Source organism: Lentimicrobium sp. L6 (genome assembly GCF_013166655.1).
In the GTDB taxonomy this organism is placed as follows: domain Bacteria; phylum Bacteroidota; class Bacteroidia; order Bacteroidales; family UBA12170; genus UBA12170.
Genome location: NZ_JABKCA010000053.1, coordinates 1 through 42,410, shown reverse-complemented (window position 1 = coordinate 42,410; position 42,410 = coordinate 1). Strand labels below are relative to the sequence as shown.

Genomic DNA, 42,410 nt, shown 5'->3' with positions numbered 1-42,410 from the left:
ATGATTTGGAGAAAGACGATCAATTAGCTCTGTTTTTATAATCGAACTCGGGTTACTAGATATTTTTCGGTCTATAAAATTAGACAAAATAACCATACCAAACGTTAGAAATACATATTAATATTTGGAAAGCACAATTTCAAAAATCAAAGCAGAAAAATCATATTGAGGTTATATAAAACTCAAAAGCAGTACATGATAAATAAAAACATATCTGTATAATTTAGTAAATTTGCAGCCAAATAAAGACTAGAACATGAAGGTAACTTTTTTAAAAACTTCCAAAGCCAGGAAATTTGATTATAAGCCTCGATTTTATGATGCTCAGAAAGAAGCTGATGAGAAGCGAAAGAAAGAAATAGAAGATAATATAAAGAATCCAGAGCGTTTAAATCTACGTAGAGAAATGCAACAGAAATGGGGTCGTCATGATAGGACTAGAAAAAAATCGAAGTCCTATTCTTTGGCCATTTATATTGTCCTTCTCATTGCAATCATTTATTTCATGTTCTTTAAATAAAATATGGCAGATAAAATCAAATTACTCCCCGATTCGGTAGCAAACCAAATCGCAGCTGGTGAAGTTATCCAACGCCCAGCCTCTGTTGTTAAAGAGCTTTTAGAAAACGCCTTAGATGCTGGAGCCTCTTTAATCAACCTGATTATTAAAGATGCTGGAAGAACCCTCGTTCAAATCACCGATAATGGTAGTGGAATGAGCGCCACTGATGCTCGCATGTGTTTCGAAAAACATGCTACTTCTAAGATAAAAACACCCGACGATCTTTTTAATTTAAATACCCTTGGCTTTAGAGGTGAAGCTTTAGCCAGTATTGCGGCTATTGCTCAGGTTGAATTAAAGACAAAAACAGAAGATGAAGAATTAGGTACCGAAATTATTATCGAAGGTTCACAGTTTAAATCACAAGAAAACTGCAGCACTAGCACTGGAACTTCTTTTTCAGTAAAGAATCTGTTTTATAATGTTCCGGCGCGAAGAAATTTCCTAAAATCGAATCCTGCCGAAATTAGACATATTATCGAGGAATTTCAAAGAGTCGCTTTGGTACATCCCGATGTAGCATTCAATTTTTATAATAATGGTAATGTAGTTTATCAATTAAAATCGGCTCCTTTGAAAGTAAGGATAGCTCAGGTGATTGGTCAGAAAAATTATGAGGAGAAGTTAGTCCCCATTGCAGAACAAACTGAAAACCTGAAAATTTCTGGTTTTATTGGAAAACCTGAATTTGCCAGAAAAAAAAGAGGCGAACAATACTTCTTTGCCAACAATAGGTTTATCAAACATCCCTACTTTCACCATGCTGTGGAAAGTGCCTATAGCGAACTGGTCCCAGACGGCTCTACTCCTAGCTACTTCATCTTTCTAGAGGTCAATCCAGAAGATATAGACGTTAATATTCACCCTACCAAAATAGAGGTGAATTTTACGGACAAGCAATTAATATATGCAGTTTTGGCTGCTTCTATCAAAAAGGCTTTAGGGCAATTTAGTTTAACCCCCAGCCTCGATTTTGAACAAGAGGACAGCATGAAATTCGAATTCCCAGCAGACCGCCCTGTTCGTCCTCCAAGCGTTAAAATAAACCCAGATTATAATCCCTTTGAATCGGAGAAACCAGAACCCAACCCCAGACAAGAAAGCAACCACGAAAATTGGGATAAGCTTTACGATTTTGACACTCCTGCTTCTTCAGCACCCAGCCACTCATCCAGCTCCTTTAGCTCTCCTGACTCTTTTAGTTCTGACACTCCAGATATTCAGCCTAGCCAGCATGCCGAATGGGCAGCCTCCTCCATGGACATGATACCAGAAGAGGATTCTGATGTTAAAATAAAAAGCACCACCTTTATTCAATTGGGCTTTACCTATGTGATTTCCAGTTTAAAATCGGGCTTGATTATGATTCACCAGCAATTGGCTCACGAGCGAATTTTGTATGAAAAGTACTTAGAGCAATACGAGAACCGCCAGATAGCAAGTCAACAATTACTCTTCCCGGTTAATATCAATCTCTCTGTGGAAGAATTGAGTTTGGTGAGAGAAATTGAAGAAGAATTAAAAGGCTTTGGTTTCGATTTGGAATATTTCGGCCAATCAGGTATCATCATCAACGGAAGCCCTATGGATGTTTCCGAAGGTAAAATCCCGTCTATTATAGATGAGATTCTTCAAAACATAGACTCAGGACAAGACCCAGGGCAGGAACGTAAAAAAGCTTTTGCCAGAAGCATGGCTCGTCAATTGGCCATTAAAGTAGGGCAGAAATTAGAAAATCATGAAATGGATCAGCTTACCGATGCCCTTTTCTCTTGCAAAGTTCCAGAAGTTTCTATCGATGGAGAACCTATTGTGAAGACTTTATCTTTAGATGAAATTCGGAATCGATTTTTGCAGTAAGAAAGCTATATCACAGAGGACACAAAGAAGCCACAAAGTTTCACAGAGAAAACTTAAAAAGGTGATTTACCCTGTTTAATAATTCCAATGTTTCTGGGTAGACGCTTTGATATTGTAACAACTGAAATCTTCTTTTGAGATTTTTAAAATCAATTATGACAAAAGTTCAACTTCATTCTGAATTCTTTCTTTAATAGCATCCCAATTTGTCTTTTTCAAAAAGATAGGTTCTGGTTCTTGATCAGCATCGAAAAAATATAATAGACTTTTGATAATTTGAAAGCTGTTCTGGATTTTATATTTCTTCATATAGAGCGAAATCATTTCTTTCAATGAAAACCTCTCCAAGAGGAAATACACATCCACAAAATCTTTCTTAGCTCCCCGTCCATTTATAGCAGACAGTTTCATTGCTGTCAAATCTTCTAAATCTAATATTCTAATTCCATCGATTTGATGAATTGGCTTAAGTAAATCATATTTATAGCTAATATATTCTGTCTTTATTTCTTTTTCCTTGTAAGAAATCACATGAGAAACAGTATTCAGATCCATATAGGAATTTGAAATAGAAAAATGCTTATCTGAAAAATCATGAAGTGAGACCGTATCAAAATCTTCTTGAGTAAAAAAATCTAAATCAACAGATATTCTATGCCCAAGGTAAAGAGCAATAGCTGTACCTCCAACTAAAAAGAATTTTGAGAAATACGCTTCCTCGGAAATCTCTTTTAATAAGTCCAATGTTTCTGGGTAGACGCTTTGATATTGTAACACCTGAAATCTTCTTTTGGGATTTTTAATATAACACTAAGAAAGTTTAGTGTTTTATCATTGAAATGCCTAACCCTCACCACTTCTGATTTAATTTTTTCAAGCCCAAAATACGACTTTATCAATTTCCAATCAGAAATATCACCCTTCTGAACTACTCTTTCAATAATAAATCTGGCATGCTCTTCACCATTTAAACTATTGAAGTCGATGTCCCAAAATAAAGCTTTATTGAGTTGTGACAATTCCATGAAACAAAGGTAAGAAAAATACAATATGGAGAATTGCTGCCATGACAGCCTGACACAAATCACAATTATTTACAAAACAATGATTCTACAAGCAAGATAATCAGTATCACATCTAAAATCTTAGTATTTTTGGCAACAATTTTGATAGAGCAATAAAAAAACATTTATGAGTCAGCAATTTCGTCCCAATAAATTTGGAATCTTACCCCCGGTAGTTAAAAACCTATTGATCATTAATGGTTTGTTTTATTTAGCCACCATGGCCTTGGGTTCTGCCTATCAAATTGATTTAATAGAACTATTAGGCTTGCACTATGTTGGCGCTTCCGATTTTAGACCTTATCAATATTTCACCTATATGTTTATGCATTCCAGCACCAACTACTCACATATTCTATTTAATATGTTTGCCCTGTGGATGTTTGGAAATACGCTAGAGAATGTTTGGGGCAGCAAGAAATTCCTGATTTACTATCTATTTACCGGAATTGGGGCAGCAGTCATTTACACCTTCTGGATTGGTTTTGAAATTTCACCAACGGTAAATGCCATCGACCAGTTTTTAAATAATCCCTCACTGGAAGGATTTGCGGTATTTAGAAACTCTGAATATTTCCAAGTCGCCAATTATGATATTCAAAACAGTTTTAATGCTTTCGTGGAATCTTATAACAGAAGTATTGCTACAGATAAAGGATTAGCCCTTCAACAAGCGGTTAACTTTATGAGCGACTATAGAGAATCCTTTTTAAATGCCCACACTGTAGTGGGAGCCAGTGGAGCTGTATATGGTATTCTATTGGCCTTTGGTATGATGTTCCCAAATAGCATTATCTATTTATACTTCGCCATTCCAGTGAAAGCAAAATACTTTGTCATGATTTTTGGAGCTCTTGAATTATACTCTGGAATCTCGAACCGCCCAGGTGATAATGTGGCACATTTTGCCCACCTTGGAGGAATGTTATTTGGCTTCATTTTAATTTCCATATGGAAGAAAAGAGGAAAACTATACTAAATGATAGGACAGAATCCATACGCAAACAGTGGGAAATCCATGCTGGAAGAACTAAAATCTTTTTTCAAAAGAAATGATATGCTCACCAGATTAATGGTCATCAACATCAGTGTTTTTGCACTGATCAATATCTCTGGACTCCTCCTCTACTTATTAAACATCGATAGAGAGTTTCTAGAGATCCATGGTGTTTATCGATTGACCTATTACTTAAGCTTACCCTCTGACTTGGGTTCTTTTTTAATGCGTCCTTGGTCACTCATTACCTATATGTTTGTCCAAGAAGGTATTTTTCATCTCTTTTTTAATATGATGATATTATATGTGGGTGGACAAATTTTCAATCGCTTTGTTGGAGAGTCTAAATTATTAAGCACCTATATATTAAGTGGAATTGCAGGAGCTATTTTATATGTACTCACCTTTAATATTTTCCCTGCCTTTCAAAATGTAGTTGGAGGAAGCTTTGCCATTGGCTCATCCGCTTCCGTTCTAGGGGTTTTTATTGCAGCCGCTACTTTCGCACCTAACCTTCCCCTAAATGTCATTTTTCTGGGAGATGTAAAACTGAAATATATTGCGATTGTTTTTATAGCCTTAGATCTATTGAATATCAGAAATGGAAATGCTGGTGGACATATCGCACATCTTGGTGGTGCATTTTATGGTTATCTTTTTAGTAGTCAACTTAAAAAGAATGTGGATATCAGTAAAAGCTTTAATCAATTACTGCTAAAACTAAAATCCTATTTCTATAGCGAGAAGAAAAAAAGCAGTTTTAAAAACGTACATAAAAACCCTAAAAGACCAAGTACGGACGAGGACTATCTAAAGAAAAAAAATGCCCATCAAGCCGAAATCGATCAAATTTTGGACAAAATAAAGAAGTCAGGTTATGAGAGCTTGTCAACTCATGAAAAACAGAAACTCTTTGATGCCAGTAATAGATCTTAAAATAAATAGGCATGCATAAGGTCATTTTTGTTAGAATCCTCCGAATCTCAAGTCATTTTCCTGTAAATATTCGCTTTCCAGTTATTGGACATTTTATTGTCAAAAACACCCCATTTTAGTTTGAATAATTTAGGTACGGACCATGAGATCGGCCTACATTTGTATTGAGATAGTAATTAATTACTTTTGGGCTTTCAAACAATTAAAAAATTAAAATTTAGAACAAAAACCGACGGACTACATAACTAATAGTTCGTTCCCTTTAACAACAACACACAACACACACAATTCAAAAGAACCTGAAACTACCTTTTCAGGTTCTTTTTTTATGTACAGTTTTTCAATTAGAGCATCAGGCGAATAATTAAATCCGCTATCCAATTTATTTTCAAAAGGCCTCCATTTCCATAGATTAACCAAGCCTATTTTTTCATACTTTTGCAATCTTAAATTTTTAAAGGAAGAATATTATGAAATTGTCTCATAAATGGTTGAAAGAGTATGTAGAGTTTGACAAGACTCCAGAAGAAATGGATAGAATTCTAACCGATTGTGGCCTAGAAGTAGAAGGCATTGAAAAAGTGCAATCTATTAAAGGCGGACTGGAAGGAATTGTGATTGGAGAAGTGATGACTTGTGAACAACATCCTAATGCCGACAAACTGAGCAAAACAACTGTAGATGTTGGTGGAGAAAGACACCTCGATATTGTTTGTGGCGCTCCAAACGTAGCAGCTGGCCAAAAAGTGTTAGTGGCCACTGTAGGTACTACTCTTTATGATGGCGATGATTCCTTTAAAATCAAAAAATCGAAAATCCGTGGTGAAGCTAGTGAAGGTATGATTTGTGCTGAAGATGAGCTTGGCCTAGGAAAATCGCACGATGGAATTATGGTTCTAGAAGCTGACGCCCAAGTTGGACAAGAAGCAAAAGCCTTTTTTAATATTGAGGATGATTTCGTTTATGAAATTGGTTTGACTCCTAACCGCTCCGATGCCACTTCTCATATTGGCTCCGCTCGCGATGTAGTTGCCGTTCTAAACCATATAAATCAGAACAAAGGAGCCAGCTTAAAAATGCCTTCTGTGGACGATTTCAAAGTAGACAATACTGATTTAGATATAGAAATAGAAGTAGAAGACGAAGCGGCTTGTCCTCGTTATTCAGGAGTAACATTAAGCAATCTTAAAGTTGGAGAATCTCCAGAATGGTTGAAGAACTATTTAGAAGCCATCGATATTCGCTCTATCAACAATTTGGTTGACATTACCAATTTTGTGATGCTGGAAACTGGTCAACCTCTTCATGCTTTCGATGCTAAAGCGGTGACTGGAAACAAAGTGATTGTAAAGAAAATGGCCAAGGATTCTACTTTCGTCACACTTGATGATGTAGAAAGAAAACTCAGTGGCGAAGATTTAATGATTTGCAATGCAGAAGAAGGCATGTGTATTGGTGGTGTATTTGGTGGTAGTAAATCGGGAGTTACTGATGAAACCACTAGTATATTCTTAGAATCAGCTTGCTTCGATCCTAAAACCATTCGATTAACTTCTAAGTTCCATACTTTGAAAACCGATGCCAGCTTCCGTTTTGAAAGAGGTACCGACCCTAACATCACTGTTTACGCCTTAAAACGCGCGGCTTTATTAATGAAAGAAATCGCTGGAGGTGTCATCAGTTCAGAAATTAAAGATTTCTATCCAAACCCAGTTGCCCCTGTTGAAATTGATGTGAAATATACAAATGTGGATCGTCTAATTGGAAAATCTATCGACAGATCTCAAATCAAGAGCATTTTAGAAGATTTAGATATACTTGTAGTCAACGAGACCGAAGAAGGTATACGCGTTGCTGTTCCTACTGTTAAAGTGGAAGTCACTCGTGAGGCTGACATTATAGAAGAAATTTTAAGAGTCTATGGAATGAATCACATTCATTTTACTGACCAAGTTCATTCCGCTTTAGCCTTTTCTAAAAAACCTAATCCAGAGAAATACCAGAATATGATTTCTGATTATCTTTCTGCCAATGGTTATGCCGAAGGAATGAACAACTCATTAACCAAATCCTCTTATTATATCAAGGACGAAAACTACGATGAAAAGACATTAGTTCGTATGTTGAATCCTCTAAGTAGCGATTTAGATGTACTTCGTCAGAGTTTATTATTTGGTTCCTTAGAAAACTTGGTTTATAATATCAATCGTAAAGAGCCTAATGTGAAGCTTTATGAGTTTGGCAAAGCTTACCAATTCAAAAATCCAGAAGCTGATGTAGTCACCAAAAGGTACCAAGAAGAAAAACACTTGGCTATTATCCTTAGCGGACAAGAGAAATTAGAAAACTGGAATCACGACAAAAAAGAAATCGATTTCTTCTTTGTAAAATCTATGGTTCAGCGTATTCTTACTAAACTTCAATTTACAGCTAAAGAAATTACAGCCGAAAAAACTACTAATAAACAATTCAAAGAAGGATTAGTGATTAGTGTTCGTAAAAAACCTGTTGTTGAGTTCGGAGAATTGTCTTCCAAATTATTGAAATCATTCGGAATCAAGCAAAAAGCCTTCTATGCAGATTTCAATTGGGAAAATGTGATGAAACTATCTAAGCAATTCGATGTTCAGATGGAAGAGATAGTGAAGTTCCCAATGGTAAGAAGAGATTTAGCCTTAGTGGTAGACAAGTCAGTGACTTTTGGAGAAATTGAAGCCATTGCTCACAAAGCAGAAAAAAACATTCTTAAATCTGTTGGTTTATTCGATGTTTTTGAGGGCAAACCATTAGAGGAGGGTGAAAAATCTTACTCTATCAACTTCTTCTTGCAAGACAACAACAAAACACTAAACGACAAACAAATAGATAAACTCATGAACCGCCTGATCATGCTTTATGAAAAGGAATTAGGCGCTTTGATTAGAAAATAAGATAAGAGATTTAGGATCGTAAACCCCCTCTAGGGGGTTTACGATCCTAAACTTTAAAAGAAGAAATAAGAAGCAAATAATATCCTCAAATTCCCAACAGGGTTTAAATCTTGAGGTACACCATATTCATCATAAGAAGCACCATAACTTGCATTGGTATACTCTCCTTCTAGAGCAAACTTCAATTTATTGACTTGATATGAAACTCTTGGAGAAACTCTATACATACTTGCTATATTGGTTCCTAAACCATATTTGGGTCCAACGATTTTATCCTTAGCACCTAAATTTTGAGAATATCCAGCAAAAACTCCTACTTGGAACTTTTTTCCATTACTAGAAATATCAATCCAAGAAGACATGGTGTTCAAAGTAGTATAGCTCACAAAACCCTTTTCAAGGTTTGTAGAATCGCTGATAGCAATGCCTCCTATTGACAAAACATCTGGCATATTCTGCCCATAAACGCCTTGCATTTTAATGGTAATAGGCTTCAAATTCACTCTTAAGAATGCAAAAGCATTATAACCACCCACCGACTCGTCCGTCTGATATCCTAATGAGGTTTTAGTTTGTGGAGCAATTTGCTTATAACTGGCACCTAAACCAAAAAGGATGGCATCCCCAGGTTTTAAATGTACCTGCAAACTGAGTTCTGGAATATTAGAATTCCTTAGAAACTCACTACTTACTAATGTTGAAGATGGAGCAAGAGGATTTGGTCCTCTGCTGGCATAATCTCTTTGAGAATTAGCCACAAAGATAAATTTCGCTAAACCCATGGATTGACTCACTCTAATCTGAGGACTTCTTCCAAAAGGCTGAAAAGGCACACCTGTATTAAATGAAATAGTACCCGGAAAACAATCGGTCACAAACATGGGAATCCAATATTGACCTAGCAATACCTCTGTGGATGTCCATTTCATTTTAATGTAAGCATGACGTAATCTAAATAAGTTGATGTTTGGATTTAACTGTCCAAAGAAATCACCTTCTATTTTTGCTGAAATATCCGCATTTAAGGCCTTAGCACCATTAACACTCACTCCCAATCTAGATTGAATGGAAAGAAAATTAAAGCTGCTTGCACCATTCAAATCATTTCCATCGGGATCTAAATCTTCTGCAGCCGGAAATAATAAAAAATGGCCTTCTCGGGCTGATACGGTTTTGCGAGAATCCCAAAACATATCATTTTTCACAAAGCCGCCTACTTTAACTTTCACCTCACTCACCTCTTGTCCAAAAGATAGAAATGGAATTAAAAACACGAATAAGAATAATTTTCTCATACTAAATTTGATTATATCGTTATTTGTTTGGTGGGAAAATCTTGTCTAAAAGACTCCTCTCTTTCAAAGGCTCTCCCAATAAAATATTAATATTATTTTCAGCAGTAAGATTCTCAGGCCATAATTCCAATGCCAATTGATAATACTCCACTGCCTTTTCTACTTGATTTTGATGACGAAGTACAATGCCCAAATTGGTATAACTCACAGATAATCTACGAGTCATTTCTACTTGTGCAGTTTCTATTTCTTTCACTCTTTTATTCACATAATCATTGCGCAAAGATATATCCAATAATGGAAATTCCCTCTGGTAAATAGACTGAAAATGAATCAGCAATTCTTCATGATTTAGCTCTCCAAATTTCAGAAGCCAATCATCGTAAATATTAATTCCCTCTAGAATTTCACACTCTGAAAGACCAATAATAGAATCCCTTTCCACTTGGGAAACCGCTTCAAACAAAGCAATATTTAACAATACTGCAGCTCGGTTATTATGGAGTACTGCTACTTCATAAGAATTCTGATAATCATCTAATTGAGCATATATAAGATAGATAGAGTCCAGTAAATCAAAAATATCATTATACTTTTTCTCGACTGCCAGATTATTATACTCACTATATAACTCCTTAGCATGCCTTACTCGAGGATCTTCAGCATCATTAACCCGACTATAATAGAGATTGGCATACCACAGGCCAGCTATGAATATAATCACCATTACGATACTAAGAATTCCTGAAGTACGGTTAAACTTAATGATTCCCATTTTTAACTATGTACATTTTCAACTAAGAACTTTCTAATTTCCACTGGAGTTTCTTCCGTAAATTTCGAAACAATGATATTAGTTAATATGGCTAATGGTGCACCAATCCATGCAAAATACCAAGCGCCTAACCAATAGTTCATAAACTCATGGGCAGGAAGTATTAGATTAAATTTTCCGGCAACAAAATAGGTGATTGCAATAAGAGAAACCATACCCCCAACTATTAATCCCCATGTAGCGCCTTTTCTATTGGAACCACTCCACCAAATTCCCAGAAGGAATAATGGAAAGATAGTACAACCAGCTAAAGAAAAAGCAACAGCCACTAACTGGCCAATTAATGCTAATTTCATTAAAGCAATAAGTGTTACTATAATGGCCATTAATACAGTCGCCCAACGCGCCATTGCCAGTTGTCTTTTTGGAGAACAGCTTGGATTAATGACCTTCACATATAAATCGTGGGAGAATGCAGAGGCACCAGCTACTAACAATCCAGAAACCGTAGAAAATGCTGCAGAAACTCCTCCGGCAGCTAAAAGACCAACAATAAGAGGATTGATATTTCCAAGCTGAGCCGTGTATACTACAATGGCATCTTTAGATAATTTTCCAACTTCAGGGTTTGCAGAAAGAATAGTTCCCAAGGCAGAATAAACTGGGGCACTCCAATATAAAATACAGATGAAGAATAAGCCCCAAACCACTGACCAACGCGCATCACGTACTTTAGGCACTACATAAAAACGCTGAATAACGTGTGGCAAACCTGCGGTTCCTACCATTAAAGAGAAAGTAATAGCCATAAACTGGAAAAAAGTTTGTCCACTTGAAGGGTCCCAAGGCATGGCATATTCGGGACTTGGCGTAATGGCAAAGTCATGCCCGAAGGAGTTCACCATATTGACCATTTCTGGCGCAGGAATTCCGGTTACAATATCAGTAACAATAGAACCATATCCAATTTGAGGAAGCAACCAGAAATAATCATATTTGAAGGAGAGTATAAAAAGTGGTATCAAGAAAGAAATAATAATGATAATATATTGAATCTGCATATTTTTGGTGACTCCAAGCATACCTGATATTAATGTATAGCTTAAAACCACAGCTCCACCAACCATTACAGCAACAGCATAATCAATACCTAATATCCACTTAAATAATAGTCCTATTCCTCCAAATTGCCCCACACAATAAGCTATTGAAATCAGAATGGCTACAATGGCACCACTAATTCTTAATGTTTTTGAATAAAATCTATCGCCAATAAAATCGGCAGCGGTATACTTTCCATATTTTCTAATCTGACCTGCCATTAAAACAAGTAACAATACATATCCACCTGTCCAGCCTATCACATAAGCTAAACCATGATATCCGCTACCATACATTAAAGCAGCCATTCCCAAGAAAGAAGCGGCACTCATCCAGTTCGAGGCAATCGCCATTCCTGAGCCTACTTTTGAGATTTTTCGGCCTGCTGCAAAAAAATCATTGGTGTCTTTGGCACGAAAAACAATCCCCACCACCACAAACAAAATGAGGATGCTTAATAGAATTAATGCAGGACCCAATTTAAAACCGCCTTCCAAAGTGGTTGAGGCATTTGCAAATATATATCCTGGAAGCAATATGGAAATTGCCAATAAAATCTTTTTCATATCTATGCTTTTAATATTCGAATTTTGATGAAAACCCATGATTATTCTTCTGTAATGCCAAGCCTAAACATAGCTTTATCCGTAGCGATACAATAATAAAGACAAATACCTACAAATAGAATCAGTAGGAATACCCCAGTATAGAAGTAATGGAAAGGAAATCCCAAAAAAACATAATCGGTAAGAAAGGATTGATTATGTATCAGATATTTAGCCATCACCATTTCAACCATTTCAGTATTAAGAGTGGAAGAACTAGCCGCTGCAAGTTCTATAGGCAATAATTTAGCTTCCAAACTATAAGGCTCCACATTAATCAATTTTGCGCTTAAAGAACCTAAATCTGCTTTTTGATTAGGATAGTCGGATTTCCCGAATTCAGCACTCCTCAGAATTTCAATTTTATTACCAAGTAAGGCCTTTTGACTTTCCCCCGCCAATTCAAAAGTAAAATGACTCACCGCAGCATTCAAATAAACACGATCCTCTGGTTTAAGTGTTACTTTTCCCAAAACGGATAAGGCAGACTTAATGAACACTTGTTTTTCCAAATCACTAGCCTGACCACTTTTTAACTGATTCCAAACACCTTGGTATTCCACATAAGCCATTTCGGGAGTAGGTTCTTCAATTACTTTTAAAAAGATTTGAAATCCAAAAATACAAACAGCCCAAACTGTTAATAGGGTGATGGATAAATTCCGGTTAAATTTTGCCAATTTAGTTGTTGGTTGAAAGAAACTAATGTGATAGTCCTTTTCATTTAGATTCTTCATCTCATCCATTGAATAAATATTAAAATTAAACAACACATCGCTAGCCCCAATATTGGTTAGCTTTTTCACTTATTCTCAGGGTAAATATATGCAGTAATGTTATTTAATAAACAATCAACCAATGAATTAACAAAACACTCACTATCGAATATTCAATAAGTATATTCGAAAACCCAGTAAATTTAGGTATTTCAGACTCCAGAATGTTGTCGAAATGCTTATTTAGAACAGATTTAATTAATAAGAATAATGAGCATTTGCTTATTAAAATTAAGGCTCGGATAATGAGCAACTTAAGAAATCTTATTAAAAAATGGCCTAAATGGATGCGCATTCAATTTATTTTGACTTTGAAAAGAAGATAGTCAAATACGAAAAAAAGCCCCCCTGATTTCATTGATATAGGATTGAAATAAAAATAAAGGAAATATGATCAAACTACAAAAAAACCCCAACTCTAAATACTTTAGGCAATTAAATACTCTAAGTACTATTTTAGCTGTCATTCCACGCAAAGGAAACGCAAAGGTTTTCGCAAAGGTTTTCGCAAAGCTCGCTAAGGGATCAAAATCTTGAGTATAACGAAAGGATTGGAGCCCTAGATTCAGAAACAAACCAGTTAAAAACTCAAGGGCGCTATCCTTTCACTACGACAATTTCGACAAGTGATCGAAGCTCAATGACCAAAAAGCTCTCATACTTTTAATCCTCCAATCATAGGCGATTCTATCAAGAAACTCAACTTTGAACTTTGAAAAGTCGAACATCAAACTTTAAACTCTAAGTACTCTATAATCTTTAAGTACTCCTTAGAACTACATAGGATCCACATCAATCACCACACGAATGGCTTTATATTGCTTTCCGCTATTGAAGGCATCGAGAATATCATGAATGACCTTGCGAGAGGAATCAATAGGATAGCCTTTTTCTAATTTTAATAATACTTCTTTAAGATAAAGATTACGCATTCGTGCAACCATGGGGTATTCTGGACCTATGATTCTTTGTCCGAATTTTTCTCTCAGAAGGCTAGAAAAATCTTGCATGGCCTCATTGAGTACCCTATAATCTTTGTGCTTTAAAGTAAAGCGAATCAAACGATAGAATGGAGGATATTTATAATTTCTTCTTTCCAAAATCTGGCTGTCATACATTTTTTGATAACTATTCTCTATCACATAGCGAATAACAGAATGATAGGGATTAAAAGATTGGATAATGACTTTACCTTTTTTCTCTTTTCTACCTGCCCTACCGCTCACCTGCACCAACATTTGAAAACTGCGTTCGAAAGCTCTAAAGTCAGGGAAATTGATCATATTATCGGCATTTAAAACCCCCACAACACTCACATTCTCAAAATCTAATCCTTTGGTGACCATTTGTGTTCCCACTAAAATATCGATCTTCTTATCAGCGAAATCCTCAAATATTTTTTCAAAGGCATTCTTGGCTCTGGTGGTATCTAAATCCATACGCTTGATTCTAGCCTCAGGGAGAATGATTGATAAATCCTCCTCTAGTTTTTCTGTACCAAAGCCTTTCATTCTGACTTCTTTACTACCACAACTCCCACAGGTATGCATTAAATGAGAGGAATGTCCGCAAATATGACATCGCAATCGGTTCTGATTTTTATGATACACCAAGCTGATATCACAATTTGGACATTCTGGAATCCAGTTACAGACTTCACATTCTAAGCGTGGCGCAAAGCCTCTTCTATTTTGGAATAGTATTACTTGTTCATTTCTTTCCAAGGCCTCTTTTACATGCATCATTAAGAAGGAAGAGAAATGCCCATTCATGGTTTTTCTTTTGGTTTCATGCTTCACATCAGACACCAAAATCTCTGGCAATCGACCTTCACCAAATCGCTCGGTCAAACTCACCAAACCATATTTTCCTGATCGTGCATTATAATAAGTTTCTACCGACGGTGTGGCAGAACCTAAAACCACTTTGGCTTTATGCTGATTTGCCAATACTAAAGCCGCATCGCGAGCATGATAACGAGGAGCAGGATCAAATTGCTTATAACTATTATCATGTTCTTCATCCACAATAATTAAACCTAGGTTTTTAAAGGGTAAAAACACCCCCGAGCGAGCCGACAATATGATTTGATAAGAAGGCGTTCCTTCTTCTTCATTCAAAACTTTATTCCAGATTTCAACTCGCTCATGGATGTTATAGCGAGAATGATAAACACCCACTTTCTCACCGAAATACTTTCGTAATCTATTAATGATTTGAGCCGTTAAGGCAATTTCAGGAAGAAGGTATAATACTTGCTTCCCTTCTTTAATCACCTCATCCATCAATTTGATATAGATTTCGGTCTTTCCACTTCCGGTAATCCCATGCAATAGGCAAGCTGGTTGTTTTCCAAAACTGTTTTTCACCGCCTCAAAAGCTTCATTTTGCGCAAAGCTCAATTCTATACTTTCTACTTCTTTGGCTTTTGCAAAATCCACCAAACGGCTAATACTTTGCTCAAAACTAAAAAACACCCCTTTTTTCTCTAAAGAAGCATAGGCAGATGCTCCATTTTCAAGTTGAGATAAAAGTTCTTTCTTAGGTAAATCTAAATGATTCCCGCCTCGCTTTTGTGATAAGTGCAAAAAAGCCATTACCACTTCCAACTGCTTAAAGGCTCGTTTTTCTAGTTGACTAAACAATTCTCGTAAAGCCTCTTCTTCTCTATACTCCTCTACCAACTGAACTCTAGTCTCTTTCCTTACCTTATATTTATCTTCTAGCTCCTCCTCCATCAATACAATGCCCTTCTCGGTCATGGTTTTAATGAGAGGAAATACTTTTTTTAAATCGGTAAGTTCTGATGCCTGAGTAATACTTATATTATCCTGATTCTGAAGTGCTGTTAATATTAATGCTTCTTTTTCATTTAAAGAAATACTACCAATCTCAAAATCGGGATTTAAGACCAATTTCGATTCGCTACTTAGCTTAAAAGCTGTGGGAAGCGCCGCATTCATCACCTCTCCTATACCTGAGATATAATATTTAGAAATCCAAGTCCAGAATTTCAATTGGTATTGATTTACAATAGGATAAGCATCTAATACTGCCAAAATATATTTGGGTTGATAATTCTGAGGAATGTTTTCATGCACAGAAACCACTAAAGCCGCATATACTTTTCTAGTGCCAAACTGCACCAGAACTCGCATCCCTTGCGCTACCATTTCATTCATTTCGAAAGGCACACGATAGGTAAAACTTCCATCGAGTGGAAGTGGTAAAATAACCTCTACAAAAAGCGTTTTTCTATCCATAAATTGAAATACAAAATTAGAAAATAATAAGTGTATTTGGATTACAATTTAGTATTTATGAAGATAATATGATTTTAGTAAAAAATTAGACCAATTAAGGTCATTTATGAACGCCTAATTTTCGTAGATTTGAACACCTAAAATTTCAATATGGCCATCATTAATTCCGTTATAACTTGGATCATTAAAAAGCGAATTCATCAGATTGATTTGTTTATGAAATACCCTCATGATGTGCAAGAGGAATGGTTTAAGAAATTATTACAAGCAGGCAGAGAAACCGAATTTGGAAAAAAATATGACTTTGACTCCATTCGCAATTACGAGCAATATCGTCAACGAGTTCCAATACATTCTTATGCTACCTTGAAACCATATATCGACCGGCTGCGAGCTGGTGAACAAGATTTACTCTGGCCTTCTGATATTAAATGGTTTGCTAAATCATCGGGCACTACCGCCGGAAAGAGCAAATATATTCCAGTAAGTCGACACGCTTTAGAAGAGTGCCATTTCAAAGCTGGAAAAGACATGCTATCCATCTACGTTAACAATCATCCCGAGACTATGGTTTTTGATGGTCGAAGTATAGCTATGGGCGGTAGTCATAATATTTCAGATGTAAATAATGAGGAGTATTACGATGGTGATCTTTCTGCTATTTTAATTGAGAACCTCCCCTTTTGGGCTCAAATTCTCCGTACTCCCAATAGAGAAATCGCCTTGATGGACGAGTGGGAAAGTAAAATTGAAAAAATGGCATTAATCACCATGGAGGAAGATGTAACTTCACTTTCTGGTGTTCCATCATGGACTTTATTATTAGTGAAAAAGATTTTAGAAATAAGTGGTCAAAAATATATTAAAGAGATTTGGCCCAATTTGGAGGTATTTATTCACGGTGGAATTAAATTCGAACCCTACCGCAAACAGTTTGCTGAATTAGTTGGCCCGAGTGGAATCAATTATCAGGAAACTTATAATGCTTCTGAAGGTTTTTTCGGAATCCAAGACCGAACAGATAGCAATGAGATGCTTTTAATGTTAGATTATGGAATATTCTATGAATTCATTCCTATGAGTGAAATTGATAAAGAATTTCCACAAGTCATTCCACTTGGTGAAGTAGAATTAGGGGTGAATTACGCCCTCCTCATCTCCACTAATGCAGGATTATGGCGCTATAAAATTGGAGACACCATTGAATTCACTTCTACTAATCCCTATCGGTTTTTAATTACTGGCCGAACCAAATACTTTATTAATTTGGTGGGAGAAGAAATTATTCTCGACAATGCCGAACGAGCTTTAAAAGTAGCTTGCGAAAAATGCAATGTGATAGTAGATGAGTATATGGCAGGTCCTGCTGATATTAAAAACGGAGCGCAAGCCAGACACGATTGGATGTTTGAATTTATAAAAGCCCCAACGGACTTGGCTGTTTTTGGAGATGCTTTGGACAATGCGCTAAAATCCTTAAATTCAGATTACGAAGCCAAAAGATATAAAGACATGATATTACACCCCCCTCATCTCACCAGCTTAAAACCTGGCACCTTTTATGCTTGGTTAAAAAGCAAAGGCAAATTGGGTGGGCAACATAAAGTTCCTCGTTTACTCAACCAACGCCCAATTATTGACGAAGTATTAAGTATTCATTATGAATAAAATTATTAACACTGGCATTGTATTACTTTTCCTCCTCCAAAATATTGCTTTTGGACAATATTATCATTTCGAACAAGCGAAATCAGCACAATACACTGGTAACAAAATAAGCTGTGATGATAGAGGGAATCTATTGATTGCTGCCAAAGGTAACCTCACCAAACTGGACTTCTCAGGAAACTTCATCGCCAATTACCACCCCTTGTTTCCAGGGAAAATCAAATGCATTGACGCCAAAGACCCTCGCAGGATATTACTATATTATAAGACATACTCCTATATTCTTTTCCTAAATCAGGATTTGGCCAACGCAGGGTCACTCAGCTTTTACAACCTAAACAGAAATCCTCAACCCATAGATTTAAGTATAAACAATTTGGGGTTTTCTTCACTGGCATGTCTCGACGAATACAACGATGCCTATTGGGTTTATGATGCCAACACTTCCGAAATTGTATTATTGGATCAAGAAAATAGAATTGATTTCAGAGGTGATGCATTAGATGAATTAATGGATTTGGAACCCCAACCCAATTTCATGATGACGGAAGCCAACAGACTTTTTATTAACAATCCATCAACTGGGGTTTATATTTTCGATGAAAATGGTAGATTTGTAAGGAAATTAGCATTGTTTGGATTGAAAAAAATTCAGGTTTTCAAAGATATGTTGTTTTATACCAGCAACAGCTTCTTTATCACTCATAATCTAATCACTGGAGAAGAAACATATCATCCACTTCCAGTTTTAGAATTTATTGATTGGTCACTAAATATGAATACAAGTCCAGCAAGAATCAACTTTCTCACATCAAAAGGAGTATTGATATATTCCATGGAAAAGAACATAAAGTAAAACTAAAATACAAGACGATGCACTTAGCTATTGCAGGAAATATTGGTTCAGGAAAAACAACACTCACCAGATTGTTGGCCAAGCAGATGAAGTGGAAACCTTATTATGAAAGCGTTGACGACAATCCATATTTGGATAGTTTTTATGACGATATGAAACGTTGGTCTTTCAATCTTCAGGTGTACTTCTTAAATAGTAGATTCCGTCAGGTGGTTGAAATAAGAGAAAGTAACAAAACTATCATTCAAGATAGAACCATTTATGAGGATGCTTATATATTTGCTCCCAACTTACATCAAATGAATCTGATGACCACTCGTGATTTTGATAATTACATTTCATTATTCGAGTTGATGAGTTCATTTATTGAAGCACCAGATCTATTGATTTATTTAAGGGCCAGTGTATCTACTTTGGTGAGCCAAATTGCTTCTAGAGGAAGAGATTACGAGGAGTCTATTCGTATTGATTACCTCAAGAAGCTTAACGAGCGTTACGAAGAATGGATTACTAATTATACCCACGGTAAATTATTAATCATTGATGTTGATAATATCGACTTCGCTAATAATCCTGAAGATTTAGGGATGATCATCGAAAAGATTAGTGGTGAAATTCACGGTTTATTCTAGATCATGAAGATACTAGGTGTTATTCCTGCTCGCTATGCCAGTACACGATTTCCTGGAAAACCATTAGCCTTAATCTATGGCAAATCGATGATTAGGAGAGTCTACGAGCAAGCTGCAAGCTGTAAAGCCCTGAACAAAGTTATCGTTGCTACTGACGATCAAAGAATCTTCGAGCATGTTAAATCATGGGGAGGGGAGGTCATGATGACTGCAGAAAACCATCAGAGCGGAACCGACCGTTGTAATGAAGTTTTGAGTCACCAAGAAGATAATTTTGATGTAGTGGTAAATATTCAAGGTGACGAACCTTATATTGAGCCATCTCAGATAGAGAAAGTTACGGAAAGCTTTGCCAATCGCGAAACACAAATAAGTTCATTAGCTAAAAAAATTGAGGATATTGGGGAACTTTTCAACGCCAATTCCGTTAAAGTGGTCATTGGTGAGAATCAGAAAGCGCTATATTTTAGCAGAGCTGCGATTCCATTTTTAAGAGGTGTTGAAAAAGAGGAATATCTAGATTTTTACGAATTTTATAAGCACATTGGATTATACGCTTATAGGACGGAGACATTAAAAGAAATTTGCAAACTTCCACAAGCTCCTTTAGAAATTGCAGAATCACTAGAGCAACTTAGATGGCTTTCGGCAGGATATGAAATCTCTATGAACCTCACCGATATTGAAGGCCTATCTGTTGATACGCCTGAGGATTTATCAAAACTTACAAACAAGTCTTGATTTCCAATATTATAGATTGTATTTTTGTGAAATTATTAGTATAAGTGAATGATGGATTTAGCTGCACATATTGGCAATTTAGTTAGAGAGAATGAAATGGTGATTATCCCAGGTTTGGGTGCTTTTCTAACCAACTCCTACTCTTCTAAAGTACACGCTATTTCTTATAAAGTGACTCCTCCAGGCCGTCATATTGCATTCAATTCTAAAATTAATGACAACGATGGTTTCTTGGCACATAGTTTAGTTAAGAAAAACCAATATAATTATAAGGAAGCGCTACAATTAATTGAAACTTTCGCTGATTTTTGCCAAACCGAGATTCAAGATGGAGGAAAGATTTCTTTTGAAAACTTAGGTCTTCTATCCATGAACCGAAATGGTCATATTGAATTTTCTCCTGATTTAAGTGTGAATTACGATGATTCTTATTTTGGCTTGCCTGATATAATGGCTCAACCTATTTTAAGAAATAGAAATCACCAGCCTGTTATTACACTGCATCCCGAAGCCAAAAAGAAAATTAAGAACAGCGCTCCTATTATTAGGCGCATTGCAGCCATCGCTCTTCCTTTGATGATACTGAGTGTTTTAGCATGGTTCATTAAAGAACCCATTGGAAATTACTTTCAACAATCAGCGAGTATCATAAGTATCGAAACTGATAGCTCAGTTCCTGCTGATTCAGAAACAAAAACGGAGGAGGCCAAACAAGATAATACTGCTGACATTTCTAAAGAACGCGTAGCGATTAAAATCATCGAAGAAGCAGTGCTAGCTGAACCCGAAATGATAGTTAACGAGCAGACCCAAAACATTAAAGGATCTTTCCATATCATCTGCGGTGCATTTGGCGAAAAGAAATTTGCGGATAAGCTTTTATCTGAACTAGAAACAGAAGGTTTTGAAGCTTATATTGCCGGACAAAATAAAAATGGTCTATACAGAATTAGCGCTGCAAATTTTAGCAATCGTAAAAAAGCAGTAGAGCAACTTAAATGGTTCCAAGCCAACAAAAACAAAAGTGCCTGGTTGTTGAATGAGGAGTTTTAAATCAACTCCCTATTACGTTTTCAATCGACAAACCTAGGGCAAACCTTCACATTGCTTTAATCTTTCAATCTGCTGATTTACTGTCAAATAAAAATATGTGTTTTACTTTTCTAATATGTATTTCGTAAGTAATCAGTCTAATATCAAATTACTATAATGCCAATAAGAAATGATTTTTTTGTATAGTCCTTCCTCTTGGGGAGCCAAAAAAAATCAACCAATTTTAGAATATCGATCGGCTATTTCTCATTTTGACGCGCTGTTGTATAATTGTTTAATCTAACAATTTTACTGATATTTCTTACTGATTAGTAACTGTTCTTCTATTTTTGAGTACCATTGAGTGTACTTTGTGGACTCTGTATAACTGGATCACAAAGAATCACCAAAAGGTCACAAAGTATTCAAGATATGCTTGCCCAGTCAACAAAACCAGTTTTAAGCATTCATTGTTAATAACAATGAAGCTTACTTCATCTCCATCAATTCCTCAGGAGTGACACCCATATCAATAGTATCTATCACTTGTACAACTTCCACTGGCTTTCCATCAGAATCCAACCTCTTTATAAGTGAACCGTCCTCGTAGTACTCAATATATAAGACGGAACCATCCACATCGTAATATGTCCATTCTCCTATTTGCATACCTTCTTTAAATACACCTGCCACACGTATTTTATTCTCAGGGTAGTACACTTCAAAGACACCATGGAGTACATCCTCAGTAAAAGTCATCTTTCTTTGTAAAGTACCCTCCTCAAAATATTCAATTTGTTCCCCATGAATTTTTCCATTCACATAAGAGGTTTCTTTCATAAGGGCTCCTACATAATTATATAGTTTCCAAAGTCCATTCCCTTGCCCTTTTGTATAGTATTCCTCATTTACCAATACACCATCGCTATTATACAAAAGCCACAAACTGTCCTTAACTTGATCAATATATAAACCTTTAGCTTTTGGAGTCTTTTTTCTATCATCATAAAACATCTCTACCAAACAATGAGACCCATTTTGGGAATACAAAGACTTGGATTGCAATCTTCCACTTTTATAATAGCGTAGAAATTCACCCAAAGGTTGATCATCCTCAAACTGCCCCTCATAAAACTTAACACCATCTTTATACTTTACCCATTTTCCTTGCTTTCTTCCCATCTCATCGATCTGGTTTTGTTGAGAAAAGAGAACCTGATTTCCCATTATTAGGATAAATCCAAAGAATATGTATTTCAGAAGTTTCACTTGCATGCTTTTCTTATTTTTGCATTTAATTTTTCAATTAACAAAGTTACAAAAAGGATAGCTATTAGAGACCATTCTCAGGAATTCTCTAATTCCCTCCCTTTCAAACTTCATATATAACGATAAAAATGGATTTTCATTTCTCATCATATCTATTAGAAGACGCCGTAAACGAACTTTCCAAACTACCTGGCGTAGGAAAGAGAAGCGCCATGCGTCTGGCACTACATCTTTTAAAACAAGAAAAAACTCATGTTAAGCGACTCGGCGAAAGTTTAATTAAAATGCGTGAAGAGATGCGATTTTGCAATAAATGTCATAATATTTCCGAAAAAGAAATTTGCAATATCTGTTCTAATCCCAAAAGAGACCCCTCAATAGTTTGTATTGTAGAAGACATAAGAGATGTTTTGGCTATAGAAAACACCGGACAATTTACCGGATTATACCATGTTTTGGGTGGATTAATAAGCCCAATGGACGGAATTTCGCCTTCCGACCTCGAAATCCGATCATTTTTAACACGAATTAAAGAAGAAAATATTGAGGAAGTTATTTTTGCTTTAGCAGCGACAGTTGAAGGAGACACGACCAATTTTTACATTTTTAAGCAACTTAAAGAAAGCAAAACAAAAGTGAGTTCATTGGCTAGAGGTGTTGCTATTGGTGATGAAATAGAGTTCGCCGATGAGGTTACATTAGGAAGATCCATCATTCAAAGGCTACCTTACACAGGGGTATAAAAAAACCTCCAATCAGAACGATTGGAGGCCAAATTATTATTCCCACTTAAAATTAACGCATCGAGGCAAATATAAGACAATTATCCACTCAGCACTACTTTTTTTGAAAAAAAATAAAGAAAATTTAAAATTTAACATTTCTTAAAATAACATTGGAATCATTTTTAATTAAAATACCTGAAATTTTGTCAGTTTTCTGTTAATTTGTACTTTTATTGATTCTACAAAAACAAACACCTCATATATACTATGGAGTTACAAACCATCAAACAAAGATTTGGTATCATCGGAACATCCCCTCTTCTTGACAGGGCGATTAATATTGCTTCACAAGTAGCCCCAACCGATTTATCCGTGCTCATCACAGGAGAAAGCGGAGTAGGAAAAGAAGTCTTTCCAAAAATCATTCACCAATTGAGTTCACGCAAACATGGTCATTATATTGCCGTCAACTGCGGAGCTATTCCCGAAGGAACCATAGACAGCGAGCTATTTGGCCACGAAAAAGGCGCCTTTACTGGAGCTAGTGATTCCAGAAAAGGATATTTCGAAGTAGCTGATGGAGGAACCATTTTCCTTGACGAAGTGGCAGAACTGCCTGTTTCCACTCAGGTTCGCTTGTTAAGAGTTTTAGAAACCGGGGAGTTTATGAAGGTGGGAAGCAGTAAAGTGCACAAAACCAATGTGAGAGTAATTGCAGCAACAAATGTGGATATTCCAAAAGCCATCAGTAATGGGAAGTTCCGTCAAGACTTATTCTATCGACTAAATTCGGTCCCCATAGCAGTTCCAAGTTTAAGAGAGCGTAAAGACGACATCTATCTGTTATTTAGAAAATTCTCTTCCGACTTTTCTGAAAAATACAGAATGCCAATAGTTCGTCTAAATGAAGATGCACAAGAATTATTGAAAAAATACCGCTGGGAAGGAAATATTCGTCAATTAAAAAATGTTACTGAACAAATCAGTACCATCGAAACGGATAGGCTAGTTGATGCCATGACCATTACCAAATATCTCCCTCAGTCTTACTCCAAGGAATTACCCGTGCTCTATTCTAAGAAAGAAGATGAAAAATTATCGGAAAGAGATCTACTTTACAAGGTGCTTTTTGATATGAAAAAGGACATCTCAGAATTAAAAAAGACAATGGTAGAGATTATTCAAGGTGGCAATTCTATTTCAAAGGAAGAAAGTAATCAGCTTCTTAAAAAGATAGATCAGGATTATAATATCATTCTTAGCCCACAGCGTGACGAATCTAATAGTAAAGATTCTAGATCCTACCAAGAAGATCTTCACGAACAAGTATTTGAAACTTTAGATCAAAAGGCTGAGGTTATAGAAGAATCACTGTCTATTCAGAAAAAAGAGGAAGATCTTATTAGAAGAGCCTTGTCGAAACACCATGGGAAAAGAAAAAATGCCGCTCATGATTTGGGAATCAGTGAGCGTACTTTATACAGAAAAATAAAAGAATACGACATTAACTCATGACAATGACCAAAAAAATCATAGGGAAAACTAGTGTTATAGTTTTGTTATTTACATTGATGGTGGGAATCTCATCATGTGTGAGTTATAGTTTTACTGGAGCTTCGATTCCACCAGAAGCAAAAACCATTAGCATTCAATATATCGACAATCAAGCCAGCTTTGTTGTTCCAACCTTAAGCGAATCTTTAACAACAGAAATTAAGGATCGCTTTTCGAGTCAAACAAGCTTAGTATTAGTTAGAAATAATGGCGACCTGCAAATAGAAGGCTTTATAACAGACTATTCCACTTCTCCGCAAGCGGTAACAAGTAATGAGCAAGCGGCTTTAAACAGGCTCAATATTTCGGTAAAGATAAAATTCACCAACCTGATTGAGCCTGATAAAAACTACGAAACCACTTTCAGCAGATATAATGACTACCCATCCTCTCAGGATTTAAATTCTGTTCAGGATGCACAAATAGAAATCATTAATGAAATGTTGGTAGATGATATTTTTAATAAAGCCGTTGTAAATTGGTAATATGAACAAAGCACACTATTATCGTTTACTGGATAACCCCAAACTATTATCAGAAGATAGTTTAAAGGATTTGGAGAAATTAATTTCCAGTTATCCATATGTGGAGAATTTCAGAATTCTATTTGCTTTGAATTTGCTGATTTTAGACGATTTTAGGTATCAGAAACATCTACACAAAGCTGCTTTTCATGCTTCAGACAGAAGAAAACTAAAGTATTGGATAGATTTTATGATTCAAGAAGAGGATATGAATCCTCCAGAAATAGAAACAGAACCTATTCATACAAAAGCTAGAGTTCATATCTCCAAGCCATCAGATGAAACCGTAGAAGAAAAGGAAGACTATAGCCCAGAGAAAGAGCTAGAATCAGAGGAGATCTCAGGGGAGGTCTCTCAAATAAAAACGCCAAAGCTAATTATACAGACTCCTCCAGAAAAAACCCAAAAAGTTCAACAATTATATGTGTCCGAAGAAAGTCAAATAGATCTTGCAGAGGAAAAGAAGAAAAAACAAGCCAGCAAGTCCAAAGCCGAACTATTAAAATTAGTTAGGAAAAGGTTGGCAGAAATAGAAGCAGAAAAGAGAGATGTACAAGAAGGAAAAAGCGAAACAGTGGAGCCTACCCAGACAAATATTTTAAAAGCTCAGCTCATTGATCGTTTTATTGAAGCTCAACCAAGCATCACTCGACCAAATAAAAAAGATTTCCACGATCCATATAAAGATGCTGTAGATAGTACAATTGACGAAGATGATTTTTTCGTGACAGAGACTCTGGCACAGATTCATAAGCAACAAGGCAATATAACTAAGGCCCTAGAAATTTATCAAAAATTAATTTTGAAAAATCCAGAAAAAAGTACTTACTTTGCAGCCCAAATTCAAGAATTGAGTAAAAATAATTAGAAAAAAGAATAGCCATGGGTGCGTATATAATTGTATCAGTTTTAATTTTAATCACTTGTATCTTATTAATGTTAGTAGTTTTGGTTCAAAACTCTAAGGGTGGTGGATTAGCTTCCAACTTTGCTGGAAACAATCAGTATTTAGGAGTAAGAAAAACTGCTGATTTCTTAGAGAAATCAACATGGACTCTAGCTTTAGTTCTATTAGTATTGAGTTTATTCTCTATTTTCGTTATTCCAAGATCAGTAAACAATGGTGATATTATCGATACTGAACTTAGGGAACAAATTGAAAATGCTCAGCCAATTCCATCAAATATGGTTCCTCCAACGGAGAATGCTGAATAGTATTATTCAATAAAAATATACAAATGATTTCTCAGATGCTGAGAAATCATTTTTTTTTGAGCTTAATAATTTTAGAATATTCCATCTAAAATAAATAAATATAATAGTTGGCATATCATTGTCAGTAGCTGAAAAGCCAAAGATTAGAGTTCCAAATCCTATTTAATCTTAAGACATCATTACATCAAAAAAAGTTCTGCTGTTACCTAACTAACAGAAATATTATTGTTTTATTTGTAAAATCTCTTAATTTTGCTAGGTTATTGCGGAATTGGATTGAACAACAAATTCTGAATCAAAAAAGGAAAATATGTCTATTAAACAGAAGTCTTTAGATTTAAGAGAGAGAATGAAAAACGCCTTGTCTGGTGGGGGATCCAAGGCTATTGAAAAACAAAAAGCCGTAGGTAAATTAACTGCCCGTGAGCGTATTGTTGCCATTCTCGATCCAAAATCCTTCCATGAATATGATCTATTTGTAGAACATGCTGCAAAAGATTTTGACATGGATAAAAAATACCTCGCTGGTGATGGAGTAATCACTGGAACAGGTACACTAGGAGCTCATCCTGTATGTATTTACGCACAGGATTTCACCGTTGCTGGTGGTTCTTTGGGGTATATGCACGCAAAGAAAATCACTAAAATCATGGACCATGCCATGAAAATGAAGGTGCCAATCATTGGAATCAACGATTCTGGTGGAGCACGTATTCAAGAAGGGGTTAACTCCTTGGCTGGTTATGGTGAAATATTTTTTAGAAATACTCAAGCATCTGGGGTTATCCCTCAGATATCTGTTATTTTAGGACCCTGCGCCGGTGGCGCTGTTTATAGTCCTGCTTTAACCGATTTTGTATTCGTAGTAGACAAGATATCCAAAATGTTTATTACAGGTCCTGAAGTGATTAAAACAGTGCTTGGTGAGGAAATTAGTATGGAAGCCCTTGGTGGTGCATATGTACATGCTGCCAAAACAGGAAACGCTCATTTCTATGCAGAAAGTGAGCAAGAGTGTTTTGGACAAATTAAGCAATTATGTACTTACATCCCTTGGAATAATACCAAAAAGCCCGATCGCTTTCCTAAAAAGCCACCAAGAACAAGAACATATAAGTTGGATGAAATTATGCCAACAGATCCGAAAATGCCATATGATGTAAGAGATGTAGTGAAGGCGATTTGTGACAACTCTGAGTTCTTTGAGATCCAAGAGCATTTTGCAAAAAACATTGTTATTGGCTTCACTCGTATTGATGGAGAAACTATTGGTATCGTAGGGAACCAGCCAGCCTTTTTAGCCGGGGTTCTTGATGTAGACTCTTCTGATAAAGCCGCCCGTTTTATCCGTTATTGTGATGCATTTAATATTCCACTATTAACACTGGTTGACCTTCCTGGTTACTTACCTGGAGTAGATCAAGAGCATGCTGGTGTTATTCGTCATGGTGCTAAAATTCTTTATGCTTATTCTGAAGCTACAGTTCCCAAACTGACTGTAATAATGAGAAAAGCTTATGGAGGAGGATATATCGCCATGTGCAGTCATCACTTAAGAGCTGACTTCGTATTTGCTTGGCCAATGGCAGAGATTGCTGTTATGGGACCTGAAGGTGCTGCAAATATTATTTTCAGAAATGAAATTAAAAATGCTGAAGATCCTGAAAAAGTAAGATTACAGAAAGTGGAAGAGTACAAACAGAAGTTTGCTAATCCATACGTAGCAGCAGCCTATGGTTATGTTGATGCGGTAATTGAGCCAGAAGAAACTAGAAAAATGATTGTTCATGCTCTTGAAATTAGTTCTTCGAAAGATGTTCAGACTCCTAAAAAGAAACATGGTGTTCCACCATTCTAAAACATAAGCTAATGAGTAAAGATGATAAGTCAAAGGAAACTCAGTATAGCGAGTTTAATGTAGATAACTCTATATATATTACTGAAGTACCCGAAAGCTACAAGAACAGAAAGCCCTACATACCAGAAAATGTAAAGGAACTTCCTGCAGCTATTCCTGGTACTATCTTCGAGATTTTTGTAGAAGAAGGACAGACCATTGAAATTGGCCAAGATTTATTAATTCTGGAAGCCATGAAGATGAAAAATCAGATCACTAGTTTTATTGGTGGAGAGATTAAAAAAATCCATTGTAAACCTGGTGATATTGTCAGAAAAGGACAATTACTGATAGAGTTTAAATAATAAAAAAAAGGGAGCAAAATTGCTCCCTTTTTTTATGGTTAATGAATTTATACCAATGACAAATAGAAATGTGCCTTAAATTAGTTTTGATAAAAGGATAGCTTGATTATATATCGGTATTTACCAATATAACTAGCAAAATGCTTTAAGGAGTATTTTGATGTACATTTGTTATTACTATTCAGGAATAGCACTATTAATCTTTATACTAGTTACCACCAAGTTACTGGTGGCTGTACTAATAATATCACCCTCCTCATTCATCACCTTACATTCAATGTTGGCTATCTTTTTACCAATTCTTACCACTTTTGCTTTAACCAATACTTTTTCACCCTCTTTGGCACCATAAAGATAATTCACATTCAGGTTGGTTGTAGTAAACAAGTTTTTTTTGCGACAAGGTAAAAAGGGCCATACCCATGGTATCATCTATCAACGCAGCCATTACACCGCCTTGCAGTGTGCCTAATGGATTAGTCATTTCTTTTCTTACCGTGTATTCAATTTCAGCAAAACCTTCTTCTACGTTCACTAAAAAGCCTTTCAGCCACAAGGCCGATGGAGACATGCTTTTAGTTATAGGTTTATTGACATGCTGTTTCAGATAAGATAATATTGGATTCTTTGTCATTATGATTGATATATACTATTTATTTCCTCTTCATATTTAGCGACTACCTTCTTTCTTTTCAATTTTAATGTTGGAGAAAGCATTCCCGTATCTGGCGTCCATTCATCAGCCACAATTCTGAATGTTTTAATTTTGGCAATATGGTCGAGCTGCGCATTATATTTATCTACTTCTCTTTGAATACGAGCAACAATAATAGGATTTTTAATAAGCTCCTCATTATCTCTAAACTCCACCACATGTATAGTACACCAGTTATGAAGGAAGTTAAAATCGGGTACTATCAGAGCTGCTGTGAATTTCTGGTTTTCACCAATCACCATTAATTGCTCAATAAAATTCGATTCTTTAAATACATTCTCAACAGCTTGAGGAGCCACATATTTACCACCCGATAATTTGAAAATTTCTTTTTTCCTATCGGTGATATAAAGAAAACGACCTTCTATTTTCCCGATATCGCCCGTATGAAACCAGCCATCTTTTAAGGCTTCTGCAGTTAGTTCTGGCTCCTTATAATAGCCAACCATCACATTATCACCCTTGAGCAAGATTTCACCATCTTCAGCTATCTTCACCTGAACGCTATCATTAATATAACCCACAGAACCAAATAATACATTTGGAGACTCAAAACCATTTGCGGTAGCTATGGGAGAAGTTTCAGTTAAACCATAACCTTCTTGCACCTTAATTCCGGCTGCCCAAAAAGCTCTGGCCAATCGTGGTTGTAGAGCAGCTCCTCCAGAAACAATTCCTTTTACATTTCCACCTAAGGCTGCTCTCCATTTATTCAAAACCAACTTATCAGCGATCTTTAACTTAAAATTATAAAAAGCAGAACGATCTTCAGGATTTGGCTGATACTGATCCCCTACTCTTACTGCCCAAAAGAAAATCATCTTTTTTACAAAACTCAACCCTCTACCTGTATTTATAATCTTGTCATATATTTTTTCGAAAATACGAGGAACCGAAATAAAAGTATGAGGCTGTACTTCTTGCATATCAGGAACGATAGACTCGATGCTTCCTGCATAATAAATCTCTAAACCCTTATATTGCCACAGGTAAATCCCACATCTTTCTAAAACATGTGACATCGGTAAGAAACTAAATGCTCTTTCTTTATATTTCAAAGGTTGAGTGAATTCTAGGCCTAAAACAACATTACTCACCACATTTTTATGGGTAAGCATAACTCCTTTTGACAAACCAGTTGTTCCTGAGGTATATATTAATGTCAATAAATCATCTGGCAAAACAGAAGCTTTTCTTTCTACTAATTCCAACTTGTACTTCTCTTGATTCTTCTCCCCTAAAGAAACAATATCATTAAGACTTTTTACACCAGCAATATCCTCAATACTATATACCTCTTGAATGCTATCTGCCTGATAAATTACAGGCAATAGTTTGGTGTAAATTTCTTTGGAAGAGACAATTAAAATTTTAGCCTCGGAGTGTTTTAGAATATGAAGATATTCTATTTCACTAATGGTAGGGTAAATGCCAACATGAACCAGTCCCAATTGTGACATCCCAAAATCGATAAAGTTCCATTCTGGACAATTATTAATGACTGTAGCAATTTTATCACCCTTTGAGAAGCCCATCTCAATAAATCCATAACTAATTAAATCTACATTTTTTCTGTATTCTTGAATAGTATAAGATTCCCACTGATCATTACGCTTAATAGACAGTGCTTTGTCGAGAGGTTGATGTATCTCGTTATAGCTTAAAATATCGAATGTTCTTTTGATTTCCTTCATGCGGCTTTTCTAGAGTTATAGGTTCAAAGATAATTATATTTCTAAATTAATAAGATGGGGTATTTACATTAATTTGACAAAGAGCATTCATCTAAGCAAAATCAGCCTAGCAACTCTTGTATCAACTTTAATCTCCATTCCCATTAGAATATCTATAGATTTCTCTAAGGATATGATCATATTTCTCATAAATATTTTTTCGTTTAAGTTTAAGTGTTGGGCTGAGTTCTCTGGTATTTGGACTCCACTCATCACAAACTATTCTAAATCGTTTCACATTCTCTGTTAGAGATAGTTTTTTATTAACGATATTCACTTCTTTTTGGAAACGGGCCACCACTTCAGGTTTTCTCACCAACTCCATATTGTCTCTATAGTGTACCTTATGCTTTGATGCCCAAAAATGCAGATGGTTAAAGTTTGGCGAAACCAAAGCACTTGCAAATTTCTCATTTTCACCAACCACCATTATTTGTTCAATGAAGATAGATTCCTTAAATTTATTCTCAACCGCCTGAGGTGCTACATACTTTCCTGATGATAATTTAAAGATTTCTTTCTTTCTATCAGTAATCTTCAAAAATTTATCATCTTCTAGAACACCGATATCTCCAGTATGAAACCAACCATCTTCATCTATTACTTCTGCGGTAAGATCAGGTGCATTATAGTAACCCATCATTACGTTAGGTCCTTTGCATAAAATCTCACCATCCTCAGCTATCCTCACTTCAACACCATCAATAACAGGGCCCACAGTTCCAAATTTAATATTTGGATAATAAGCATTATTAACAGCAATTACAGGCCCTGTTTCTGTTAAACCATAGCCCTCCATAACTTTCATACCTGCCGCATGAAAAACACGGGCCAATCTAGGTTGTAAAGCGGACCCTCCAGAAACTATGGTACTAATATTCCCTCCTAAAGCTTCATTCCACTTATCAAAAACCAACTTTCGAGCTAATTTGAGTTTCTGCTCATATAACCAACCATTCTCTCCATTTAGTTCATATCGTAAACCTAAATTAACAGCCCAAAAGAATATAACCTTTTTAATCCCTGAAAGATCTTTTCCTTTCGCCACAATTTTGTCATACACTTTTTCGAGCAATCTTGGCACTGTATTAAATCCATCGGCTTTAATTTCTTTTAAATTATCAGCAATGGTTCCCATATTTTCAGCATAATAAATTCGCAAGCCCTTATACTGAAAATGATAATTCATCATGCGCTCATAAACATGGCATAATGGTAAAAAACTTAATACTTTAGCTCCAAACTCCATGGGCTGCACTGGTGCAGTGGCAATAAAATTGGAAACCAAATTCTGATGGGACAACATCACACCTTTGGAGTTTCCTGTGGTCCCCGATGTGTAAATAATGGTAACTAAATCCTTTGAACTTATCGATTCTTTATGTTTTAGAAGTGCTTCTTTATGCTTAGGCTCAGTTTTTTTACCTAAAGCTAAAATCTCCCCGTAATTCTTTTCACCTTCAATTGTATTTATAGTGAATATCTCCCTAATAGTAGTGGCTTCCTCTGCTAAAGGACTAAGCTTTTTTAATAGTAATTTATCACTTAGAATGAGCATCTTAACACCACTATCTGCAAATATATGGGCATACTCACTTTCACTGATAGTTGGATATATTGGAACATGGATAAACCCACCTAAGGATAATCCCATATCAATAAAATTCCATTCTGGTCTATTATTGGAAACTGTAGCTATCTTATCACCTACTTTATATCCCATTTCCATAAGACCATATGCAAAATAATGCGAGTTATCTATATAATCTTTTGTGGAAAACAATTCCCACTTTTTATTTCTCTTAATGGCAAAAGCATCCTCAATTACAAACTTCTCGGCATAACGATCTAATAGATCAAATGTTCTTCTAACTTCCATATTTTAAATAAATTGACAGCAGCAAATATAAAATTTTATATCCAATATATGAAATCACCTTAAGGTCTATATATCTGATACTTACATGATTCACATAATGCATTTTTCGAATTTTTTCATATTTATTCCAATATTTATTATTGTAGATTCTAAAAACATAAAAAATATTTCCAATTATTTACCTGGACAAGAATCCATATCAAAGAAATCTAAACATTTAGGTTTCCGAAATATGGAAATATTTTTCAAAAAACAGAAATTTTGAATAGTTATTCTTGTTTGAATCAAAAAATATCACTATATTTGATATGAAAGATTAACTTATAAAAATCATATAAGATGAAAATAACAATCGTAGGAACTGGTTATGTGGGCTTAGTAACTGGTGCATGTTTTAGTGAAGTAGGTATCGACGTAACTTGCGTGGATATTGATGAACTCAAAATTGAAAACCTTAAAAAAGGTATCATTCCAATCTACGAGCCTGGACTGGAAGATCTAGTACATAGAAATGTAAAAAAAGGGAGACTTCATTTTAGCACAAAGCTTTCTGAATGCTTAGATGGAGCTGAAGTAGTATTTGGAGCAGTAGGTACCCCACCAGATGAAGATGGTAGTGCTGACCTAAAATACGTTCTAGAAGTAGCTAAAGAAGTTGGACGTCATATGAATGACTATCTATTAATGGTCACCAAAAGCACAGTACCTGTTGGTACAGCAGAAAAAGTAAGAAAAGCATTACAAGGAGAGTTAGATAACCGTGACTCTAAACTTGAATTTGATGTATGTTCAAATCCAGAATTCCTTAAGGAAGGCGCTGCAGTATCTGATTTTCTTAAACCAGACCGAATTGTTGTAGGCTGTGACACAGACAAAGCCAAAAAAACGATGGAAAGACTATATAAACCATTTACCATGAATGGTCACCCTGTGGTTTTTATGGATGTCACTTCTGCAGAAATGACCAAATATGCAGCCAACAGTATGCTGGCCACAAAAATCAGTTTCATGAACGATATAGCCAATCTATGCGAAATTGTTGGAGCCGATGTAAATTCAGTGAGAAGAGGAATAGGTTCAGATTCAAGAATTGGAACTAAATTTATTTATCCTGGTACAGGTTATGGCGGCTCCTGCTTCCCAAAAGATGTTAAAGCTCTTATTAAAACCGCAGATGACTTTTCTTATAGTTTAAAAGTGTTAAAAGCTGTTGAAGAAGTTAACGAGGCACAAAAGTCTATTTTAATCACTAAACTGAATAAGCACTTTAATCATGATTTAAAAGGTAAAACATTTGCTTTATGGGGACTCGCCTTTAAACCACAAACCGATGATATGAGAGAAGCTCCAAGCTTAGTAATCATCAGAAAGCTTCTTGAAGCTGGAGCAAATGTGAAAGCTTATGACCCTGTTGCAATGGAAGAAGCAGGAAGAATATTAGGTGATAAAATTGAATATGGACAAGATCAATATGATGTATTGATCGATTCTGATGCCCTTATCATTGCTACAGAATGGCCAGAATTCAAATTCCCGAACTTCAATATTATTAAGAAACTATTAAAAAACCCTGTTATTGTTGATGGTCGTAACGTATACGACCTCGATGAAATGAAAGACAGGGAGATAGATTATTATTGTATTGGAATAAATACTAAAAAATAATATTTAACCCAAGAGATTATTTCTAAGCCATTCCCCTCTATTAGCCTAGTGCAATGCTTAGAGATAATCTCTTACAATTAAATCACCACTATGATACGGAAGAAAATACTAGTCACCGGAGGAGCTGGTTTTGTGGGTTCTCATCTAATTGACAGATTATTAAAAGATGGAAATGAAGTTATTTGTGTAGACAATTACTTCACCGGCCAAAAACAGAATATCGTTCACTTAATGGGCAATCCCTATTTTGAATATATTCGTCACGATATTACCATGCCTTTCTTTATAGAGGTGGATGAAATATATAATTTAGCTTGCCCTGCCTCACCAGTTCACTATCAATATAATCCTATTAAAACTGTAAAAACATCAGTTGCGGGAGCCATCAACATGCTTGGATTAGCAAAGAGAATCAACGCTAAAATACTACAGGCTTCCACAAGTGAAGTATATGGAGATCCCAAGGTACACCCTCAAACAGAGGATTATTGGGGCCATGTAAACCCCATTGGAACTAGATCTTGTTACGACGAAGGAAAACGTGTGGCAGAAACACTCTTCTTCAATTATCATTGGCAAAACAAGGTGAGAATTAAAATCATTAGAATTTTTAATACCTACGGTCCTAGGATGCATCCTCATGACGGAAGGGTAGTTTCTAACTTTATTGTTCAAGCATTACAAGGCAAAGATATTACCTTATATGGTGATGGAATGCAAACGCGTAGCTTCCAATATGTAGATGATCTGGTAGAAGGTATGGTTAGAATGATGGCTACTCGTGAGGATTTTACAGGACCTGTGAATGTGGGTAATCCTAACGAATTTACCATTAGAGAACTGGCAGAACAGGTTATTGAACTTACTGGAACAAAGTCTAAGTTGGTATTTGAAGACCTCCCATCTGACGATCCCATGCAGCGCCAGCCTGATATCACTCTTGCCAAAAAAGAATTAGATTGGCAGCCAAATATTCAATTAAAAGAAGGCTTGACAAAAACGATTGATTACTTTAAAAAGATTGTTATTCATTAATAAGAACAAACAGGTGAGTATAAATCTCACCTGTTTTCAATTAAGCTATAATCCATGAAAAAGATTTTAATCACCGGCAGTAATGGCCAATTAGGCAACAGTATAAGAAAGATCGAAGCAGAGTATCCTGATTTCAGTTTTGTATATACCGATGTGGCAGATTTAGATATCACCAACAAAGAAGAAGTGATTAACTTCTTTATAGAAGGTAAGTTTACACACGCCATCAATTGTGCTGCATATACAGCAGTAGATAAAGCCCAAGAAGAATTTGAATTGGCTAAAAAGATAAACGCTGTTGGTCCGACCAATATGGCGACAGCTTCAAGAAAAACCAAATGCCAATTTTATCACATATCTACCGATTATGTTTTTAATGGTAAAAAACATTTCCCCTACAAAGAGGAAGATGCCTGTCAACCACCTTCTGCTTATGGAAAAACTAAGCTCATTGGAGAAGAAATGGTACTTCAAGTTAATGAGAAATCCATCATTATTAGAACCTCATGGTTATATTCTGAGTTTGGGCATAATTTCATGAAGTCTATGCTGAAATTTGGTAAAGAAAGAGACGAGTTAAGAGTCGTTTTTGACCAGATTGGAACGCCAACTTATGCCACTGATTTAGCACGTGCCATTCTTGATATGATATGCTCTGGCAAAGTAGCTTCAGAAAATACTATTTATCATTTTAGCAACGAAGGGGTAGCCAGTTGGTATGACTTTGCTGTAGAAATTATGATAGCGGCTAAAATCGATTGTAAAGTCTCCCCCATCGAAAGCCATGAATATCCTTTACCAGCACCAAGACCTTTCTATAGCGTGATGAATAAAGCAAAAATTAAGAAAGATTTTGATGTAAAGATTCCTCATTGGAGGGTAAGTATGTTGGATTGTCTGAAGATTTTGGAAGATCAGGATTAACTTTCTGAGACCAGCTCTTTTACTCGTAAACTCATTTCCTCCAATAACCATTTTGGGGTAGATGTTGCTCCAGAGATTCCTATATTATTCTTTGCAACAAACCATTCTCTATTAAGATCCTCAATTCGACTAATAAAGTAAGTTTCTATGCCAGTATTTTTGCATATTTGAAACAATTGCCTTCCATTGGAACTCTTTGTACCACTAACGAATATAATTAAATCCTTATCTTCAACAAAATTTCTGAGTTGCTCATCTCTTCTAGCTACAATCTTACAACTACTGTCATTAAAACTAAATTGAGAGGAGGCTAACAAATTTAACTCATCCAATTTCTTTTCGATTTTTTCTTTAATTAAATAATACTCAGAGCGGTATTTAGTAGTTTGAGAGAACAAGTAAATAGGTATAGAGAAGTCGATAAGCTCAAGCTCCTCAATATTTGCTATTACTATTGCTTTATCATCACAATGCCCCATTAAGCTAATGACTTCAGGATGCCTTTTCTTTCCAAATAAAACAATCTGTCCCTTCCCATCTTTAATTTCAGAAAAGGTTTTAGCTATCTTCTTTTGTAGGCTGACAACAATAGGACAAGTAGCATCTTCTACCTCCACTTTGGCCTTTTTTACACTATCATAAGATGATGGAGGCTCGCCATGAGCTCTAAACAAGACATTGGGATAATCACCAGATATGGCCTGCTCCATGGCAATAGTTTTCATTCCAAGCTTTTCAAGACGCTCTACTTCTGCTTCATTATGAATCAGGTCTCCAACCGTATACAAAACCGATTTTTCTTTCAAAATAAATTCCGCTTTCTCAATTGCTTTTTCCACTCCAAAACACGGTCCTGCTCCTGGATCAATTTCTATCTTCATAGTCTTTTATTATTTCCCAAAAATAAAAAAGCCACCCTAAACTAGGATGACTTTTCAATTATTTATTTTTCCAGTTTAAAATTCCTCTACGTGAATTTGACCTGGTACTTTTTTAGTATGCTCAGTAAACCCATCTTTTTCAAGAAGAGCAACCATACTTTCAATCATTCTTGGGTTTCCGCATAAGAATATCTCTGTATCATCAGCTGTTGGGTCAAATCCCCATTTTTCTTTTGCTACTCCACCTTCCCAGATTTTTTCAATAAATCGGGTATCACCACCCCAACCTGCAGGTTCTTTCTGAGGCTCAGTAATAGTAGGTAAATAAGTAAACTGATCGAACATGCTTTCTAAAAGCTGTAATTCACTTGAATATCCCAAGTCCCAGCTATTAGCAGCACCATGAACTACCATGATATTACCTTTACGTTTTAATGCATCAGAACGAAGCATACTCATGTATGGAGCCACACCAGTTCCAGTAGCAATTAATACAATGTTTTTCTCAGGAACAACAGAATCCAAAGTAAACATTCCAACACCTTTTTTACCCATGAAAACTTTATCACCAATATTCAAATTGAACAAACGTGGAGTCAAAGCTCCAGAATGCACCAAAGTGATATAAAATTCTACATAATCAGCTGTAGAAGTAGAAGCAATAGAATAAGCTCTCTTTATCAATTTATCAGGATCTTCAGGAGTTTCAAATTCATCAGTTGCTGAATCGCACCTTTCAGCAGAACCGGGTAATGCTAAAGCCACAAACTGACCACCTTTAAACTCTGGGAATTCCCAACCTACTGGTTTCACACGAACTATCTTCATGATAGGTGAAACTTGTAATATTTGTGTTACTACACTATTTAATTCAATCATTTATTATAGTTTTATTCAAATCCTCCAAAATATTTCATGAACTGAATTCTCTCAAAAGCCTGTGGTTCGTCGAATTTCTCATAGCTAATCTCGCCTCTAAAGTCATCTAAATTAGTATATCCTTTCTCTGTCATCCAAGTCTCAATGTCTTTAAGCATTTTCGATAATTGCACAATACCATGCTTATATAATGTCGAAACCACCTGAACAGCCTCAGCACCTGCGAGAATCTGTTTAATTACATCTTCTCCTTCGTGCACTCCAGTAGAGGCCGCGATAGGAGTTTTGATTTTCCCAGAAAGCAATGCTACCCAACGTAATGAATCAGAAATATTCTCAGGACGACTTAAAACACCAGCCGAAGTGATAGAATAATCATCAATATTAATATCAGGGGCATAATATCTGTTGAAAAGCACAAAAGCATCTACCATTTTGGTAAAGCTCAGCTGACGGATTAAATGTGCCAAACCAGCAGAGTAATGACTCATCTTTAAGGCTATTGGAATATTTACCTGTTTTCTGACCGCTTCAATAATGTCAAAATAAGTCTTCTCATTTTGAGCACTAGTTTTATAAATATCAGAAGGCAAGAGAGAAATATTAATCTCTAAAGCATCGGCTCCAGCATCCTCAATTTTCTTAGCAAACTCAGTCCATTTTCCCATACTAACGCAGTTTACACTGGCAATTACAGGAATATCGACTGCTGCTTTAGCACCTCTGATCAATTGAATGAAGTCGGCATAGGTATATTCTTCAGCATAAGCCTTCATATAATCCATTGCTTCAGGATAATCGAAATCGTTTTGATCGTTGGCTTTTTCCTGTTCCATAAGGATTTGCTCCTCAAATAGGGATTTTAGCACAACGGCTCCTGCGCCTTGTCTTTCCAAGTCGCGGATTTTCTCTACAGAATTTGTTAACCCTGAACTTCCAACTATGATAGGGTTTTTCAACTTCAAACCCATGTAATTTACTGATAAATCCATTTCTTAAAGAATTTCAATTCAGCGCAAAAGTACGTTTTTTTAGAAGATTTTAGAAATCTAAAAATTATTCAAAACGATTCTAAATTGGTATTTTAATTCCGGAATAATACCAAATATATACTAAACTATATTCCTGACACTTACAGAGTTTTACTGAACTTACAAATACCTGAGGTATCTCATTTGAAAATTCCTTACTTTTATCGGTTCAAATTCAATCATCAAATTCAATAAATCACAATATCATGAAAAAATATATTTTCATAGCCATGGCAGCCATTTTGGGTTTATACTCATGTAATCAAAAGCAAGAAAAGATGTTAAACTATCCAATTAGTCAAAAAGTTGATACCGTGGACATCTACCATGGAGTAGAGGTTGCAGACCCTTTTCGGTGGTTGGAAGATGATAATTCCGATTCCACCAAAGCCTGGGTGTCTAAGCAAAACAAAGTCACCAACGACTACTTAGCAGAAATTCCTTTTCGCCAAAAAATAAAAGACAGACTGACAGAAATCTGGGATTACCCCAAATATGGAATGCCTTTTAAAAAAGGTGACTATTGGTATTTTTATAAAAACGATGGATTACAGCCTCAATATGTAATTTACAGAATGAAAACCTTGGATGGCGAACCTGAGTTATTTCTTGATCCTAATACTTTTTCGGAGGATGGTACTGTAGCATTAAGCGGTCTTTCCTTCTCAAAAAATGGGAAGCTTTGTACTTATAGTTTAAGCAGTGGTGGTTCTGATTGGAGAGAAATTTTTGTGATGCATGTGGAAAGCAAAACCAAGCTTGAGGATCATCTAAAATGGATAAAATTCTCAGGTATGAGTTGGTATAAAGATGGTTTCTATTATAGTCGTTATGATGAGCCCAAAGAAGGTGACGAACTTAAGGGAGTCAACGAGAATAGCAAAGTATTTTACCATAAAGCGGGAACTGCACAAAGCGCTGATCAATTGATTTATGAGGACAAAGAAAACCCTATGTTTAGCTGGAATATGGGCACTACTGAAGATGAGAAGTATTTGATCTTAAGTGGTCATAATCCATCGGCAAGAGGAAATTCACTTTATTTTAAAGAAGCTGACGATCCAAAATCTGAATTTATTGCTATTCAAGAAGACTTTGAGCATAATACCTGGGTATTGGATAATGAAGGAGAAGATATTTTTATTATGACCAATAAAGACGCTCCAAGAAATAGAGTTTACAAAATCAATGCCAATGACCCTAGTGAGACTAGGGAAGTGATTCCTCAAACTACTGACGTATTAAACAATGTAGGTATGGCAGGTGGTAAACTATTGGTGAGCTATATGCACGATGCCAGTTCAAAAGCCTATGTTTATAATTTAGACGGAAGCCTTGAACATCAAATTAAATTACCTGCCATTGGTAGCATTAGTGGATTTAGCGGAGATAAAGAAAGTAATACCGCATTCTATTCATTTACTTCTTTCACTTATCCTAGTATGACTTTCAAATACGACATCAAGAATAATAAAACCGAAGTTTTTAGAAAATCTGGTATCGATATCGATATTGACCAATTTGAAACGAAACAAGTATTTTATACCAGTAAAGATGGAACCAAAGTTCCTATGTTTATCGTTCATAAAAAGGGATTAGTATTAAATGGAACCAACCCTACTCTCCTTTATGGATATGGTGGATTTAATGTTTCTCTGACTCCTTACTTTAGCATTAGCAATTTGGTATTATTAGAAAATGATGGTGTTTATGCTTTACCCAATATTAGAGGAGGGGGCGAATATGGAGAAGAGTGGCATCAAGGAGGAACTCAACTAAACAAACAAAATGTGTTTGATGACTTTATAGCTGCGGCCGAGTATTTGATAGATAATGGGTATACGAGTAGCGAGAAGTTGGCCATCAGAGGTGGTTCCAACGGTGGTTTACTCGTAGGTGCTTGTATGACTCAAAGACCAGAATTATTTAAAGTGGCTATTCCCCAAGTTGGAGTAATGGATATGTTGCGTTATCACAAATTTACTATCGGTTACTATTGGGTTCCTGATTACGGTAGCAGTGATGATAAAATCCAGTTCGAAAATTTAATTAAATACTCTCCTCTTCATAATCTTAAAGCTAGAACATGCTATCCTGCCACTATGATTACCACGGCAGACCATGATGACAGAGTAGTTCCTGCACATTCATTTAAGTTTGCAGCCGAATTACAAAGTAAGCAAAGTTGTGCCAACCCAACTGTTATCAGAATAGAAACCAAAGCTGGTCATGGCGCAGGTAAGTCAACAGAAAAAATAATAGAAGAAGCCACTGATATTTGGTCATTTATGTTTTATAATATGGGTGTAGAAGCTTATCCTGAGAAGTAGATTTGGAGAAGAATGTCGCATGACTAATCCTGTAGGATAACTCTATTGATTTGTTAAAAGCTATACACAAAAAGAGGTTGGGAAATTCCCAACCTCTTTTTTATTGATTGTAAGCAGTAGTGGATTTCATAATAATGCATTACCACCAAACTCTTTGAACTTTGATTAAAAAACCTATATCGGAATTATTTAACTATCGCACAATGATTTTTTCTATCCCAGAACCATGATTGGTCTCAATTTTCAGAAAACAGATTGCCTTTTTTTGCTCTAGAGGAATTATTTCTTCATAAAGTCCAGCTTGCTGACTACCCAGATTGTTTTCCCATATTATTTGACCTAATGAATTATAAAGCCTAATATTTACAGGCGAATCGTTTAATAATTCATAATTAAATCTTACATAACCTTGGGAGTTAGGGTTTGGAGAAACATTAGTTCTAATTTTCGAAACCATAGGGTTTTCATCAAAATCAGCTTCCTTCTCATCTAAAATTGTAAAGCTTTTCAATTCAGTTGATTTATATCCTCCTTCAGATAATCTACCTATTACTTTCCAATAATAAACACCTGGTGCTAAGTCGGGTTTCGAGAATGATGTTTTCGAAGCAAAATCAGTTCTGTAAACCAAAGTGGAAGGATGAGTTTCATTTGAATTAAATATAGCAATGGAATACTCATCAAAATCACCAAGCCATTTAAAATTATAGGGTTACCCATTTAAGTCTCGTGTAATTTAATCGAAGCGTAAGCAAT

General features: G+C 35.7%; 37 protein-coding genes. 21 read left to right on the top strand and 16 right to left on the bottom strand.

The genetic code is table 11. The features are described 5' to 3' along the window. Nucleotides 1–256 precede the first annotated feature (256 nt). Nucleotides 257–520 carry a hypothetical protein gene (locus HNS38_RS13715; protein WP_172280122.1) on the top strand — a complete coding sequence of 88 codons (264 nt, stop codon included), beginning with the start codon at nt 257–259 and terminating at the stop codon, nt 518–520. Nucleotides 521–523: 3 nt separating this feature from the next. Further along, entirely contained in the window at nt 524–2,422 is a 1,899-nt protein-coding gene (mutL, locus tag HNS38_RS13710; protein ID WP_172280124.1) for a DNA mismatch repair endonuclease MutL, read from the top strand. Nucleotides 2,423–2,575: 153 nt separating this feature from the next. Here the strand turns inward: mutL and HNS38_RS13705 are convergent, their stop codons facing one another. Both HNS38_RS13705 and HNS38_RS13700 read right to left on the bottom strand, forming a co-directional pair. Further along, nucleotides 2,576–3,199, bottom strand: a complete 624-nt coding sequence (locus HNS38_RS13705; protein WP_172280125.1) for a nucleotidyl transferase AbiEii/AbiGii toxin family protein — start codon at nt 3,197–3,199, stop codon at nt 2,576–2,578. Further along, nucleotides 3,154–3,447 (bottom strand): hypothetical protein, encoded by a 294-nt coding sequence (locus tag HNS38_RS13700; protein ID WP_172280127.1) that lies wholly within the window; start codon nt 3,445–3,447, stop codon nt 3,154–3,156. The genes HNS38_RS13705 and HNS38_RS13700 overlap by 46 nt, the downstream gene beginning before the upstream one ends. 166 nt (nt 3,448–3,613) lie before the next feature. On the opposite strand from HNS38_RS13700, the gene HNS38_RS13695 reads away from it, so the two are divergent. The 3 genes from HNS38_RS13695 (at nt 3,614) to pheT (ending at nt 8,349) form a co-directional block, all read left to right on the top strand. After that, the gene (locus HNS38_RS13695; protein WP_253916304.1) at nt 3,614–4,465 is read left to right on the top strand and encodes a rhomboid family intramembrane serine protease; all 852 of its coding nucleotides are present in this window, start codon (nt 3,614–3,616) and stop codon (nt 4,463–4,465) included. Next, nucleotides 4,466–5,419, top strand: coding sequence for a rhomboid family intramembrane serine protease (locus tag HNS38_RS13690; RefSeq protein WP_172280128.1), 954 nt, complete (start codon nt 4,466–4,468; stop codon nt 5,417–5,419). A 470-nt stretch (nt 5,420–5,889) separates the two neighbouring features. Then, complete coding sequence (pheT, locus tag HNS38_RS13685) at nt 5,890–8,349, top strand: phenylalanine--tRNA ligase subunit beta (RefSeq protein ID WP_172280131.1); 2,460 nt, start codon at nt 5,890–5,892, stop codon at nt 8,347–8,349. Nucleotides 8,350–8,402: 53 nt separating this feature from the next. On the opposite strand, the gene HNS38_RS13680 is transcribed toward pheT, so the two are convergent. From HNS38_RS13680 to priA, 5 genes are all read right to left on the bottom strand, one after another. After that, the gene (locus HNS38_RS13680; RefSeq protein WP_172280133.1) at nt 8,403–9,644 is read right to left on the bottom strand and encodes a hypothetical protein; all 1,242 of its coding nucleotides are present in this window, start codon (nt 9,642–9,644) and stop codon (nt 8,403–8,405) included. 19 nt (nt 9,645–9,663) lie between these two features. Beyond that, the gene (locus HNS38_RS13675) at nt 9,664–10,419 is read right to left on the bottom strand and encodes a hypothetical protein (RefSeq protein WP_172280134.1); all 756 of its coding nucleotides are present in this window, start codon (nt 10,417–10,419) and stop codon (nt 9,664–9,666) included. A 2-nt stretch (nt 10,420–10,421) separates the two neighbouring features. Beyond that, complete coding sequence (locus HNS38_RS13670) at nt 10,422–12,086, bottom strand: VC_2705 family sodium/solute symporter (RefSeq protein ID WP_172280136.1); 1,665 nt, start codon at nt 12,084–12,086, stop codon at nt 10,422–10,424. A gap of 41 nt (nt 12,087–12,127) precedes the next feature. Next, nucleotides 12,128–12,931, bottom strand: coding sequence for a hypothetical protein (locus tag HNS38_RS13665; RefSeq protein WP_172280138.1), 804 nt, complete (start codon nt 12,929–12,931; stop codon nt 12,128–12,130). 746 nt (nt 12,932–13,677) lie between these two features. After that, entirely contained in the window at nt 13,678–16,164 is a 2,487-nt protein-coding gene (gene priA, locus HNS38_RS13660; RefSeq protein ID WP_172280140.1) for a primosomal protein N', read from the bottom strand. Between the two features lie 150 nt (nt 16,165–16,314). Here priA and HNS38_RS13655 point away from each other — a divergent pair, with 150 nt between their 5' ends. Genes HNS38_RS13655 through HNS38_RS13635 form a run of 5 tightly spaced genes read left to right on the top strand, consistent with a single transcriptional unit; the run spans nt 16,315 to nt 21,114 of the window. Beyond that, nucleotides 16,315–17,832 carry a GH3 auxin-responsive promoter family protein gene (locus tag HNS38_RS13655; protein WP_172280142.1) on the top strand — a complete coding sequence of 506 codons (1,518 nt, stop codon included), beginning with the start codon at nt 16,315–16,317 and terminating at the stop codon, nt 17,830–17,832. Continuing rightward, nucleotides 17,825–18,688 (top strand): hypothetical protein, encoded by an 864-nt coding sequence (locus HNS38_RS13650; RefSeq protein ID WP_172280144.1) that lies wholly within the window; start codon nt 17,825–17,827, stop codon nt 18,686–18,688. Before HNS38_RS13655 ends, HNS38_RS13650 begins: the two co-directional genes overlap by 8 nt. A gap of 17 nt (nt 18,689–18,705) precedes the next feature. Continuing rightward, the gene (locus HNS38_RS13645) at nt 18,706–19,320 is read left to right on the top strand and encodes a deoxynucleoside kinase (protein WP_172280146.1); all 615 of its coding nucleotides are present in this window, start codon (nt 18,706–18,708) and stop codon (nt 19,318–19,320) included. A 3-nt stretch (nt 19,321–19,323) separates the two neighbouring features. Further along, nucleotides 19,324–20,061, top strand: coding sequence for a 3-deoxy-manno-octulosonate cytidylyltransferase (kdsB, locus tag HNS38_RS13640; protein WP_172280148.1), 738 nt, complete (start codon nt 19,324–19,326; stop codon nt 20,059–20,061). Between the two features lie 48 nt (nt 20,062–20,109). Continuing rightward, nucleotides 20,110–21,114 carry an SPOR domain-containing protein gene (locus HNS38_RS13635; protein ID WP_172346612.1) on the top strand — a complete coding sequence of 335 codons (1,005 nt, stop codon included), beginning with the start codon at nt 20,110–20,112 and terminating at the stop codon, nt 21,112–21,114. 468 nt (nt 21,115–21,582) lie between these two features. Here the strand turns inward: HNS38_RS13635 and HNS38_RS13630 are convergent, their stop codons facing one another. Continuing rightward, nucleotides 21,583–22,368 (bottom strand): toxin-antitoxin system YwqK family antitoxin, encoded by a 786-nt coding sequence (locus HNS38_RS13630; RefSeq protein WP_172280152.1) that lies wholly within the window; start codon nt 22,366–22,368, stop codon nt 21,583–21,585. A gap of 122 nt (nt 22,369–22,490) precedes the next feature. Between HNS38_RS13630 and recR the strand changes: the two genes are divergently transcribed. The 7 genes from recR to HNS38_RS13595 all read left to right on the top strand — a co-directional run bounded on the left by recR (nt 22,491) and on the right by HNS38_RS13595 (nt 28,582). After that, entirely contained in the window at nt 22,491–23,105 is a 615-nt protein-coding gene (gene recR / locus HNS38_RS13625) for a recombination mediator RecR (RefSeq protein ID WP_172346611.1), read from the top strand. Nucleotides 23,106–23,354: 249 nt separating this feature from the next. Further along, entirely contained in the window at nt 23,355–24,602 is a 1,248-nt protein-coding gene (locus HNS38_RS13620) for a sigma-54-dependent Fis family transcriptional regulator (RefSeq protein WP_172280156.1), read from the top strand. A 2-nt stretch (nt 24,603–24,604) separates the two neighbouring features. Beyond that, a complete protein-coding gene (locus HNS38_RS13615) occupies nt 24,605–25,126 on the top strand; it encodes an LptE family protein (protein WP_172280158.1) in 522 nt (173 codons plus the stop codon). A gap of 1 nt (nt 25,127) precedes the next feature. Beyond that, nucleotides 25,128–26,033 carry a hypothetical protein gene (locus tag HNS38_RS13610; protein ID WP_172346610.1) on the top strand — a complete coding sequence of 302 codons (906 nt, stop codon included), beginning with the start codon at nt 25,128–25,130 and terminating at the stop codon, nt 26,031–26,033. 14 nt (nt 26,034–26,047) lie between these two features. Beyond that, complete coding sequence (gene secG, locus HNS38_RS13605) at nt 26,048–26,380, top strand: preprotein translocase subunit SecG (RefSeq protein WP_172280162.1); 333 nt, start codon at nt 26,048–26,050, stop codon at nt 26,378–26,380. Between the two features lie 310 nt (nt 26,381–26,690). Next, complete coding sequence (locus HNS38_RS13600; protein WP_172280164.1) at nt 26,691–28,238, top strand: acyl-CoA carboxylase subunit beta; 1,548 nt, start codon at nt 26,691–26,693, stop codon at nt 28,236–28,238. Between the two features lie 11 nt (nt 28,239–28,249). Next, nucleotides 28,250–28,582, top strand: a complete 333-nt coding sequence (locus tag HNS38_RS13595) for an acetyl-CoA carboxylase biotin carboxyl carrier protein subunit (protein WP_172280166.1) — start codon at nt 28,250–28,252, stop codon at nt 28,580–28,582. Between the two features lie 177 nt (nt 28,583–28,759). Here the strand turns inward: HNS38_RS13595 and HNS38_RS13590 are convergent, their stop codons facing one another. The 4 genes from HNS38_RS13590 to HNS38_RS13575 form a co-directional block, all read right to left on the bottom strand. After that, on the bottom strand, nt 28,760–28,945 hold the full coding sequence (locus HNS38_RS13590) for a hotdog domain-containing protein (RefSeq protein ID WP_172280168.1): 186 nt from the start codon (nt 28,943–28,945) through the stop codon (nt 28,760–28,762). Next, nucleotides 28,914–29,216, bottom strand: coding sequence for a PaaI family thioesterase (locus tag HNS38_RS13585; protein WP_172346609.1), 303 nt, complete (start codon nt 29,214–29,216; stop codon nt 28,914–28,916). The genes HNS38_RS13590 and HNS38_RS13585 overlap by 32 nt, the downstream gene beginning before the upstream one ends. Beyond that, nucleotides 29,216–30,991: a long-chain fatty acid--CoA ligase gene (locus tag HNS38_RS13580; RefSeq protein WP_172280172.1), complete on the bottom strand. Its 1,776-nt coding sequence runs from the start codon at nt 30,989–30,991 to the stop codon at nt 29,216–29,218. The genes HNS38_RS13585 and HNS38_RS13580 overlap by 1 nt, the downstream gene beginning before the upstream one ends. Nucleotides 30,992–31,118: 127 nt before the next feature. Next, the gene (locus tag HNS38_RS13575) at nt 31,119–32,909 is read right to left on the bottom strand and encodes a long-chain fatty acid--CoA ligase (protein ID WP_172280174.1); all 1,791 of its coding nucleotides are present in this window, start codon (nt 32,907–32,909) and stop codon (nt 31,119–31,121) included. A gap of 339 nt (nt 32,910–33,248) precedes the next feature. On the opposite strand from HNS38_RS13575, the gene HNS38_RS13570 reads away from it, so the two are divergent. The 3 genes from HNS38_RS13570 (at nt 33,249) to rfbD (ending at nt 36,533) form a co-directional block, all read left to right on the top strand. Continuing rightward, complete coding sequence (locus HNS38_RS13570; RefSeq protein WP_172346608.1) at nt 33,249–34,574, top strand: UDP-glucose/GDP-mannose dehydrogenase family protein; 1,326 nt, start codon at nt 33,249–33,251, stop codon at nt 34,572–34,574. A 90-nt stretch (nt 34,575–34,664) separates the two neighbouring features. Further along, the gene (locus HNS38_RS13565) at nt 34,665–35,609 is read left to right on the top strand and encodes a UDP-glucuronic acid decarboxylase family protein (protein ID WP_172280178.1); all 945 of its coding nucleotides are present in this window, start codon (nt 34,665–34,667) and stop codon (nt 35,607–35,609) included. Between the two features lie 54 nt (nt 35,610–35,663). Beyond that, complete coding sequence (gene rfbD, locus HNS38_RS13560) at nt 35,664–36,533, top strand: dTDP-4-dehydrorhamnose reductase (RefSeq protein ID WP_172280180.1); 870 nt, start codon at nt 35,664–35,666, stop codon at nt 36,531–36,533. On the opposite strand, the gene HNS38_RS13555 is transcribed toward rfbD, so the two are convergent. The 3 genes from HNS38_RS13555 to HNS38_RS13545 all read right to left on the bottom strand — a co-directional run bounded on the left by HNS38_RS13555 (nt 36,530) and on the right by HNS38_RS13545 (nt 39,285). After that, nucleotides 36,530–37,414, bottom strand: coding sequence for a 4-hydroxy-3-methylbut-2-enyl diphosphate reductase (locus tag HNS38_RS13555; RefSeq protein WP_172346607.1), 885 nt, complete (start codon nt 37,412–37,414; stop codon nt 36,530–36,532). The genes rfbD and HNS38_RS13555 overlap by 4 nt on opposite strands. 75 nt (nt 37,415–37,489) lie before the next feature. Further along, entirely contained in the window at nt 37,490–38,293 is an 804-nt protein-coding gene (locus tag HNS38_RS13550) for a ferredoxin--NADP reductase (RefSeq protein WP_172280184.1), read from the bottom strand. Between the two features lie 11 nt (nt 38,294–38,304). Beyond that, complete coding sequence (locus HNS38_RS13545) at nt 38,305–39,285, bottom strand: dihydroorotate dehydrogenase-like protein (protein ID WP_172280186.1); 981 nt, start codon at nt 39,283–39,285, stop codon at nt 38,305–38,307. A gap of 245 nt (nt 39,286–39,530) precedes the next feature. On the opposite strand from HNS38_RS13545, the gene HNS38_RS13540 reads away from it, so the two are divergent. After that, a complete protein-coding gene (locus HNS38_RS13540) occupies nt 39,531–41,654 on the top strand; it encodes a prolyl oligopeptidase family protein (protein ID WP_172346606.1) in 2,124 nt (707 codons plus the stop codon). Between the two features lie 193 nt (nt 41,655–41,847). Here HNS38_RS13540 and HNS38_RS13535 read toward each other — a convergent pair whose 3' ends face one another. After that, nucleotides 41,848–42,285 (bottom strand): T9SS type A sorting domain-containing protein, encoded by a 438-nt coding sequence (locus HNS38_RS13535; protein ID WP_172346605.1) that lies wholly within the window; start codon nt 42,283–42,285, stop codon nt 41,848–41,850. Nucleotides 42,286–42,410 lie beyond the last annotated feature (125 nt).

Bases quoted from the DNA above. Each gene is read 5' to 3' on its own strand.
- HNS38_RS13715 (WP_172280122.1), top strand. From the start codon at position 257: ATGAAGGTAACTTTTTTAAAAACTTCCAAAGCCAGGAAATTTGATTAT.
- mutL (WP_172280124.1), top strand. From the start codon at position 524: ATGGCAGATAAAATCAAATTACTCCCCGATTCGGTAGCAAACCAAATC.
- HNS38_RS13700 (WP_172280127.1), bottom strand. From the start codon at position 3,447: ATGGAATTGTCACAACTCAATAAAGCTTTATTTTGGGACATCGACTTC.
- HNS38_RS13695 (WP_253916304.1), top strand. From the start codon at position 3,614: ATGAGTCAGCAATTTCGTCCCAATAAATTTGGAATCTTACCCCCGGTA.
- HNS38_RS13690 (WP_172280128.1), top strand. From the start codon at position 4,466: ATGATAGGACAGAATCCATACGCAAACAGTGGGAAATCCATGCTGGAA.
- pheT (WP_172280131.1), top strand. From the start codon at position 5,890: ATGAAATTGTCTCATAAATGGTTGAAAGAGTATGTAGAGTTTGACAAG.
- HNS38_RS13680 (WP_172280133.1), bottom strand. From the start codon at position 9,644: ATGAGAAAATTATTCTTATTCGTGTTTTTAATTCCATTTCTATCTTTT.
- HNS38_RS13675 (WP_172280134.1), bottom strand. From the start codon at position 10,419: ATGGGAATCATTAAGTTTAACCGTACTTCAGGAATTCTTAGTATCGTA.
- HNS38_RS13670 (WP_172280136.1), bottom strand. From the start codon at position 12,086: ATGAAAAAGATTTTATTGGCAATTTCCATATTGCTTCCAGGATATATA.
- priA (WP_172280140.1), bottom strand. From the start codon at position 16,164: ATGGATAGAAAAACGCTTTTTGTAGAGGTTATTTTACCACTTCCACTC.
- HNS38_RS13655 (WP_172280142.1), top strand. From the start codon at position 16,315: ATGGCCATCATTAATTCCGTTATAACTTGGATCATTAAAAAGCGAATT.
- HNS38_RS13650 (WP_172280144.1), top strand. From the start codon at position 17,825: ATGAATAAAATTATTAACACTGGCATTGTATTACTTTTCCTCCTCCAA.
- HNS38_RS13645 (WP_172280146.1), top strand. From the start codon at position 18,706: ATGCACTTAGCTATTGCAGGAAATATTGGTTCAGGAAAAACAACACTC.
- kdsB (WP_172280148.1), top strand. From the start codon at position 19,324: ATGAAGATACTAGGTGTTATTCCTGCTCGCTATGCCAGTACACGATTT.
- HNS38_RS13635 (WP_172346612.1), top strand. From the start codon at position 20,110: ATGATGGATTTAGCTGCACATATTGGCAATTTAGTTAGAGAGAATGAA.
- HNS38_RS13630 (WP_172280152.1), bottom strand. From the start codon at position 22,368: ATGCAAGTGAAACTTCTGAAATACATATTCTTTGGATTTATCCTAATA.
- recR (WP_172346611.1), top strand. From the start codon at position 22,491: ATGGATTTTCATTTCTCATCATATCTATTAGAAGACGCCGTAAACGAA.
- HNS38_RS13620 (WP_172280156.1), top strand. From the start codon at position 23,355: ATGGAGTTACAAACCATCAAACAAAGATTTGGTATCATCGGAACATCC.
- HNS38_RS13615 (WP_172280158.1), top strand. From the start codon at position 24,605: ATGACCAAAAAAATCATAGGGAAAACTAGTGTTATAGTTTTGTTATTT.
- HNS38_RS13610 (WP_172346610.1), top strand. From the start codon at position 25,128: ATGAACAAAGCACACTATTATCGTTTACTGGATAACCCCAAACTATTA.
- secG (WP_172280162.1), top strand. From the start codon at position 26,048: ATGGGTGCGTATATAATTGTATCAGTTTTAATTTTAATCACTTGTATC.
- HNS38_RS13600 (WP_172280164.1), top strand. From the start codon at position 26,691: ATGTCTATTAAACAGAAGTCTTTAGATTTAAGAGAGAGAATGAAAAAC.
- HNS38_RS13595 (WP_172280166.1), top strand. From the start codon at position 28,250: ATGAGTAAAGATGATAAGTCAAAGGAAACTCAGTATAGCGAGTTTAAT.
- HNS38_RS13585 (WP_172346609.1), bottom strand. From the start codon at position 29,216: ATGACAAAGAATCCAATATTATCTTATCTGAAACAGCATGTCAATAAA.
- HNS38_RS13580 (WP_172280172.1), bottom strand. From the start codon at position 30,991: ATGAAGGAAATCAAAAGAACATTCGATATTTTAAGCTATAACGAGATA.
- HNS38_RS13575 (WP_172280174.1), bottom strand. From the start codon at position 32,909: ATGGAAGTTAGAAGAACATTTGATCTATTAGATCGTTATGCCGAGAAG.
- HNS38_RS13570 (WP_172346608.1), top strand. From the start codon at position 33,249: ATGAAAATAACAATCGTAGGAACTGGTTATGTGGGCTTAGTAACTGGT.
- HNS38_RS13565 (WP_172280178.1), top strand. From the start codon at position 34,665: ATGATACGGAAGAAAATACTAGTCACCGGAGGAGCTGGTTTTGTGGGT.
- rfbD (WP_172280180.1), top strand. From the start codon at position 35,664: ATGAAAAAGATTTTAATCACCGGCAGTAATGGCCAATTAGGCAACAGT.
- HNS38_RS13555 (WP_172346607.1), bottom strand. From the start codon at position 37,414: ATGAAGATAGAAATTGATCCAGGAGCAGGACCGTGTTTTGGAGTGGAA.
- HNS38_RS13550 (WP_172280184.1), bottom strand. From the start codon at position 38,293: ATGATTGAATTAAATAGTGTAGTAACACAAATATTACAAGTTTCACCT.
- HNS38_RS13545 (WP_172280186.1), bottom strand. From the start codon at position 39,285: ATGGATTTATCAGTAAATTACATGGGTTTGAAGTTGAAAAACCCTATC.
- HNS38_RS13540 (WP_172346606.1), top strand. From the start codon at position 39,531: ATGAAAAAATATATTTTCATAGCCATGGCAGCCATTTTGGGTTTATAC.